At 71.8% G+C, this 57,671-nt stretch carries 40 protein-coding genes and 1 rRNA gene (1 of these 41 running past the window's edge); 17 read left to right on the plus strand and 24 right to left on the minus strand.

Features of this window, described 5'->3' with window-relative positions:
* A 5S ribosomal RNA gene (gene rrf, locus ABZ624_RS30245) occupies positions 1–93 on the plus strand; the annotation flags it as partial.
* 120 nt (positions 94–213) lie between these two features.
* Here rrf and ABZ624_RS30250 read toward each other — a convergent pair.
* The 5 genes from ABZ624_RS30250 to ABZ624_RS30270 form a co-directional block, all read right to left on the minus strand.
* Complete coding sequence (locus ABZ624_RS30250; RefSeq protein ID WP_360095858.1) at positions 214–1,524, minus strand: DUF58 domain-containing protein; 1,311 nt, start codon at positions 1,522–1,524, stop codon at positions 214–216.
* Positions 1,524–2,513 carry a MoxR family ATPase gene (locus tag ABZ624_RS30255; protein ID WP_360096061.1) on the minus strand — a complete coding sequence of 330 codons (990 nt, stop codon included), beginning with the start codon at positions 2,511–2,513 and terminating at the stop codon, positions 1,524–1,526. Before ABZ624_RS30255 ends, ABZ624_RS30250 begins: the two co-directional genes overlap by 1 nt.
* Positions 2,513–3,709, minus strand: coding sequence for a DUF4350 domain-containing protein (locus ABZ624_RS30260; RefSeq protein ID WP_360095861.1), 1,197 nt, complete (start codon positions 3,707–3,709; stop codon positions 2,513–2,515). The genes ABZ624_RS30255 and ABZ624_RS30260 overlap by 1 nt, the downstream gene beginning before the upstream one ends.
* Positions 3,706–4,416 (minus strand): DUF4129 domain-containing protein, encoded by a 711-nt coding sequence (locus ABZ624_RS30265; RefSeq protein WP_360096064.1) that lies wholly within the window; start codon positions 4,414–4,416, stop codon positions 3,706–3,708. The genes ABZ624_RS30260 and ABZ624_RS30265 overlap by 4 nt, the downstream gene beginning before the upstream one ends.
* Before the next feature lie 73 nt (positions 4,417–4,489).
* Complete coding sequence (locus ABZ624_RS30270) at positions 4,490–5,872, minus strand: glycerophosphoryl diester phosphodiesterase membrane domain-containing protein (RefSeq protein WP_360095864.1); 1,383 nt, start codon at positions 5,870–5,872, stop codon at positions 4,490–4,492.
* A gap of 140 nt (positions 5,873–6,012) precedes the next feature.
* Here ABZ624_RS30270 and mtnA point away from each other — a divergent pair, with 140 nt between their 5' ends.
* The 7 genes from mtnA (at position 6,013) to ABZ624_RS30305 (ending at position 14,731) form a co-directional block, all read left to right on the plus strand.
* Complete coding sequence (mtnA, locus tag ABZ624_RS30275; RefSeq protein WP_360095867.1) at positions 6,013–7,155, plus strand: S-methyl-5-thioribose-1-phosphate isomerase; 1,143 nt, start codon at positions 6,013–6,015, stop codon at positions 7,153–7,155.
* Positions 7,156–7,159: 4 nt separating this feature from the next.
* Positions 7,160–7,849 carry a two-component system response regulator MtrA gene (mtrA, locus tag ABZ624_RS30280; protein WP_191870552.1) on the plus strand — a complete coding sequence of 230 codons (690 nt, stop codon included), beginning with the start codon at positions 7,160–7,162 and terminating at the stop codon, positions 7,847–7,849.
* Position 7,850: 1 nt separating this feature from the next.
* A complete protein-coding gene (gene mtrB / locus ABZ624_RS30285; protein WP_360095870.1) occupies positions 7,851–9,965 on the plus strand; it encodes an MtrAB system histidine kinase MtrB in 2,115 nt (704 codons plus the stop codon).
* On the plus strand, positions 9,955–11,793 hold the full coding sequence (locus ABZ624_RS30290; protein ID WP_360095873.1) for an LpqB family beta-propeller domain-containing protein: 1,839 nt from the start codon (positions 9,955–9,957) through the stop codon (positions 11,791–11,793). Before mtrB ends, ABZ624_RS30290 begins: the two co-directional genes overlap by 11 nt.
* A gap of 125 nt (positions 11,794–11,918) precedes the next feature.
* Positions 11,919–12,779, plus strand: a complete 861-nt coding sequence (locus ABZ624_RS30295; RefSeq protein WP_360095876.1) for a ComF family protein — start codon at positions 11,919–11,921, stop codon at positions 12,777–12,779.
* Between the two features lie 311 nt (positions 12,780–13,090).
* The gene (gene raiA, locus ABZ624_RS30300) at positions 13,091–13,783 is read left to right on the plus strand and encodes a ribosome-associated translation inhibitor RaiA (RefSeq protein ID WP_360095879.1); all 693 of its coding nucleotides are present in this window, start codon (positions 13,091–13,093) and stop codon (positions 13,781–13,783) included.
* A gap of 201 nt (positions 13,784–13,984) precedes the next feature.
* Positions 13,985–14,731, plus strand: coding sequence for a response regulator transcription factor (locus tag ABZ624_RS30305; protein ID WP_360095882.1), 747 nt, complete (start codon positions 13,985–13,987; stop codon positions 14,729–14,731).
* A 13-nt stretch (positions 14,732–14,744) separates the two neighbouring features.
* Here the strand turns inward: ABZ624_RS30305 and ABZ624_RS30310 are convergent, their stop codons facing one another.
* Together ABZ624_RS30310 and ABZ624_RS30315 are read right to left on the minus strand one after the other, a co-directional pair.
* Positions 14,745–15,947, minus strand: coding sequence for a crosslink repair DNA glycosylase YcaQ family protein (locus ABZ624_RS30310; protein WP_360095885.1), 1,203 nt, complete (start codon positions 15,945–15,947; stop codon positions 14,745–14,747).
* A 49-nt stretch (positions 15,948–15,996) separates the two neighbouring features.
* Positions 15,997–16,569, minus strand: coding sequence for a GNAT family protein (locus ABZ624_RS30315; protein WP_360095888.1), 573 nt, complete (start codon positions 16,567–16,569; stop codon positions 15,997–15,999).
* 252 nt (positions 16,570–16,821) lie between these two features.
* Here ABZ624_RS30315 and secA point away from each other — a divergent pair, with 252 nt between their 5' ends.
* Entirely contained in the window at positions 16,822–19,632 is a 2,811-nt protein-coding gene (gene secA, locus ABZ624_RS30320) for a preprotein translocase subunit SecA (RefSeq protein WP_360095891.1), read from the plus strand.
* A 108-nt stretch (positions 19,633–19,740) separates the two neighbouring features.
* Here secA and ABZ624_RS30325 read toward each other — a convergent pair whose 3' ends face one another.
* Positions 19,741–20,349, minus strand: coding sequence for an Rv3235 family protein (locus tag ABZ624_RS30325; RefSeq protein WP_360095894.1), 609 nt, complete (start codon positions 20,347–20,349; stop codon positions 19,741–19,743).
* Positions 20,350–20,690: 341 nt separating this feature from the next.
* Between ABZ624_RS30325 and ABZ624_RS30330 the strand changes: the two genes are divergently transcribed.
* Both ABZ624_RS30330 and ABZ624_RS30335 read left to right on the plus strand, forming a co-directional pair.
* Positions 20,691–21,203 carry a hypothetical protein gene (locus tag ABZ624_RS30330; protein ID WP_360095897.1) on the plus strand — a complete coding sequence of 171 codons (513 nt, stop codon included), beginning with the start codon at positions 20,691–20,693 and terminating at the stop codon, positions 21,201–21,203.
* 57 nt (positions 21,204–21,260) lie between these two features.
* Positions 21,261–21,929: an HAD family hydrolase gene (locus tag ABZ624_RS30335; RefSeq protein WP_360095900.1), complete on the plus strand. Its 669-nt coding sequence runs from the start codon at positions 21,261–21,263 to the stop codon at positions 21,927–21,929.
* A gap of 267 nt (positions 21,930–22,196) precedes the next feature.
* On the opposite strand, the gene ABZ624_RS30340 is transcribed toward ABZ624_RS30335, so the two are convergent.
* On the minus strand, positions 22,197–22,763 hold the full coding sequence (locus ABZ624_RS30340; RefSeq protein WP_360095903.1) for a DJ-1/PfpI family protein: 567 nt from the start codon (positions 22,761–22,763) through the stop codon (positions 22,197–22,199).
* A gap of 710 nt (positions 22,764–23,473) precedes the next feature.
* Between ABZ624_RS30340 and ABZ624_RS30345 the strand changes: the two genes are divergently transcribed.
* The 3 genes from ABZ624_RS30345 (at position 23,474) to ABZ624_RS30355 (ending at position 30,533) form a co-directional block, all read left to right on the plus strand.
* Positions 23,474–28,411, plus strand: coding sequence for an NAD-glutamate dehydrogenase (locus tag ABZ624_RS30345; RefSeq protein ID WP_360095906.1), 4,938 nt, complete (start codon positions 23,474–23,476; stop codon positions 28,409–28,411).
* A gap of 147 nt (positions 28,412–28,558) precedes the next feature.
* Entirely contained in the window at positions 28,559–29,041 is a 483-nt protein-coding gene (locus ABZ624_RS30350) for a GtrA family protein (RefSeq protein ID WP_360095909.1), read from the plus strand.
* Between the two features lie 10 nt (positions 29,042–29,051).
* Positions 29,052–30,533, plus strand: a complete 1,482-nt coding sequence (locus ABZ624_RS30355; RefSeq protein WP_360095912.1) for a hypothetical protein — start codon at positions 29,052–29,054, stop codon at positions 30,531–30,533.
* Between the two features lie 95 nt (positions 30,534–30,628).
* On the opposite strand, the gene ABZ624_RS30360 is transcribed toward ABZ624_RS30355, so the two are convergent.
* The 4 genes from ABZ624_RS30360 to ABZ624_RS30375 all read right to left on the minus strand — a co-directional run bounded on the left by ABZ624_RS30360 (position 30,629) and on the right by ABZ624_RS30375 (position 36,400).
* Positions 30,629–32,308: a glycosyltransferase family 2 protein gene (locus ABZ624_RS30360; RefSeq protein ID WP_360095915.1), complete on the minus strand. Its 1,680-nt coding sequence runs from the start codon at positions 32,306–32,308 to the stop codon at positions 30,629–30,631.
* Positions 32,305–34,524, minus strand: coding sequence for a CDP-glycerol glycerophosphotransferase family protein (locus ABZ624_RS30365; protein ID WP_360095918.1), 2,220 nt, complete (start codon positions 34,522–34,524; stop codon positions 32,305–32,307). Before ABZ624_RS30365 ends, ABZ624_RS30360 begins: the two co-directional genes overlap by 4 nt.
* A gap of 150 nt (positions 34,525–34,674) precedes the next feature.
* The gene (locus ABZ624_RS30370) at positions 34,675–35,496 is read right to left on the minus strand and encodes an ABC transporter ATP-binding protein (RefSeq protein WP_360095921.1); all 822 of its coding nucleotides are present in this window, start codon (positions 35,494–35,496) and stop codon (positions 34,675–34,677) included.
* Positions 35,489–36,400 (minus strand): ABC transporter permease, encoded by a 912-nt coding sequence (locus ABZ624_RS30375; RefSeq protein ID WP_360095924.1) that lies wholly within the window; start codon positions 36,398–36,400, stop codon positions 35,489–35,491. The genes ABZ624_RS30370 and ABZ624_RS30375 overlap by 8 nt, the downstream gene beginning before the upstream one ends.
* A gap of 222 nt (positions 36,401–36,622) precedes the next feature.
* Here ABZ624_RS30375 and ABZ624_RS30380 point away from each other — a divergent pair, with 222 nt between their 5' ends.
* Positions 36,623–37,249 carry a TetR/AcrR family transcriptional regulator gene (locus ABZ624_RS30380; protein WP_360095927.1) on the plus strand — a complete coding sequence of 209 codons (627 nt, stop codon included), beginning with the start codon at positions 36,623–36,625 and terminating at the stop codon, positions 37,247–37,249.
* A 65-nt stretch (positions 37,250–37,314) separates the two neighbouring features.
* Here ABZ624_RS30380 and galE read toward each other — a convergent pair whose 3' ends face one another.
* The 3 genes from galE to ABZ624_RS30395 form a co-directional block, all read right to left on the minus strand.
* Positions 37,315–38,295: a UDP-glucose 4-epimerase GalE gene (gene galE, locus ABZ624_RS30385; protein WP_360095930.1), complete on the minus strand. Its 981-nt coding sequence runs from the start codon at positions 38,293–38,295 to the stop codon at positions 37,315–37,317.
* A 100-nt stretch (positions 38,296–38,395) separates the two neighbouring features.
* Positions 38,396–40,051 carry a glycosyltransferase family 2 protein gene (locus tag ABZ624_RS30390; protein ID WP_360096067.1) on the minus strand — a complete coding sequence of 552 codons (1,656 nt, stop codon included), beginning with the start codon at positions 40,049–40,051 and terminating at the stop codon, positions 38,396–38,398.
* Between the two features lie 44 nt (positions 40,052–40,095).
* Positions 40,096–41,364, minus strand: coding sequence for a glycosyltransferase family 87 protein (locus tag ABZ624_RS30395; protein ID WP_360095933.1), 1,269 nt, complete (start codon positions 41,362–41,364; stop codon positions 40,096–40,098).
* Between the two features lie 241 nt (positions 41,365–41,605).
* On the opposite strand from ABZ624_RS30395, the gene ABZ624_RS30400 reads away from it, so the two are divergent.
* Complete coding sequence (locus tag ABZ624_RS30400; RefSeq protein WP_360096070.1) at positions 41,606–43,096, plus strand: glycosyltransferase family 39 protein; 1,491 nt, start codon at positions 41,606–41,608, stop codon at positions 43,094–43,096.
* Here ABZ624_RS30400 and ABZ624_RS30405 read toward each other — a convergent pair.
* Positions 42,978–43,508, minus strand: coding sequence for a MarR family transcriptional regulator (locus ABZ624_RS30405; RefSeq protein ID WP_360095936.1), 531 nt, complete (start codon positions 43,506–43,508; stop codon positions 42,978–42,980). The two genes, ABZ624_RS30400 and ABZ624_RS30405, sit on opposite strands and share 119 nt — an antisense overlap.
* A gap of 122 nt (positions 43,509–43,630) precedes the next feature.
* Between ABZ624_RS30405 and ABZ624_RS30410 the strand changes: the two genes are divergently transcribed.
* Entirely contained in the window at positions 43,631–44,044 is a 414-nt protein-coding gene (locus tag ABZ624_RS30410) for an organic hydroperoxide resistance protein (protein ID WP_360095939.1), read from the plus strand.
* A gap of 60 nt (positions 44,045–44,104) precedes the next feature.
* Here the strand turns inward: ABZ624_RS30410 and ABZ624_RS30415 are convergent, their stop codons facing one another.
* The 7 genes from ABZ624_RS30415 to ABZ624_RS30445 form a co-directional block, all read right to left on the minus strand.
* Positions 44,105–46,321 (minus strand): CDP-glycerol glycerophosphotransferase family protein, encoded by a 2,217-nt coding sequence (locus ABZ624_RS30415; protein WP_360095942.1) that lies wholly within the window; start codon positions 46,319–46,321, stop codon positions 44,105–44,107.
* 6 nt (positions 46,322–46,327) lie between these two features.
* Entirely contained in the window at positions 46,328–48,538 is a 2,211-nt protein-coding gene (locus tag ABZ624_RS30420) for a CDP-glycerol glycerophosphotransferase family protein (protein ID WP_360095945.1), read from the minus strand.
* Positions 48,539–48,690: 152 nt separating this feature from the next.
* Entirely contained in the window at positions 48,691–50,928 is a 2,238-nt protein-coding gene (locus ABZ624_RS30425) for a bifunctional glycosyltransferase family 2 protein/CDP-glycerol:glycerophosphate glycerophosphotransferase (RefSeq protein ID WP_360095948.1), read from the minus strand.
* 157 nt (positions 50,929–51,085) lie between these two features.
* Positions 51,086–51,925: a carbohydrate ABC transporter permease gene (locus ABZ624_RS30430; protein WP_360095951.1), complete on the minus strand. Its 840-nt coding sequence runs from the start codon at positions 51,923–51,925 to the stop codon at positions 51,086–51,088.
* Positions 51,922–53,265, minus strand: coding sequence for a sugar ABC transporter permease (locus ABZ624_RS30435; protein WP_360095954.1), 1,344 nt, complete (start codon positions 53,263–53,265; stop codon positions 51,922–51,924). Before ABZ624_RS30435 ends, ABZ624_RS30430 begins: the two co-directional genes overlap by 4 nt.
* 7 nt (positions 53,266–53,272) lie before the next feature.
* Positions 53,273–54,652 carry an ABC transporter substrate-binding protein gene (locus ABZ624_RS30440; protein ID WP_360095957.1) on the minus strand — a complete coding sequence of 460 codons (1,380 nt, stop codon included), beginning with the start codon at positions 54,650–54,652 and terminating at the stop codon, positions 53,273–53,275.
* A gap of 165 nt (positions 54,653–54,817) precedes the next feature.
* Positions 54,818–57,671: the 3' portion of an FtsK/SpoIIIE domain-containing protein gene (locus ABZ624_RS30445; RefSeq protein ID WP_360096073.1), read on the minus strand. 1,277 nt of this gene lie beyond the right edge of the window; the window shows 2,854 of its 4,131 coding nt (coding positions 1,278–4,131); its start codon lies off the right edge, out of view; the stop codon is at positions 54,818–54,820.

The following is a 57,671-nucleotide window of genomic DNA, read 5'->3' on the forward strand; positions in this document are numbered from 1 at the left end:
ACGCCCGGTTACATTCCGAACCCGGAAGCTAAGCCTCACAGCGCCGATGGTACTGCAGGGGGGACCCTGTGGGAGAGTAGGACACCGCCGAACAAATCTTGGGAAAACCCCCGCACCACACGGTGCGGGGGTTTTCTGCATTCAAAGCGTATTCTGACGCATCCCCGGTGTCTGACGCCTCCAAAGGGCGGCGTAGCCGGAGAGGATCAGAGATCAGAGTCGGCCCGCCGCCTTCAGAGCCAGGTACGCGTCCGCGATTGCCGGCGCCACATCTTCCGGCGTCGCCTCCACGACCGTCACTCCATGCCGTCGTAGCTGCTCAGCGGTGCGCTGACGTTCGTTCCGGGCCTGAGCTGCTGCCGCGGCCTCATACACCGCCTCCGCGTTTCCCCGGGCCTCGGCCATCCGCGCGATGTGCGGGTCGGCCACCGAGGCGACCAGAAGAGTGTGCCGTTGAGTGAGCTGTGGGAGCACCGGGAGCAGACCTTGTTCCACCGGGGCCGCGTCAAGCGTCGTGAGCAGCACGATCAGGGAGCGGCGGGGCGCCGTACGCAGAGCCGCCGCGGTGAGCCCGCGGGCGTCGGTCTCGACGAGTTCCGGTTCCAGCGGTGCCATCGCGTTCACCAGGCCCGGCAGTACGTCTCCCGCCGAGCGGCCCTGGACCAGGGCCCGTACACGGCGGTCGTACGCCAGGAGAGCCACGCGGTCGCCGGCTCGGGAGGCCAGCGCCGCGAGGAGGAGTGCGGCGTCCATGGAGGCGTCGAGGCGCGGGGCGTCGCCCACGCGGCCGGCCGAGGTGCGGCCGGTGTCCAGGACGAGCAGGATGTGCCGGTCGCGCTCCGGGCGCCAGGTGCGGACGGCGACGGCGGACTGGCGGGCGGTGGCTCGCCAGTCGATCGAGCGGGTGTCGTCTCCTGGGACGTACTCGCGCAGGCTGTCGAACTCCGTTCCCTCACCGCGTGTCAGCACGCTGGTACGGCCGTCGAGTTCACGCAATCGGGCGAGTTTCGACGGGAGATGCTTTCGGCTGGTGAACGGGGGCAGGACTCGTACCGACCAGGGCAGTTTGTGGGCGCCTTGGCGGGAGAACAGGCCGAGGGGACCGTAGGAGCGGATCGTGACGCGGTCGGCCTGGCGGTCGCCGCGGCGGGTGGGCCGCAGTCTGGTCGTCACGCGCCTGCGTTCTCCCGGGGGGACGGTCAGACGGTGGCGGGAGGCGTCGGCCTCGGTGCCGGGCTGCCAGCTGCTGGGCGGCCAGGCGTCCCGCAGCTGTGCCCGCAGGGGACGGCGGGAGGGGTTGGTGATCGTGAGTGTGACGTCGGCGGTCTCGCCGAGACGGGTGGAGGTGTCGCCAGAACGGGACAGGCCGAGCCGTCGTACGGGGGCGGCAAGCGCGTAGTCGCAGGCGCAGGCGAGGGCCAGCGAGCCATTGACCGCGAGGATTCCCGTCCAGCCGGGTTCGAGGATGCCGACAGGGATCGAGCCGAGGGCCGCGAGGAGGGCGGCGCGTCCGGTGAGGGCCATCAGCGGGGGACCGGGACGTGGGCGAGAATGGCGTTGATGACGGAGTCTGCTGTCACGCCTTCCATCTCCGCCTCGGGGCGCAGCTGGACGCGGTGACGCAGGGTGGGCAGGGCGAGGGCTTTGACGTCGTCGGGGATGACGTAGTCGCGACCCGTCAGCCAGGCCCAGGCGCGCGAGGTGGCCAGGAGAGCGGTGGCACCGCGCGGTGAGACACCGAGGGTGAGGGAGGGCGACTCGCGGGTGGCGCGGCAGATGTCCACGACGTAGGCGGTGATCTCGGGGGACACGGTCGTCTTGGCGACGGCGGCGCGGGCGGCTTCCAGCTCGGCGGGGCCGGCGACGGGGCGTACGCCGGCGGCTCGCAGGTCGCGTGGGTTGAAGCCGGAGGCGTGGCGGGTCAGGATGTCGATCTCGTCCTGCCGGGAGGGCAGAGGGACCGTCAGTTTGAGGAGGAAGCGGTCCAGTTGGGCTTCGGGAAGGGGGTAGGTGCCCTCGTACTCGACCGGGTTCTGTGTCGCGGCGACCAGGAACGGTTCGGGGAGCGGGCGGGGGGTGCCGTCGACTGTGACCTGCCGTTCCTCCATGGCTTCCAGGAGGGAGGACTGCGTCTTGGGCGGGGTGCGGTTGATCTCGTCCGCGAGGAGGAGGTTGGTGAAGACCGGGCCTTCCTGGAAGGAGAACTCGGCGGTGCGGGTGTCGTAGACGAGGGAGCCGGTGACGTCGCTCGGCATCAGGTCCGGTGTGAACTGGACACGCTTGGTGTCGAGTTCGAGGGCGGATGCGAGGGCGCGGACGAGCAACGTTTTGGCGACTCCGGGGACTCCTTCAAGGAGAACGTGTCCGCGGCAGAGGAGGGCGACGACGAGGCCAGTCACGGCGGGGTCCTGGCCGACCACGGCTTTGGCGATCTCGGCGCGCAGGGCTTCCAGGGATGCTCGGGCGGTGCCCGCGTCCCCGGTGGTCCCGGCGTTGTCAGTGGTCGGGTCCATCATGAACGGCGTACCTCTCTTTCGAGGGCGTCGAGTTGGTCGGTCAGTGCGATGAGGGCCGCGTCGTCGCCGGGCGGCGGTCCGAAGAGGAGGGAGTGCAGGGCCTGTCCGTCGCCGGAGAGGTGGGCAGACAGGGCGGGGAGCAGGGCCTCGGGCGTGTGCGCTCGGGTGACAGGGACGCCGACGAGGGGGGCGAGGCGGGTGCGAGTGGTGGAGCGAAGAGCCGAGGCGGCGCGGTCTCGGGCGTTGGCCTTGCGGTAGAGGCGGGCGCGGCCTTCGGCGGTCTCCGAGGCGCGGACCGCGACGGGGAGTTGTTCGGGCACGAGGGGGCCGAAGCGGCGTGCCCGCCAGAAGGCGGCGAGGACCGCTGCGACGAACAGCTGCAGGGTTCCCCAGAGCCAGCCCGAGGGGAGCAGGTCGAGGAAGTCCTTCCGGCCGCCGGTGTCGGTGGCCGAGGCGTCGGAGAGCGAGGGGAGGTACCAGATCAGATGGGGGCGGGAGCCGAGGAGTTGGAGGGCGAGCGAGGCGTTGCCCTGCTTGGCGAGGCGGTCGTTGTAGAGGATGTCGGGCGCGCCGAGCACGACGGTGTCACCGCCCCGGGATTCCTCGGGGACGCGGAGCAGGGTGGCGAGGCGTGCGCTGAAGTAGCAGGAGTCGGCGTCGAGGTGGGTGGTGGTGTAGCGGATCCCGCCGGTGTCGGCGCTGCCCGCGCGCCGGGCTTCGGGCAGGGTGCAGTCGGGGGCGAGTGTCGTGCCGCTGCTGGTCGCGGGGTCCGCGGTCACTCCCGGAACCAGTCGCTGCACGGACGAGCTGCCGGCCGCGACGAGGACGGTGCGTCCGCCGGAGGCCGCGGTGGCCTTGCGCAGCTGGTCCTGTTGACGGGGGGTCAGCAGGTCGGGTACGGCGACCAGAAGGGTGGTGTCGGGTCCGGCGGCGGCGCGTGCCGCACCGAGCGTGGTGACCACGCGCGTGGAGACGCCCCGGTCGGAGAGGAGCTGGGCGACGGCGCGGCTGCCGTAGGGGTCGGCGGAGCGCGGGTCCAGTTCGCCGTGCTGGGCGGTGGAGCGCACGGCCGCCATGGCGACGGCCCCGGCCAGGATCAGCACGATGGCGAGCGCGATGCCTCGTGTACGCGTCCACACCTGTCGGACGGTGGGCGCGGTGGAGGTCGTCGGCAGCGTGGCCTCGGCGGTCACTCGGCGGCCCCCTGGTGGGTGCTGTGGGCTGTGTCGGCGGTGCTGTGGGCGAGGGCGGGCCTGGTGCGTTCCAGGTCATGGTCGAGTTCGGCGATGCGGTGGTACGACTGTTCACTCGCCGTGCGTCCGCCGTATGTCACGTCGTCGAACTCGTGGGCCGCAGCGCGCAGCCGGTCCGTGTGTGCGGGCAGGGTACGACCGGCTTCGGCGGCTGCTTCGTCGGCGGTGCGGCCGGGACGGACGTCGAGGAGGGTCCGCTCCTCCAGGGAGCGGACGATGGCCCGCATGCGTTCCTGCACGGCCTGGTTCCAGTGGCCCTGGGCGGCGTGCGCCTCGCTGGCCGCGCGGTGTTCGGCGGCGCTGCGGGGGCGGTCGTCGAACAGGACGGCGGCGGAGCTGGGCTGTCGGCGCGGGGTGCCGAGGCGCCACCACAGGGCGGCCAGGACGGCGACGACGAACAGGACGACGACGATCAGGCCGGCCGTGCCGCCGGGTGTCGCCGAGGCGGCCGAGCTGAACAGCCGGTCGAGCCAGTGCCAGAAGGCGTTCAGCGCGCGCTGGAACAGTCCGGGGTCGTTCTCGTGGTACATCCGCTTGGACAGCTCGCGGCGGGCCGCCTCCCGCGCGGGATCACGCGGGATGGTCACGGGCGGCTCGTCCCCCGAGCCGCCGGCGGCGCGGACGGCCGTGCCCGCAGCCCGCAGCAGGCCTCGTACGACCGTTTCACCGGCGCTGGACGAGGCCGCCGCCGTGAGCACTCCCCCCGTGGGACTCACCGCATCAGCTCCTCGGGACGGGACCGGGGGCGCCGGTGCCGGAGGCCTGGACACCGGCGGCGCGGGCCAGTTCGAGGTCGAGGGCCTCGCGGCGGATGCGCTGGTCGATGTAGAGGAGCACGGTGACGCCCGCACTGATCGGCAGGGTGAGTGCGCTGCCGATCAGGGTGCCGATTCCCTGGATGACCAGGGTCGTCCAGCCGGGGTGTCCGCCACCGGTGCCGAGCAGGTTGTTGATGCCGTCGCCGCTCACGGCGGCCCCGATGACGGTGAAGGGGATGGCGATGAGCGCCTGCACGATCCGGACGATCAGTCCGGTGAGCAGCAGGATGCCGAATGTGCGCCACCAGGAGCCGCGTACCAGCTTCGCGGAGCGGGTCATGGCCTTCACGATGCTCTGCCGTTCCAGCATCAGGGCGGGAGTGGACAGGCAGAAGCGGATCACCAGCCATGTCGTGACGACGGTGGCTCCGAGGAGTCCCAGGACCAGCAGGCCCGCCCCCATGACGTCGTCGCCGCCGACGAGCACGACGAGAATGCCGGGCACCGCCCCGGCGCACATGACTCCGACGACGATCAATCCCAGCAGGAGGATCAGGCCGAACAGCCTGGGGAGTTGCGGGCGGGCGTCGCGCCAGGCCTCGCCGATGCTGACCGGCCTGCCGAGGACGGCGCGGCTGGTGATGGTCGTCAGCAGGGCGGTCGCGATGAGCATGGCGATCGTGGAGATCGCAGCGACGACGCCGGTGCCGGTCATCACGTCGGGCAGGGCACGGAACACGTCGTCGGGGTTGGCGTCGCGGCTGCCCAGTTGCACCTGTGCGAGGGCGTCGTTCAGGACGAAGCCCTGCACGAGGACGAGGGTGGTTGTCGTGAACAGAGCGACTCCGAGCGAGACGCCGAGCACCGTGCGCCAGTAGGTGCGCATGGTGGAGACGGCGCCGTCGAGGATCTCGCCGACGCCGAGCGGGCGCAGCGGGATGACACCGGGCTTGGCGGCGGGCGGGGGACCGCCCCAGCCGCCCCAGGCTCCGTAGCCGCCGGGGGTGCCGTAACCGCCGTAGCCGGCGGGCGGGCCTCCGTAGCCGGCTCCGTGGCTGCCTGGGCCCGGGACCATGGGCGGCCGGGCGCCCCGGCCCGGGCCGGGCGGCGGGGGCGGAGGGGTCTGGTTCGGGCTGGGGGCACCGGTGGGCGCGGACCACTGGCCGGGTGGCGGCTGCTCCTTGGACCACTTCACGCCTGGGCCCTGCGGGTTCGCGTCCGGCTGCGGTGCGGATGGGGTGTCGCCGGGGCGATCAGCAGGCTCGGCGGAACCGGACGCGCCGGGTTCCCGCCCCTCGGACGACGGGGCGGATCCGGGCGAGGCCCAGCCCGGAGTGTCTGTCATCGAAGCTCCTTCTCGGTGCCCGTCCGCGGTCGCTGCGGCAGGTTGGCAGCCATCGTGCCATGGGGCGGTCGCCGGGGGACCGGCCGCGGTAGGCGCTGGATCCCTTCAATTGTCCGCCGGATCCGGGGCAGACTGACCGCATGGCTGATCAGCAGGCGCGAACCGACGGGGACAAGCGGTCGACCGAGATACCTGCGATCCGATGGGAGGAACCACCCGAAGGCCCTGTGCTGGTCCTTCTCGACCAGACGCGGCTGCCGGCCGAGGAGGTCGAGCTGGTGTGCACAGACGCGTCGGCGCTGGTGGAGGCGATCGGTTCGCTCTCCGTGCGCGGTGCGCCGCTGCTGGGGATCGCGGGCGCGTACGGTGTCGCGCTCGCCGCCGCGCGTGGCTTCGACGTGGCCGAGGCGGCACGGGCGCTTGAGGGCGCCCGGCCCACCGCGGTGAACCTGTCCGTCGGCGTGCGCCGGGCCGGGGCCGCGCATCGGGCGGCGCTGGCGAAGACCGGGGACCCCACGGCGGCGGCCGCGGCGGCGCTGGCCGCGGCGCGGGCGCTGCACCGGGAGGACGCCGAGGCCAGCGCCCGGATGGCGGCGCACGGTCTGGCGCTCCTGGACGAGTTGCTGCCCGGCGGCGGGCACCGGGTCCTCACCCACTGCAACAGCGGTTCGCTGGTGTCGGGCGGCGAGGGCACGGCCTTCGCGGTGGCCCTGGCGGCGCACCGCGAGGGGCGGCTGCGGCGACTGTGGGTGGACGAAACGCGTCCGTTGCTGCAAGGTGCTCGCCTGACGGCGTACGAAGCGGCCCGCAGTGGCATGGCGTACACCTTGCTCACCGACAACGCGGCGGGATCCCTGTTCGCGGCGGGCGAGGTGGACGCGGTGCTGATAGGCGCGGACCGGATCGCCGCCGACGGCTCGGTGGCGAACAAGGTGGGGAGCTATCCGCTCGCTGTGCTGGCGCGGTACCACCATGTGCCGTTCATCGTGGTGGCGCCGGTGACGACGGTCGACCCGGACACCCCTGACGGTGCGTCCATCGAGGTCGAGCAGCGACCCGGATTCGAAGTGACTGAGGTCACAGCACCCCAGGTGCCGGTGACAGGAGCAGGAGGCGGGATTCCGGTGGCACCCCTCGGGACCCAGGCGTACAACCCGGCGTTCGACGTGACGCCGCCCGAGCTGGTGACGGCCATCGTCACCGAGGAGGGAGCCGTTTCACCCGTGACCGCCGAGGCTCTTGCGGAGCTGTGTGCCAGGTCACGCCAGGTAACGATTAGCTAATGGGATGATGTCGTTTATGAAGGGACGAGTCCTTGTCGTCGACGACGACACCGCACTGGCCGAGATGCTCGGGATCGTGCTGCGTGGTGAAGGTTTTGAGCCGTCTTTCGTAGCCGACGGCGACAAGGCGCTGGCTGCTTTCCGGGAGACCAAGCCCGATCTGGTGCTGCTGGACCTGATGCTGCCCGGCCGGGACGGCATCGAGGTGTGCCGGCTGATCCGGGCGGAGTCCGGGGTGCCGATCGTGATGCTCACGGCGAAGAGCGACACCGTCGACGTGGTCGTGGGCCTGGAGTCGGGCGCCGACGACTACATCGTCAAGCCGTTCAAGCCGAAGGAGCTGGTCGCCCGGATCCGGGCGCGGCTGCGGCGTTCGGAGGAGCCGGCGCCGGAGCAGCTGACCATAGGTGACCTGGTCATCGACGTGGCCGGGCACTCGGTGAAGCGGGACGGGCAGTCGATCGCGCTGACCCCGCTGGAGTTCGACCTGCTGGTCGCGCTCGCCCGCAAGCCGTGGCAGGTGTTCACGCGTGAGGTGCTGCTCGAGCAGGTGTGGGGCTACCGGCATGCTGCCGACACACGGCTCGTCAACGTGCACGTCCAGCGGCTGCGTTCCAAGGTCGAGAAGGACCCGGAGCGGCCGGAGATCGTGGTGACCGTCCGTGGTGTCGGTTACAAGGCCGGGCCGAGCTGACATGTCCGGGGACAGCGCCGCTTCGGCTCCCGGCCGGTCCGGGGCCCGTCCGGGGCGGCCTGTCGGCCGGTCGGCGGGTGCGCGGCTCAGAAGCCTCTTCGAGGGCGGGTTGCTCGAGGGCGGGGTCCAGCGCAGCCCGGTCATCAGGCTGTTCCTGCGCTGGGTGCGCCGTCCGCTGCTGCCGGTGATGCGGCTGTGGCGGCGCAACATCCAGCTGCGGGTCGTCGCCACGACGCTGGTGATGTCGCTGGGCGTGGTCCTGCTGCTCGGCTTCGTCGTGATCGGGCAGGTGCGCAACGGCCTGCTGGACGCGAAGGTGAAGGCCTCGCAGAGCCAGGCCACGGGCGGCTTCGCGGTGGCCAAGCAGAGAGCCGACGAGGCGGCCAGTGGCGCCGCTACCGGTGCCGGCGCCGGTGCGGCCGCCGGGACCGGCACCGCCGACGGCACGGCGACCGTGGACGGCCGGCAGTCCCAGAACGTCATCCAGTGGATGAGCGACCTCGTGGAGTCGCTGTCCAGCGGCGGCGCGGGCGCCTTCGACGTCGTCACGCTGCCGGTCGGCGACGACAGCGGCGGCGGGCGCAGCCCGCGCGGTTCCGGGAACGTCAACCCGACCTCCAGCGTGCCCGCCGACCTGCGCGAGAGGGTCAACGGCAATATGACGGCCGCCCAGAGCTACACCCGGATCGTGTACTCCAACGGCAAGGAGTCGCAGCCGGCGCTGGTCATCGGCAAGCAGGTCAACGACCCCAATGGGCGGCCGTACGAGCTGTACTACCTCTTCCCGCTCACGCAGGAGGAGAAGTCGCTGAGCCTGGTCAAGGGCACGCTCGCGACCGCCGGGCTGTTCGTCGTCGTGCTGCTGGGCGCCATCGCCTGGCTGGTGGTGCGGCAGGTCGTCACGCCGGTGCGGATGGCGGCCGGGATCGCGGAGCGGCTGTCCGCCGGGCGGCTGCAGGAGCGGATGAAGGTCACCGGCGAGGACGACATCGCGCGTCTGGGTGAGGCCTTCAACAAGATGGCGCAGAACCTCCAGGTGAAGATCCAGCAGCTGGAGGATCTGTCGCGGATGCAGCGCCGGTTCGTGTCGGACGTCTCGCACGAGTTGCGGACCCCGCTGACGACCGTCCGTATGGCCGCCGACGTCATCCATGAGGCGCGCGAGGACTTCGACCCGGTGACCGCGCGGTCGGCCGAGCTGCTCGCCGACCAGCTGGACCGGTTCGAGTCGCTGCTCGCGGACCTGCTGGAGATCAGCCGCTTCGACGCGGGGGCGGCGGCGCTGGAGGCCGAGCCGATAGATCTCCGGGACGTCGTCCGGCGTGTGGTCAGCGGTGCCGAGCCGCTCGCCGAGCGCAAGGGCACGCACATACGCGTGGTCGGTGATCAGCAGCCCGTCGTCGCCGAGGCCGACGCCCGTCGGGTGGAGCGCGTGCTGCGCAACCTCGTCGTCAACGCCGTGGAGCACGGCGAGGGCAGGGACGTCGTCGTCAAGCTGGCCGCGGCCGGTGGCGCGGTCGCCGTCGCGGTGCGCGACTACGGTGTGGGGCTCAAGCCGGGTGAGGCGACGCGTGTCTTCAGCCGCTTCTGGCGGGCGGATCCGGCACGCGCGCGTACCACCGGCGGTACGGGCCTCGGGCTGTCGATCGCCCTGGAGGACGCGCGGTTGCACGGCGGCTGGCTGCAGGCCTGGGGCGAGCCGGGCGGCGGTTCCCAGTTCCGGCTGACGCTGCCCCGGACCGCGGACGAACCGCTGCGGGGCTCGCCGATACCGCTGGAGCCCAAGGACTCGCGTCGCAACCGCGGCCTCGACGAGGCGGGGCTGCCCGGGGGAGGCGAGGAGAAGCGGGCGACCGTCCCGGTGCAGCAGGGTGGCGCCCAGGCGCCCGCGCTGCCGCCGCGCGCCCCGACCGCGCCGCGGCCGGTCGCCGCCGACCCGGCCGCGCTGCCCGGCAACGGCAACGGCACGCGCGTGGTGCCCCGGCCCGCCGGCGGCACGCAGCCCGCGGACGGCAGGTCCGCCACACCTCCGGCACCCGACACGGGCGCGGTCCGGCCGGATGCGGCCCAAGCGGAGGATTCGACCGAGCCAGGGGAGGCATTTCGTGGGCGCTGACCGCACGGGGGGCGCCCGGCCGAGACCGGGGCGCGCGGTGGCGTACGCCGCCTTGGGGGCCGTACTGCTGGCTGGGTGCGCCTCGATGCCCGACAGCGGTGACCTGCGCAACGTGGAATCCACACCGCGGCAGGACACACGGGTACGGGTGTTCGCCATGCCGCCGGCCGAGGGCGCCGGGCCCGCCGAGATCATGCAGGGCTTCCTGGAGGCGCTGACCAGCGACGACCCGGACTACGACACGGCCCGCAAGTATCTGTCGTCCGACGCGGCGCGCCGCTGGCGGCCGGAGCAGTCGACGACGGTCCTCGCGGGCGGCCCGAGCATCGAGCCGGACTGCCGGGCGGGCGGCGGCACGGAGCCGGCCAGCAGCGTCACCTGTGTGCTGGCGGGCAGCCGGGTCGCGACCGTGGACGCGCAGCTGGCGTACGAGCCGGCCGGCGGCGCCTACCGCAAGAAGGTCCATCTGACGCGGAATCCCAAGGACGGCCAGTGGCGGATCGACGGGCTGCCCGACGGTGTCGTCATGGGCAAGTCGGACTTCCAGCGCAACTACGCGTCCGTCGACAAGTACTACTTCGCCTCCGACACCGCGGTCGGGGCGACGGGGCAGCCTGTGGCGGTCGCCGACCCGGTGTTCGTGCGCGGCAAGGTGGACCCGATGACGCAGATGGTCCGCTCGCTGATCGGCGGCCCCTCCCGCTGGCTCGGGCCGGTCGTCAGGTCCAGCTTCCCGACCGGTACGGCCCTGCAGAAGGACGTGTCGGGGCTGGCGCCGGACGACCAGAACAAGCTGACGGTGCCGCTGAACCTCAAGGTGTCCCAGGTCGCGGCGCGTCAGTGCACCGAGATGGCGACACAGGTGCTGTTCACGCTGCGGAACCTGGCGCCGACGCTGGAGTCCGTGGAGCTGCAGGGCGTCGGCGGGCACCGGCTGTGCGATCTGAGCGAGGAGCGCGCCGAGACCGTCGCGTGGCGCGGGTCGGCCAAGAGCCCCGAGAACCTGTACTTCCTCGACGGCAAGCACCGGCTGGTGCGGATACCGACGGGAAGCACGAGCACCAGCGCCTTTCCGGTGCCGGGGCCGCTGGGCGAGGGCGGCAAGGCGCTTGATTCGGTGGCGGTCTCGCGGGACGAGCACACCGCGGCCGGCGTCGGCGACCAGGGCAGGTCGCTGTACGTGACGTCGCTGGCGTCGGGCGGTTCGCTCGGGGACGCGCTGGTGACCAGCCAGGGTCCGGCCCCGGCCGACCGGCTGACGACACCGAGCTGGGACGCCCGGGGCGACCTGTGGGTGGCCGACCGTGACCCGCACCGTCGCCGGCTGTACGTCATGGAGCAGGGCGTCGCCAAGCCGCGGGAGGTCGCGGTCCCGGACCTGTCCGGCCAGATCCTGGATGCGCGGGTCGCCGCCGACGGGGTGCGGATCGCGCTCGTCGTGAAGACGGGCGACAAGCGGTCCCTGCTCATCGGCCGGGTCCAGCGCGACGACGGGACCGGGAAGGGTACGTCGGTCGTCGGACTGCGGTCGGCCGCACCCGACTTGGAGCAGGTCAGCGCCCTGTCATGGGCCGGGGACAGCAGGCTGCTCGTCGTCGGCCGGGAGCAGGGCGGCGTGCTGCAGATGCGGTACGTCCAGGTCGACGGCTCCACGCTCGACGGTCCGGCGCCGGGGGCGCTCACCGGCGTGAAGTCGATCGCCGCGTCCGAGGACGAGCGGGTGCCGCTGGTGGCCTACTCGGAGGACGACGGGATCGTACGGCTGCCGTCCGGGGCGCAGTGGCAGAAGGTGGACAAGGACGGGTCGGCACCGGTCTATCCGGGCTGAGCATCGCACTGCGCACCGCCCGTACCCCCGTGTGGGTGACGGGCGGTGCGCGGTTTTCCGGGTTGTCCACAGGCGGTTGTCCACAGGGGTGGCCGGGCGGCTTCGGCCTTGGCACAGTGGTGGACATGCGGGGGTGGTGGCGAGACCTCACCGACCTGGTGCTGCCGGCCGAGTGCGCGGGCTGCGGGGCACCTCGTACGGTGCTCTGTCCGCGCTGCCGGGCCGCGCTGTGCGGTCGCGTGCCGCGGCGGGTGCGGCCGGCGCCGGAGCCGGCCGGGCTGCCGGTGGTGCATGCGGCGGCTCCGTACGCGCAGGAGGTGCGCACGCTTCTCCTGGCCCACAAGGAACGGGGCGCGCTGGCCCTCACGGGAGAGCTGGGCGCCGCTCTGGCGGGGGCTGTGCGGGCGGGGCTCGGCGGGTGTGGTGCCGATGCGGGCGCCGGAAGGTGCGGGACCGTGCTGCTCGTCCCCGTGCCCTCCGCCCGGTGGGCCGTTCGGGCGCGTGGACATGATCCGGTGCGGCGGATGGCGCTCGCGGCGGCCGGGGAACTGCGGCGCACCGGCACCCCGGCCAGGGTGGCCGCCGTGCTGCGCCAGCGGCGGCCGGTCGCGGACCAGGCCGGCCTCGACGCACGTCGGCGCCTTGCGAATCTCGCGGGTGCGCTGGAGGTGACGGCGGGCGGCGGCCGGCTGCTCGGGGCGGGGCGCGTCGTGCTCGTCGACGACCTGATCACGACGGGCGCCAGCCTCGCGGAGGCGGCACGGGCCCTTCGGGACGTGGCAGAGGAGCGAAGTCGGGTGAGAACGGCCGTGTACGGGGCCGTAACTCGGGAAGGAAGGGATGAACAACGGTTCGGAGCACGGACGGAGCGCGAGAAGTGGGTGCACGGTGCACCCGAAAAGGCGTCGCCGAACGCCCTCGGGCATGCGCTCCGCGCGGCCGTGATCGCCGCTCCGCGGGATTCTTTCGAAATAAACAGGAACTGATCGCCGACTTGCATCGTTGCAGGCAGTGAGAGGGGAAATTCACCTCAACGGAGGTACGCCGGAGTAGAGGGTGACGACATCCGTCCGGGCGAGATATGTTCGGTTGTGAGGAAAGGCGCAGGCCACACCTCTCATATCGAATGCCGTGCCACGGGTTTTCCGCAATCACCCGTGCCGGTGGGGTGGAGATCTCGCCCATGGGGGAGGAGGAGGTGGAAGTCACCGAGTCCGAGGTCCGGTGCTCACCGGGCCTGGTGCGAAAGGGAGATGCTCCGCCGACCGGGCGGAGCGATCCGGGAACGGAGTTCTGCGTGGACATCGTCGTCAAAGGCCGCAAGACCGAGGTGCCCGAGCGGTTCCGCAAGCACGTGGCCGAGAAGCTGAAGCTGGAGAAGATCCAGAGGCTCGATGCCAAGGTGATCAGCCTCGACGTCGAGGTGTCCAAGGAGCCGAACCCCCGACAGGCAGACCGTTGCGATCGAGTGGAGATCACGCTCCGCTCCCGCGGTCCGGTGATCCGGGCGGAGGCAGCGGCCAGCGATCCGTACGCGGCACTCGACCTGGCGGCGGAGAAGCTGGACGCCCGGCTGCGCAAGCAGCACGACAAGCGTTTCTCCCGCCGGGGCGCACGCCGGATCTCGGCGGCCGAGGTTGCCGACCACGTCCCGGGCGCGGCGACGCTGAACGGCAACGGACTTGCCGTCCAGGAGGAAGAGGCGGAGGGAGTGCCGACGAAGAAGATCGGCTCGCTGGAGGTCAAGGGTGACGGCCCCCTCGTCGTCCGCGAGAAGACCCACGTCGCCTCCCCGATGAGCCTCGACCAGGCCCTCTACGAGATGGAGCTGGTCGGCCACGACTTCTACTTGTTCGTCGACGCGGAGACGAAGGAACCGAGCGTCGTCTACCGGCGGCACGCCTACGACTACGGCGTGATCCACCTCAGCACGGACCCGATGGTCGCCGAGGCGCAGGCCCCCGCGGCAGGCGGCACGCTGGGCGGCTGACATCCGGCCCACGTCGGTCCGGTGCCCCTGGAAGCGCGTGTGCGCCCCCAGGGGCACCGGTGTGCGACCACTTCACGCCCCGCACGTCACCTCTGTGCCGCCCGGGCATGAAATCATGGCCGGACCGGCCCAACCGGTGGGCCGCTGCCTTGGGTTGGCGATGGCACAGGACCACGGGCCACAGCCTCAGGGGGAGGAACGATGGCGGACACCTTCGGACCGATGCGGGACGAGGACGGCGAGGAGGGTGCCATCGGCATGCGGCCGGACGCGGGCGCCGTGCGCGCGGAGCCGATCAGAGTCCTGGTCGTGGACGATCATGCCCTCTTCCGGCGCGGCCTGGAGATCGTGCTCGCGGCCGAGGAGGACATCCAGGTCGTCGGCGAGGCCGGCGACGGCGCCGAGGCCGTGGACAAGGCCGCCGACCTGCTGCCCGACATCGTGCTGATGGACGTCCGCATGCCCAGGCGCGGCGGGATCGAGGCCTGCACCTCCATCAAGGAGGTCGCCCCCAGCGCGAAGATCATCATGCTGACGATCAGCGACGAGGAGGCCGACCTCTACGACGCGATCAAGGCGGGCGCGACCGGATACCTGCTGAAGGAGATCTCCACGGACGAGGTGGCGACCGCCATTCGCGCGGTGGCCGACGGGCAGTCGCAGATCAGCCCGTCCATGGCGTCCAAGCTCCTGACCGAGTTCAAGTCGATGATCCAGCGCACCGACGAACGCCGGCTGGTGCCCGCGCCGCGGCTGACCGACCGGGAGCTGGAGGTCCTCAAGCTCGTCGCCACCGGGATGAACAACCGGGACATCGCCAAGGAGCTGTTCATCTCGGAGAACACCGTGAAGAACCACGTCCGCAACATCCTGGAGAAGCTCCAGCTGCACTCCAGGATGGAAGCCGTGGTCTATGCGATGCGGGAGAAGATCCTCGAGATCCGCTAAAGATGTCGGCGGGCTAGGCCAGGATGCGGGCGAGTTCCCGCGTCAGGGGTTCGCGCAGACCGGTTGCGTCCACCCGCTCCACCCGGACATCCGTGCAGTTCACCCAGGTCGCCGCCTCGATCAGGGCCTGGGCGACCGCCGGAACCGCCTCCGGGCCGTCCAGGGTGACCTGCTTGGCCACCAGCGTGCGGCCCTCGCGGGCCGGGTCGACCCGGCCGACCAGCCGGCCGCCCGCGAGCACCGGCATCGCGAAATAGCCGTAGACCCGCTTCGGCCGGGGCACGTAGGCCTCCAGGCGGTGGGTGAAGCCGAAGATGCGCTCCGTGCGCGCCCGCTCCCAGATCAGCGAGTCGAACGGCGACAGCAGCGTGGTCCGGTGACGCCCGCGCGGCGCCGTGGCCAGGGCCGCCGGGTCCGCCCAGGCCGGCTTCCCCCAGCCCTCGACCTCGACCGGCACCAGTCCCGAGTCGGCGATGACCGCGTCGACCTGTTCGCCCTTGAGGCGGTGGTAGTCGGCGATGTCCGCGCGCGTGCCGACGCCGAGAGACTCGCCGGCCAGCCGGACCAGGCGGCGCAGACACTCGCCGTCGTCCAGCTCGTCGTGCAGCAGCACGTCCGGGACGGCGCGCTCGGCGAGGTCGTACACCCGCTTCCAGCCGCGCCGCTCGACGCACACCACCTCGCCGTACATCAGCGCGCGCTCCACGGCGACCTTGGTGCCGGACCAGTCCCACCACTCGTTCGTCTTCTTCGCGCCGCCCAGCTCCGTGGAGGTCAGCGGGCCCTCCGCGCGCAGTTGCTTGATGACCTGGTCGTAGGCGCCCTCGGGCAGCTCGTGGTTCCAGTGCGGGCGGTCCCGGTAGGCGCGGCGGCGGAAGGCGAAGTGCGGCCACTCCTCGATGGGCAGCATGCACGCCGCGTGCGACCAGTACTCGAAGGCGTGCGGGCGCGCCGGCGACACGCCCGTGGACGCGCCCTTCCAGTAGGCGGCCTCGACCGCCGTGCGGCCGACCGCGCCGAGCCGGGCGTAGGGCACGAGTTCATGGGAGCGGGCGAGCACCGAGATCGTGTCGAGCTGGACCGCGCCGAGGTGGCGCAGCACCCCGCGGACTCCCGCCCGCCGGTCGGGCGCGCCGAGGAAGCCCTGGGCCCGCAGGGCGATACGGCGGGCGTCGTCCGCGGTGAGGGTGGTGGTCGGGCGCGGCAGGGTCGTCATGCCCCGGACGATAGAGGGTGCCACTGACAGTCCCAGGTGACCTGCGGTTTCACTGGACGCGGGCGGGCAGGTACGGCGCCGTGGACGGCAGGCCCAGGTCCGAGGGGAGCAGGGAACCGACCCAGCAGTCCCGGCGCACCCCCTTGTTGTTGACCGCGGAGCGCAGGGTGCCCTCGACGGTGAAACCCGCGCGTTCGGCCACCGCGCGGGACGCGTGGTTGCCGACCTCGGCACGCCACTCGACCCGGTCGACGCCGACCTCGGTGAAGATCCACCGGCAGGTGGTGAGCGTGGCCTCGGTGACGTACCCCTGGCCGCGATGCTCCTTGGCCGCCCAGAAACCGATCTCCGCCATGCCGAGCGAGCGCATGGTGAGACTGAGCATGCCGACGAGCTGCCCGCCGGTGAGGAAGACGCCGAAGGTGAACATCGAACCATCTGCCCAGCCGTCGGGGACCAGCTGCTCGGTGAAGCCGCTCGCGTGCTCGGGCAGATACGGCGACGGCACGGTGGTCCAGCGCTGGATGCCGGGGTCCTGCGCGGCGTCGTACACCGCCCGGGTGTCGTGCGGGCCTACCGTGCGCAGGACCAGGCGGTCCGTGGTGAGTGTGACGGGTTCCATCGGCCGATTGTGCTCGGCGGCCCGCGGTCGGGCCATCGGTTTTCGCCATGCGTGAGCACGCGATCACAGATCGCGCAATTCCTCGCGCCGATGCGGCACTATCGCCGTGGCCCGTCCGTTGTCCTGGGTGGAGCAGCCGTCGGGCCGCCAGGCCTCCCGGCCCGGCCGGGTCCTCGCATACGATGGCCGTTGCTCAGTACGTCCAATGGAAACCGACCGTCCCAGGCCCGACCGGCAAGGAGACAAACCCCCGTGTCCGTCCTCTCGAAGATCATGCGTGCAGGCGAAGGCAAGATCCTGCGCAAGCTGCACCGCATCGCGGACCAGGTCAACTCCATCGAAGAGGACTTCCTCGACCTCTCCGACGCCGAGCTGCGAGCCCTCACCGAGGAGTACAAGCAGCGCTACGCCGATGGTGAGAGCCTGGACGACCTGCTCCCCGAGGCGTTCGCCACCGTCCGCGAGGCCGCCAAGCGCGTCCTCGGCCAGCGGCATTACGACGTGCAGATGATGGGTGGCGCCGCCCTGCACCTCGGCTATGTCGCCGAGATGAAGACCGGTGAGGGCAAGACCCTCGTCGGCACACTGCCCGCGTATCTGAACGCCCTGTCCGGAGACGGCGTCCACATCGTCACGGTCAACGACTACCTGGCCGAGCGCGACTCGGAGATGATGGGCCGCGTCCACAAGTTCCTGGGCCTGGACGTCGGCTGCATCCTCGCCAACATGACTCCGGCCCAGCGCCGCGAGCAGTACGCGTGCGACATCACCTACGGCACGAACAACGAGTTCGGCTTCGACTACCTGCGCGACAACATGGCGTGGTCGAAGGACGAGCTGGTGCAGCGCGGCCACAACTTCGCGATCGTCGACGAGGTCGACTCCATCCTGGTCGACGAGGCCCGTACGCCGCTGATCATCTCCGGCCCGGCCGACCAGGCCACCAAGTGGTACGGCGACTTCGCCAAGCTGGTCATGCGCCTGAAGAAGGGCGAGGCGGGCAACCCCCTCAAGGGCCTCGAGGAGACCGGCGACTACGACGTCGACGAGAAGAAGCGCACGGTCGCCATCCACGAGTCCGGTGTCTCCAAGGTCGAGGACTGGCTGGGCATCGACAACCTCTACGAGTCGGTGAACACCCCGCTCGTGGGCTACCTGAACAACGCCATCAAGGCCAAGGAACTCTTCAAGCGCGACAAGGACTACGTCGTCATCGACGGCGAGGTCATGATCGTCGACGAGCACACCGGCCGTATCCTCGCCGGCCGCCGCTACAACGAGGGCATGCACCAGGCGATCGAGGCGAAGGAAGGGGTGGACATCAAGGACGAGAACCAGACGCTCGCCACGATCACCCTGCAGAACTTCTTCCGCCTCTACAGCAAGCTCTCCGGCATGACCGGTACGGCGATGACCGAGGCCGCCGAGTTCCACCAGATCTACAAGCTCGGCGTGGTCCCGATCCCGACCAACAGGCCGATGGTCCGCAAGGACCAGTCGGACCTGATCTACCGCACCGAGGTCGCCAAGTTCGAGGCGGTCGTCGACGACATCGCGGAGAAGCACGAGAAGGGCCAGCCGATCCTCGTCGGCACGACGTCCGTCGAGAAGTCGGAGTACCTCTCGCAGCAGCTCTCCAAGCGCGGCATCCAGCACGAGGTGCTCAACGCCAAGCAGCACGAGCGCGAGGCGTCGATCGTCGCCCAGGCCGGCCGCAAGGGTGCGGTGACCGTGGCCACCAACATGGCCGGCCGTGGTACGGACATCAAGCTCGGCGGCAACCCCGAGGACCTCGCCGAGGCCGAGCTGCGCCAGCGCGGCCTCGACCCCGAGGAGCACATCGAGGAGTGGGCGCACGCCCTGCCCGCCGCCCTGGAGAAGGCCGAACAGGCCGTCAAGGCGGAGAAGGAGGAGGTCGAGGAGCTCGGCGGCCTCTACGTGCTGGGCACCGAGCGGCACGAGTCGCGGCGCATCGACAACCAGCTGCGCGGTCGTTCCGGCCGTCAGGGCGACCCCGGCGAGTCCCGCTTCTACCTCTCGCTCGGCGACGACCTGATGCGCCTGTTCAAGGCCCAGATGGTGGAGCGCGTGATGGCCATGGCCAACGTGCCGGACGACGTGCCGATCGAGAACAAGATGGTCACGCGCGCGATCGCGTCCGCGCAGTCGCAGGTCGAGCAGCAGAACTTCGAGACCCGTAAGAACGTTCTGAAGTACGACGAGGTGCTCAACCGGCAGCGCGAGGTCATCTACGGTGAGCGCCGGCGCGTGCTGGAGGGCGAGGATCTGCACGAGCAGGTCCAGCACTTCATGGACGACACGATCGACGCGTACGTCGCCGCGGAGACCGCCGAGGGCTTCCCGGAGGACTGGGACCTGGACCGGCTGTGGGGTGCCTTCCGGCAGCTGTACCCGGTGAAGGTCACCGTCGAGGAGCTGGAGGGGGCCGCCGGCGACCGGGCGGGTCTCACCGCGGAGTTCATCTCCGAGTCCATCAAGGAGGACATCCACGAGCAGTACGAGGCCCGGGAGGCCCAGCTCGGCTCCGAGATCATGCGTGAGCTGGAGCGCCGGGTCGTGCTGTCGGTCCTCGACCGCAAGTGGCGTGAGCACCTCTACGAGATGGACTACCTCCAGGAGGGCATCGGCCTGCGCGCGATGGCGCAGAAGGACCCGCTGGTCGAGTACCAGCGCGAGGGCTTCGACATGTTCACCGCGATGATGGACGGCATCAAGGAGGAGTCCGTCGGCTATCTGTTCAACCTGGAGGTGCAGGTCGAGCAGCAGGTCGAGGAGATCCCGGTCGAGGAGGCGGAGCCGGTCGGCGAGGGTGTCCACGACACGGTTCCGGCGCAGGCCGGGGCGCGTCCGGAGATCCGCGCGAAGGGGCTGGACGTTCCGCAGCGGCGGGATCTGCACTTCTCGGCGCCGACCGTGGATGGTGAGGGCGGCATCGTGGAGCGCGACCTCGAGGACGAGGAGCCGGTGCGGTCCGAGTCGGACGGGCTGACGCGGGCTGAGCGGCGGCGGCAGGCCAAGAGCGGGCGGCGCCGCAAGAAGTAGCGGCTCGCCTGCGGCGCTTTGACCGTTTCGAAGGGCCGGGTTCCTTTTGGGGCCCGGCCCTTCTGCGTTGCCGGCTCCAGGTGCGTTCTGCTGCAGGTGTGGTGGTTGTCAGTGGTGGGGCCCGGTTTCTACCGCTGTGCAGCGCCAGCGGAGGTCCTGGCCGAGTTCCAGACGGAAGGCCAGGGCGCGGAGTCGGTCGCCGGCGGCGATGCGGGCGAAGACCTCGAGGGCACCGTCGCGGGGGACGTAGTAGCCGATGTCGTGGACGCGGGGCAGGGAGCCCCGCGTGCGCAGGGGGCTGCGTTCGGCGAGGCGGACCAGGTCGTCGTAGGCGCGGCCCGCGGTGTGGCGGAGCATCCAGTGGACGGGCCGCTGACCGCTCAGGACGGCCAGCAGGCGGTCGGCGAAGAGGTCCGTGGGGCGGGGCTGCCCTACGGCCGTCCGGGGCGTTGTACGGGCCGTTTCCGGCGCGGCGGGCAGACGGGTAAGGGATGGCTCCTGGCTCGTGGCCGGGCGGGTACGGGTCGGCTCCTGGCTCCTGGCCGGGTGGGGGTGGGTCGGTTGCGGGGTGGTGGTCGGCTGGTGGGCCGTCGGGCGGTGGGGCGGGATCCTGGGCGGGGCGCCTGCGGGACGGCGGGTGTCGTGGCGGGTGGGCGGGCGGTGGCGGGGGCGGGGCTGGGAGGTGCGGTTCGTCGCCTTGTTCGTGGTGCGGCTCATGACCTTGTTCATGAAGTCCCCGTTCGGCGGGCCCGGTTGATACCGGGCGGTAACTCGCTGGTGTGGACCTTGTACGGCGCCCGGGAGCGGGGTGGCAAGGACGGCGGGGAGAGCTCGGGAGGGGCGGAGAGGTTCACCTATCCGAGGGACGCGGGATGGGGCGATCGCCGGGATGCGGCGGGTGCTCCGGGTGAATTCGCGGCCCGGAGTCGACGGCTTCCGGGGCGCGGGCACAGACCCGAAAGGGGACGGGCGCACGTATCCTGAAGGCCCTCCGGGAGACGCGGCAGCCGGCCTTCCCGGGGCCCAGCGGAGCCTTTGAGCAGGAAAGAGCGGCCAGCATGCGCGTCTACGTCCCCCTGACCCTCCCCGGTCTCGCCGAGGCGCACAAAACGGGTGAGCTGGGGAGCGGCCCCTTCGTCGCGTACGCGGTGACGCCCGCGTTGCGCGAGTGGTACCTCTCCGAGGACATCGAGGAGCTGGAGTACGCGGCGCTCAGCCGGGCCGCGCTGGCCTCGCTGCGGCTGCTCGCCGCGGACCCGGGTGCGGTACGGCGCCGGCTGGTGGTCGCCGTGGACGTGGCCGACGGCGTCGCGAGCGTCGACCCCGACCGTGGGCTCGACCCGACCGCTCTGGGCCAGGTGACCGTGACGGCGACCGTGCCGCTCGCCAAGGCGGCCGCGGTGCATGTCGACGCCGATGACGCGGAGCAGGCCGTGGCCGCGGCGGCGCAGGCGCTGGAGGCGGCCGACGGCGGGGACGACGACGCGCAGTTCGTCGTGGACGGAGCGGACGATCACGAGCTGCTGTGGTACGCCACGCAGGAGATCCCCAACCTGATCGAACGGGCCTGACCTGGTCGTATCCGCTCGCAGCGGTCGTTGTCAGTGGCGGCGGGTACGGTCTTTGGCATGGGGATGCAGGTAAGCGCGCACATCGTCTGGGACTGGAACGGCACGCTGTTCCACGACAATGACGCGATCATCGGGGCGACCAACGCGGCCTTCGCCGAGCTGGGGCTCGCGCCGATCACGCTGGAGCAGTACCGGTCGCTGTACTGCGTGCCGGTGCCGAAGTTCTACGAGCGGCTGATCGGCCGGCTGCCGACCGATGCCGAGTGGGAGCTGATGGACGGGGTCTTCCACCGGCACTACGCCGAGCACCGGGTGCGGTGCGGTCTGACCGAGGGGGCGGCGGACCTGCTCGCGGGGTGGCGGTCGGCGGGGAACAGCCAGTCGCTGCTGAGCATGTATGTGCACGAGGAGCTGGTGCCACTCGTGCGGGGATTCGGCATAGAGCCGCATTTCCTGCGGGTCGACGGGCGTACGGGGCCGTCCGGGGGCAGCAAGGCCGAGCACATGGTGCGGCATCTGGAGGCGCTGAGCGGGGCGGTGGAGCCCGCGCGGACCGTGGTGATCGGGGACGCGGCGGATGACGCGGTCGCGGCGGTGCGTGCCGGGGCACGGGCCGTGCTGTACACCGGGGGGTCGCACAGCCGGGCCAGTCTGGAGGAGGCGGGGGTACCGGTGGTGGACACGTTGGCCGAGGCGGTGGAGGAAGCGGAGCGAATAGCGGCGTAGCCGCGGGTGCCGGGTTCTTGGTGACCGGTGACCGGTGCTGGTGTTGGTGCCCTGTGCTGTGGCTGGGTGGCGTGGGTTCGGCGGCGGTGCCACGAAGCCGACGGCTACTGCAGCGCCTCGAAGGGGTGCGGGCCGTGTGTCTGATATGCGGCTCCGCCGCGTGGACGCGGCCGGCCACGAAGGACCCGCTGCCCGCCGCCCGGCGACGCACCGCAAGCTCAACGGCGAGACCCGCCCCCGCCCCCTTCCTTGCCCCCGCCGCCCCGCTCAGCTCACCGGTGCCTTCGAGCGCAGCACCCTGAGGAACTCCCGCATCCAGGCCGGGTGGTCCGGCCAGGCTCGGGAGGAGACCAGGGTGCCGTCGACCACGGCCTCGGTGTCCTGGAAGCCCGCTCCGGCTGCCTGCATGTCCGGCTCGAGCGCGGGGTAGGCCGTGACCCGGCGGCCCCGCAGGCTGTCGATCGCGGCGGTGAGCAGCGGGCCGTGGCAGATCTGGGCGACCGGCTTGTCGGAGTCGAAGAACGCCTTGAGGATCTTGCGGAGTTCGGGATCGTTGCGCAGGTACTCGGGGGCCCGGCCGCCGGGGATGACGACGGCCGCGTACTCGCCGGGATCCACGTCGGAGAAGGCCAGGTCGGCAGGCCAGGTGTAGCCGGGCTTCTCGGTGTAGGTGTCGTAGCCGGGTTCGAAGTCGTGGACGACGAAGCGGAGCGTCTTGCGGGAGGGGGCCGCGATATGGACGTCGTAGCCTTCCTCGCGCAGGCGCTGGTACGGGTAGAGGACCTCCAGGGACTCCGCCGCGTCGCCGGTGACGATCAGGATCTTCGCGGGCATGTCGGCTCCTCCGGGTACTCCGGTGTTCCGGTACTCCTGGGCGGGACGCACTGTCCCTGGGCAAGGTGCCAACATCGGGCGTGCTTGCCAAGGGGGCCGTCACGGTTTCGGCGACGGCCTCGGAGCCCTACCGGATGTCGGGGTGCCCTGTTCTCAGGGTGCGGTCGGGGCTTCCCCCGCGCGACCGGACGCGGCCGGGGCGGCTGCCCGCCCCTGCGGCCCGGGCCCCCGGTGACCCCAGGGGACGCACCCGACCGGATACGTCACCGCCTCCCGTTCGACCGCTGTGCAGAACGTCAAACTTCACCCCTCGGTTTTGTACACATACGGCTCATGACGGGTCCGGGGTAAGGAGCGATAGCCTTGTGGCGTGATCAGCGCGATATCTCGCGGGGGCGATCCTGCCCCTGCCCTGCGCCCGGGTTGCACGGAACACCTCCGTGACCGGGCGGCGGTCGCTGGTCTTCGCGGGCGGGACGGGGCCGCAGGAGCCCCCGGGACGCCGAGGACAACCCTGGACACGGCGGCGCCGAGAGCAGCGTCACACCCCACGGGTGTGTCGAGAATGGCCGAATTCCCCCCGCGTATCTCACCTCGCGGCATAGCGTCGATGCGGACCGGACACCCCGGGCCGTGGCGTCGAGCCGGAGGGGAAGAGACCGTACTTCCTTCTACGTCACGCAACGGCGCGCGACAGGAGTCAGAGGACAATGCAGACCAAGCTGGACGAAGCCAAGGCCGAGCTGCTCGAGAGGGCCGCCCGGGTAGCTGAGAACAGCCCGGTCGGGGGGCACCTACCGACCGGGACCACGGACGAGAGCTCCCCGGACACCCCGGACAGCGAGTCCGTGCTCGCGTTCCTCCAGCGCTACTACCTGCACACCGCCCCGGAAGACCTCACCGGCCGTGACCCGGTCGACGTCTTCGGCGCAGCGCTCTCGCACTACCGGCTCGCCGAGCACCGCCCCCAGGGCACGGCGAACGTGCGGGTCCACACCCCGACCGTCGAGGAGAACGGGTGGACCTGCAGTCACTCGGTCGTGGAAGTCGTCACCGACGACATGCCCTTCCTCGTCGACTCGGTCACCAACGAGCTGACCCGGCGCGGGCGCGGCATCCATGTCGTCGTCCACCCGCAGTTCGTCGTCCGGCGTGACCTGACCGGCAAGCTGATCGAGGTCCTGCCGAACCCGCCCGCCGGTGAGCTCCCGCACGATGCGCACTTCGAGTCCTGGATCCATGTCGAGATCGACCGGGAGACCGACCGCGCCGACCTGAAGCAGATCACCGCCGACCTGCTGCGCGTGCTGTCCGACGTCCGCGAGGCCGTCGAGGACTGGGAGAAGATGCGGGACGCGGCGACCCGGATCGCCGACGGGCTGGGCAGCGAGCCCCTGCCCGGTGACCTGCCCGCGCCCGAGGCCGAGGAGGCCCGCGAGCTGCTGCGCTGGCTGGCCGACGACCACTTCACCTTCCTCGGCTACCGCGAGTACCAGCTGCGCGACGACGACACGCTCGCCGCGGTGCCCGGCACCGGTCTCGGCATACTGCGCTCCGACCCGCACCACGCCGAGGACGAGCAGCACCCGGTCAGCCCCTCCTTCGAGCGCCTTCCGGCCGACGCCCGCGCCAAGGCCCGCGAGCACAAGCTGCTCGTGCTGACCAAGGCCAACAGCCGGGCCACCGTGCACCGGCCGTCGTACCTGGACTACATCGGCGTCAAGAAGTTCGACGAGCAGGGGAACGTCGTCGGTGAGCGGCGGTTCCTCGGGCTGTTCTCCTCGGCCGCGTACACCGAGTCCGTGCGCCGCGTGCCCGTCATCCGCCGCAAGGTCGACGAGGTGCTGGGGCTCGCCGGGTTCTCGCCCAACAGCCACGACGGCCGGGACCTGCTGCAGATCCTGGAGACGTACCCGCGCGACGAGCTGTTCCAGACGCCCGCCGCCGAACTGCAGTCCATCGCCACGTCCGTGCTGTATCTGCAGGAGCGTCGCAGGCTGCGGCTCTACCTGCGCCAGGACGAGTACGGCCGCTACTACTCGGCCCTCGTCTACCTCCCGCGCGACCGCTACACCACCGGTGTCCGGCTGAGGATCATCGACATCCTGAAGGAGGAGCTCGGCGGCGTCAGCGTCGACTTCACCGCCTGGAACACCGAGTCGATCCTTTCCCGGCTGCACTTCGTCGTCCGTGTCCCGCCGGGCACCGAGCTGCCCGAGCTGTCGGACAGCGACAAGGAGCGCATCGAGGCCCGTCTGGTGGAGGCCGCCCGCTCCTGGACCGACGCGTTCGCCGAGGCGCTGACCGCCGAGTGCGGCGAGGAGCGCGCGGCCGAGGTGCTGCGCCGCTACAACAACGCCTTCCCCGAGGGCTACAAGGCCGACCACACCCCGCGCGCCGCGGTCGCCGACCTGGTCCACCTCGAGCAGCTCAGCGAGGACAAGACCTTCAGCCTGAGCCTGTACGAGCCGGTGGGCGCCGGACCCGAGGAACGCCGGTTCAAGATCTACCAGAAGGGCGGCTCGGTCTCCCTCTCGCAGGTGCTGCCGGTCCTCAGCCGCCTCGGCGTCGAGGTCACCGACGAGCGGCCGTACGAGCTGCGGTGCGTGGACCGCAGCACCGCCTGGATCTACGACTTCGGTCTGCGTATGCCGAAGGCGGCCGGCGGCGGGGAGTACCTCGGCGACGACGCGCGTGAGCGCTTCCAGGAGGCCTTCGCGGCCACCTGGACCGGCAAGGCCGAGAACGACGGTTTCAACGCGCTCGTGCTGAGCGCCGGGCTGACCTGGCGGCAGGCGATGGTGCTGCGCGCCTACGCCAAGTACCTGCGGCAGGCCGGTTCGACCTTCTCGCAGGACTACATGGAGGACACCCTCCGCAACAACGTCCACACCACCCGGCTCCTCGTCTCGCTGTTCGAGGCGCGGATGTCACCGGAGCGGCAGAAGGCCGGCCTGGAGATCGTCGACGCCCTGCTGGAGGAGCTGGACGCGGCCCTGGACCAGGTGGCGAGCCTGGACGAGGACAGGATCCTCCGCTCCTTCCTCACCGTCATCAAGGCGACCCTGCGCACCAACTTCTTCCAGGAGGCGGACGGCGGCCAGCCGCACGACTACGTCTCCATGAAGTTCGACCCGCAGGCCATCCCGGACCTGCCGGCGCCGCGCCCGGCGTACGAGATCTGGGTGTACTCGCCGCGCGTCGAGGGCGTGCACCTGCGCTTCGGCAAGGTCGCCCGAGGCGGTCTGCGCTGGTCCGACCGGCGTGAGGACTTCCGCACCGAGATCCTCGGCCTGGTCAAGGCGCAGATGGTGAAGAACACCGTCATCGTGCCGGTCGGCGCCAAGGGCGGCTTCGTCGCCAAGCAGCTGCCGGACCCGAGCGTGGACCGCGACGCCTGGCTGGCCGAGGGCATCGCCAGCTACAAGACGTTCATCTCGGCGCTGCTCGACATCACCGACAACATGGTCGCCGGCGAGGTCGTGCCCCCGCAGGACGTGGTCCGGCACGACGGGGACGACACCTACCTGGTCGTCGCCGCCGACAAGGGCACCGCGACCTTCTCCGACATCGCCAACGGGGTCGCCGAGAAGTACAACTTCTGGCTCGGTGACGCCTTCGCCTCCGGCGGCAGCGCGGGATACGACCACAAGGGCATGGGCATCACCGCGCGCGGCGCCTGGGAGTCCGTCAAGCGGCACTTCCGCGAGCTGGGCGTGGACACGCAGAGCCAGGACTTCACGGTCGTCGGCATCGGTGACATGTCCGGTGACGTGTTCGGCAACGGCATGCTGCTGTCCGAGCACATCCGCCTGGTCGCCGCCTTCGACCACCGGCACATCTTCATCGACCCCACCCCGGACGCGGCGACGTCGTACGCCGAGCGCCGCCGCCTGTTCGAGCTGCCCCGCTCCAGCTGGGCCGACTACAGCACCGAGCTGCTGTCGGCCGGCGGCGGGATCTTCCCGCGCAGCGCCAAGTCGATCCCGGTCAACGCCCACATCCGCGAGGCCCTCGGCATCGAGGACAAGGTCACCAAGATGACCCCGGCCGACCTGATGAAGGCGATCCTCCAGTCGCCGGTCGACCTGTTGTGGAACGGCGGTATCGGCACGTACGTGAAGTCGTCGGCGGAGTCCAACGCGGACGTCGGCGACAAGGCCAACGACGCCATCCGGGTCGACGGCAAGGACCTCCGGGTCAAGGTCGTCGGCGAGGGCGGCAACCTGGGCCTGACCCAGCTCGGCCGGATCGAGTTCGCCATGCACGGCGGCAAGATCAACACCGACGCGATCGACAACAGCGCCGGCGTGGACACCTCCGACCACGAGGTGAACATCAAGATCCTGCTGAACAGCCTGGTCGCGGACGGCGACATGACCGTCAAGCAGCGCAACAAGATCCTCGCCGAGATGACCGACGAGGTCGGCGCGCTGGTCCTGCGCAACAACTACGCGCAGAACACCGCCCTGGCCAACGCCCTGTTCCAGGCCAAGGACATGCTCCACGCCCAGCAGCGGTTCCTGCGCCACCTGGTGCGCGAGGGCCACCTGGACCGGGCGCTGGAGTTCCTGCCCACCGACCGCCAGATCCGCGAGCGCCTCGGCCAGGGCCAGGGCCTCACCAGCCCGGAGACGGCCGTCGTCCTGGCGTACACGAAGATCACGGTCGCCGAGGAGCTGCTGGCCACCTCCCTGCCGGACGACCCGTATCTGCGCGGCCTGCTGCACGCCTACTTCCCGACGGCGCTGCGCGAGCGGTTCACCGAGGCGATCGACAACCACCCGCTGCGCCGCGAGATCACCACGACGGTGCTGGTCAACGACACGGTCAACACGGGCGGTACGACGTATCTGCACCGGCTGCGCGAGGAGACCGGGGCCTCCCTGGAGGAGATCGTCCGCGCCCAGACGGCCGCCCGCGTGATCTTCTGCTCGGCACCGGTGTGGGACGCGGTCGAGGCGCTGGACAACCAGGTCGACGCGGCCGTCCAGACCCGGATCCGGCTGCACTCGCGCCGGCTCGTGGAGCGCGGCACGCGCTGGCTGCTCAACAACCGGCCGCAGCCGCTGAAGCTCGCCGAGACGGTCGAGTTCTTCGCCGAGCGGGTCGAGCGGGTGTGGCAGGAGCTGCCGAAGCTGCTGCGCGGCGCGGACCTGGAGTGGTACCAGCACGTGTACGACGAGCTGTCCGCGGCCGGCGTCCCGGACGAGCTCGCCACCCGCGTGGCCGGGTTCTCCTCCGCCTTCCCGGCGCTCGACATCGTGTCGGTGGCCGACCGCACGGGCAAGGAGCCGCTGGACGTCGCCGAGGTGTACTACGACCTCGCCGACCGGCTCAGCATCACGCAGCTGATGGACCGCATCATCGAACTGCCCCGCAGCGACCGCTGGCAGTCCATGGCCCGCGCCTCCATCCGTGAGGACCTGTACGCGGCGCACGCGGCGCTCACCGCGGACGTCCTCGCGGTCGGCAACGGCACCTCCACGCCGGAGCAGCGCTTCAAGGCCTGGGAGCAGAAGAACGCGCCCATCCTGAGCCGGGCGCGCACCACCCTGGAGGAGATCCGCGGCTCGGAGACGTTCGACCTCGCCAACCTCTCGGTGGCGATGCGGACGATGCGGACGCTGCTGCGCACGCACTCGTAAGCCGAGCACGGTACGGCAGCGAGCGCCCGCCCCGGGTCGACGGGAAACCGGCCCGGGGCGTTCCGTTTCTTGCCGACCTTTAGCGAAAAACGATCAGCGAATTTACCATTTCCTGCTCATCGGCGCCTTTCGGATAGGGTCTGCGATGTGACTGTTCACCTCACCGAGACCCACCCGGCAGCGCCCCCCACGCCCGCGCCGGCTCCGGCCCGGCCCGTCACACGTGTCGTGCTGGAGCTCGTGAAATTCGGGATCGTCGGCGGCAGCGGTGTCCTCGTCAATTTCCTGGTCTTCAACCTGCTGCTGCGCGGCCTGGGTTGCCAGGCGATGACCGCGAACGTCCTGGCCAGCTGCACCGCGATGGCGACCAATTACCTGGGCTTCCGCTATTTCACCTATCGTGACCGGGCCGCGCCCACCCGCAGACAGATCATGCTGTTCTTCGTGTTCAGCGGCCTCGGTGTCCTGATGGAAATCGGCCTGTTCTGGGTCGGTTACCACGGTCTCGGCCTGCACAGCGTGCTGCAGGCGAATGCGGCGAAGGCACTGTCGATCGTGCTAGCCTCCGCCTTCCGTTTTCTGGTCTACCGCACGTGGGTGTTTCAGCAGGATGCACACCGCACCGTCTGACACCGAGCCGGTGAGCCGCACACAGTCCCCGGCGGGCGCCGCGCGGGCCGGCCGGGCGCTGCCGCAGGCCGCCGCCGCGCTCGTCGTCGTACTGCTCCTCCTGGTGATCGTCCGTCTGCCGTGGGCGGGGGACCTCGGCATGCACGCGGCCACCGTCCAGCGCCTGCGCCACGGCCTGCTGCATCCCGGCAACCCGCTGGTCGACGCGGACACCCCGAGCCCCTACTACTCGCCGTGGATGCTGGTGCTGGGCGTGCTCGCCAAGCTGACCGGCCTGTCGGTGTTCGTGGTCCTGCGGATCGCCGCGTTCGTCGGGCTGAGTCTGCTGGTCACCGGTGTCCGGCGCTACGTCCGCACCCTCAGCGCGCACCGTATGGCCCCCGCGCTGGCGCTGCTCAGCCTGCTCTTCCTGTGGGGCACTCTGCTGTTCAACTGGTCCGGTTTCCTGGGCCTGAACTCCCTGGCGCTCACGGTGGCGTACCCCAGCGCCTTCGCGCTCGGCCTCACCTTCCACTTCTGGGCCTGGCTCACCCGGGCGATGCGGGAGGAGGCCGCGTGGGGGAGGTGGCTGTGGCTCGGTGTGCTGTGGGCGCTGATCCTGCTGTGCCACCAGTTCACGGGCGTCGTGGCGTCTCTCGGGGCGCTGGCCGTGGTGATCGCGGCGCGGCCGGGCCGGGCGGTGCTGCCGCGACTGGCCGCCGCGCCGGCCCTGGGCCTGCTCCTGCTGTGGCTGTGGCCGTACTACGACTTCTTCTCGCTCTTCTCCGCCGGCGCGGACCTGGAGGCCATCCACAAGCCGCTGTACGAGGACTTGGCCGCGCGGTTCGGGCTGGTGCTGCTCGGGGTGGCGGCGCTGGTGCTGCGTGTCCGCAGGGACCGCCGGGACCCCTTGGCCCTGTTCTTCCTCCTGGGCGCGCTGGTGTTCGCCGCGGGCGGGCTGACCGGCCACTACTCCTGGGGCCGGGCCCTGCCGGCCGCGCTGATCCCGGCGCAGCTCGCGGCGGCGCTGGAGGCCGTGTCGGCGGGGCGGCGGGCCGTGCGGACGGGGTGGGCGTGTGTGCTGGGCGCCGCGCTGGCTGTGGGGGCGTGGACGCAGGCCGGGACGCTCGGCTATGTGACGGGGCGGGCCGCGCTGCCTTCCGTGGTCGCCGCCAAGTACCGGACGCCGTGGGTCGGATACCACTGGATCACGCCCTGGGTGAAGTACGGGGACGTGGTGATGGCCCGGAGGTCTCCCGCGCGGCAGATTCCCGCGTACGGGGCGTACACCGTGGCGCCGGGGTATCCGGATGTGTTCCTGCGGGACGCCGCGCAGCGGGACGCGGCGGTGGAGCGGTACTTCGCCTCGGGGACGTCCGCCTCGGACCGGGCCGGGATCCTGCGGGAGTACGACGTGAAGTGGGTCGTGGCGCCGGGGGGCTTGCCGGGTCCGGGTCTGCGGAAGGTGACCGTGGGTCCGGCCGGGCAGATCCTGTACCGGGTGGCGCCCTGACAGACGGGATGGCCCACGCGCCTGACTGAAGGTACAGCAGCTCCTGGCGCCACCCGACCACTTTCCGTGCGGGTGGCGCCGGAACGCGGCCGTTCTCACCTCAGCACGCTTGCCACCAGCTTCGCCACCTTGCGGACGCGCGGGCGGGCGATCTTGCGGATGACCGGGCGGATGACGCTTGCCGTCACGCCGACGGGATGCCAGCGGATCTGGAGACGGCCGGGGTTGCGGCCCTCCGGTTCGATGGTGACCTGGTGCGGCGTAGCGCCGGAGTGGTAGTCGACGCGGGCCGTGGCTGTGGGGAAGTCGAGCGGGGCCAGGAGCAGGCCGGAGTTCGACAGGCCCTGCTGGTTCAGGACGACCAGGGGGTGACGGGCGCCCTCGAAGCCCTGGAGGGGGATCGGGGCGGCGGCGAGGTCCAGGTGCACGGTGCCTTCGAACAGACCGGGCCGGACCGGGTCCAGCCGGAAGGGCACGGTCATGCGGCGTCCGCCGGGAGCCAGCACCAGGCGGGCGCGCTGGGGGCCGATGGGAAGGCGCAGACCGGGATCGTACGTGCGGATGGACAGGGTGAGCGTGGCCCGCGAGCCACGCGTCAGTTCTGTGATCTCGTGGCGGAACTGGGCGCTCGGGAACGGACGCGTGTCCAACTCCAGGTCGGACACGTCCAGTTCGCGGCGGGCGCGGTCCTCGGAAGGCACGCTGTCGCCCCAGTACGGGACACCGGAAGCGTCAGCCGTGATCCGCCGCGGTGCCACCCCGTGACCCAGGCCGCGCGCCGCGAGCTGGGCGTCGGCCGGGCGCCCGTCCCGCAGCAGCTCCAGCACCACCCGCTCCGGCCGGGGCAGACGGACGTACGCGCCGGGAGACAGGGTGTCCAGGTACGGGTTCACGAGGTCCGTGAAGGCGGTCAGCCACTCCGCGTCCCGGTAGGGCAGATCGCCCGCGTACAGCCTGAAGTCGTGCTTGAGGAACTTGAAGTCCTTGGCCTCCCGCAGCCCGGCATGCCCGCTCTTCTCCAGGAAGTCGTCGATCATGCGGTGGACGCGGATGCGGTCCTGAACGTTGGAGATCTTGTGCCGCTGGTTGGAGATCGTGGCCGACTCCGCCGCCGCGAACGGCTCGATGTGCCAGACGTACACCGGGTCCGGGATGATCGTGAAAGCCTTCGCCAGGCAGAACGCCTGAATCGAGAACAGCTGGTCCTCGTAGTGGACGCCCTCGGGGAAGCGGAGGTTGTTGCGGTTCAGGAAGTCGCGTGTGTACATCCTGTTCGTCGACAGCGGCCAGAAGAGCAGCTCCGTGTCCGACTCGATGTTCTCCAGCGTGCGCCGCTCGGCGAACAGGTGCGGCATCCACGTGGTGCGTCGGCCGGTGTCCACCCGGAGGCGCTGGCAGGCGCCCATGGCGAAGTCCAGCTCGCGCTCGCGGTGCGCGGCGAGCAGCAACTCGACCGCGCGGGGCGGGAGTTCGTCGTCGCTGTCGAGGAACATCAGATACGGCGCCCGGGCGATCTCGATGGCCCGGTTGCGCGGGGCGCTGCAGCCGCCGCTGTTCTCCGGCAGGCGGAGATAGCGGACGCGAGAGTCCTGCGCCTCCAGCTGACGCGCCACGGTCGGTGTGTCGTCCGTGGAGTGGTCGTCGCTGATGATGATCTCGATGTTCGCGTGCGTCTGCGCGCGCAGGGACGCCACCGCCCGGGGCAGGCGCGCCGCGTCGTTGTAGACGATGACGGTGACCGTGACGTCGGGGGTCGTGGTCGTCGTGGTCGTCATGCCGAGGCCTCCTCGGGGGTCGGGGCGGGGGCGCGTTCCTCCAGCGGGATCACCGGGGGCAGTGAGTCCTCCGGCTCGCCCAGGAACACCCGTCGTACGACCCGTTCGGCCGCGCGGCCGTCGTCGTACTCGCAGAACCGGCGCCGGAAGGCGGCCCGCGCCTTGGCCGCGCTCTCGTCACGCCAGGCGCCGGAGGCGAAGATCTCCGTCAGCTGCTCCTGGGTGCGGGCGACCTGGCCGGGGTGGTCGGTCATCAGGTCGAAGTAGACGCCCCGGGTGGTGCGGTAGGTCTCCCAGTCGTCGGCGTAGACGACGATCGGACGGTCGAGGTTGGCGTAGTCGAACATGATCGACGAGTAGTCCGTGACCAGCGCGTCGGCGGCCAGGCACAGCTCCTCGACGGGGTCGTAGGAGGAGACGTCGATGATCCGGCCGGAGCGGCGCAGGCCGGTGAGCGGGGAGGCGGCGCCGCCGTAGAAGTAGTGGGCGCGGACCAGCAGGACCGTGTTCTCGCCGAGCCGGTCGGCGAGTTCGGCCAGGTCCAGGCGCGGAGTGAAGCCAGCCTCGTAGTCGCGGTGGGTCGGGGCGTACAGGACGGCCGTCTTGCCGCGCGGGATGCCGAGGCGTGCGCGGGCGGCGCGGACGTCGGCGGCCGTGGCCGAGTAGAAGACGTCGTTGCGCGGGTAGCCGTGGTCCAGCGAGGTGTAGCGGGCCGGGTAGGCGCGCTCCCACATGCGGGTGGAGTGGCTGTTGGCGCTGACGCTGTAGTCCCACTTGTCGATGCGGGTCAGCAGGGCGTCGAAGTCCAGGCCCTTGGCGGCGGCCGGGTGCTCCATCTGGTCCAGGCCCATGCGCTTGAGCGGGGTGCCGTGGTGGGTCTGGAGGTGGACCGCGTCGGGGCGCTTGACCACCGCGTTGGGGAAGTTGACGTTGTTGACGAGGTACTTGGCGGTGGCCAGGGTCTCCCAGTAGCGGCGGGTGCCGGGGATCACATGGTCGGTACCGGGCGGCAGCAGGGCCTCGTTGCTCTTCGACACCACCCACACCGGGTGGACGTGCGGGGCGAGTTCGCGGAGTTTCGCGGCGATCGCGGCCGGGTTGCAGGCCACTCCGCGCTCCCAGTAGGCGGCGAACACGGCCAGGTCCGGGTCGACCGGGCGGGTCAGGGCGCGGCGGTACTGCTGGTCGCGGAGCTTGGCGCCGACCTGCTTCTTACGGGTCCGTACGGCCTTCTTGGCAGCGCGGCGGGCGCGGTTGGCGGCCTGGAAGGCGCGGTACTTGGTGTACGCGCCCTCCTCCAGCAGCGCGTGCCGTACGCCCTCCACGCCCGCCGGGCGTTCGTGGTTCCCGGGGCGCCAGCGGACCGCGGCGAGGGAGGCCCGGTGGAAGAACTCCCGGGCCACGTCGTCGGGCAGGTTCTCGCCGGCGAAGGTGCGCACGAGGTCGCGCATCATCAGGTCGTACAGCACCGTGCGGGCAGCGCGGCGGTCCTTGGTGAGCGCGAGCAGCGACTCGTAGCTCCCGATCAGCGTGAACCGGTCCTCGGGGGCGCGCGGCGGCAGGCTCTCGGGGCGCAGTTCGCGGTTCTCGTACGCCACCTGGTTCAGGCAGGCGACGCGGCCGGCGTGCAGCAGGGTCGCGTACGCGGCGTGCGGTTCGTCGTGGGTGGTGAGCCGTTCCTCGTGCGCCTGCCAGAACTCCGCACGCAGGGCGCGGTTGCCGAGCAGCGGGGTGAGGCGCAGCAGGTCGGCGGACTCGTCCAGGGGCAGGCCCTCGCGGCCGACGGCGGCGAGCAGGCGGCCGTCGCCGGAGGGCGTGGCCGCGGTCTGCCAGGTGGTGGTGACATGGTCGAAGAGGAGCACGTCCACGGGGGCGTCGCCGTCGGCGCCGGTGGCGGCGTCCAGTTCGGCGGTGCGCTCGGCGATCAGCCGGGCGGCGCCGGCCGGCAGGCCGTCCTTGGCGTGCACGAAGTGCAGCCAGCGGCCAGTCGCACGGGCGGCGCCGGCGGTCCGGGCCGCCGCGTCAGCGGTGCCCTCGGGCAGCGGTACGACGATCGTGTCGGGGGCGTGGCCCTCGGCCGTCTCCCGTGCCCAGTCGCCGACCGCGGCGACGATGACCTCGGCGTCGGGGAGCGGGTGGGCCTCCAGGGAGCCAAGCAGCTCTGTCAGATGCCCCTGTGCGTTCGGTCCGTAGACGATGACGCTGAGTTGGGGCATCGCAGTGGACTCCTTCTGCTCGTTCAGCTCGGGGCACCCTTCATAACATACTGTCACTAAGCGGATGAAAGGGATGACCGTGCTCGGGGGGAGAGACGCTCAGGGAGGAAGAGGAAGTTCCGCGACTCCCGGTTTCCCTCCTGCTAACTTTTACGCCGCCTTGCCGGTGCCGGTTTTCTTGTCGCCCTTGTCACCGGTGAAGGTCTCGTACTCCTTCATGACCTCCTCCGTGGGCCCGTCCATGCGCAGCTCGCCGCGCTCCAGCCACAGGACCCGCTCGCAGGTGTCGCGGATCGACTTGTTGTTGTGGCTGACCAGGAAGACCGTGCCCGCCTTCTCGCGCAGTTCGCGGATCCGCTCCTCGGAGCGCATCTGGAACTTGCGGTCGCCGGTGGCCAGGGCCTCGTCGATCAGCAGGACGTCGTGGTCCTTGGCGGCGGCGATGGAGAACCGCAGCCGGGCGGCCATACCGGAGGAGTAGGTGCGCATCGGAAGGGTGATGAAGTCGCCCTTCTCGTTGATCCCGGAGAACTCGACGATGTCCTCGTAGCGCTCTTTGACCTGCTCCCGCGACATGCCCATGGCGAGACCGCCGAGGTGGACGTTGCGCTCGCCGGTGAGGTCGTTCATCAGGGCCGCGTTGACGCCGAGCAGGGAGGGCTGGCCGTGGGTGTAGATGTGGCCGTTCTCCACGGGGAGCAGGCCGGCGACCGCCTTGAGGAGCGTCGACTTGCCGGAGCCGTTGGTGCCGATGAGGCCGATCGCCTCGCCCTTGTAGGCGATGAACGACACCTTCTTCACCGCGTGCACCCGGCGCACGCCCGCCGCCTTCTCGGTCTGATTGCGGCGCAGGATGCGGTTGAGGGCGGCGGTGGCGGTGCCGCGGCCGGCGCCGGTGCCGTTGACCCGGTAGACGATGTCGACGTTCTCGGCGATGACGGTGGGGATCTTCGCTTCGGTCTGCTCAGCCACGGCCGTAGGTCTCCTCAGCCTTCCAGAAGTAGATGAAGCCGCCGATGCCGGCGAGCAGTGCCCAGCCGGTGGCCGCGGCCCACACGTGCGGGGGCAGCTGGCGGGCGTGGAAGCTGTCGATCAGCGCGTACCGCATGAGGTCGATGTAGACCGCGGCCGGGTTGGTCTCCAGCAGGACCGTGACGATGTGCGGCAGGTGGTCCTTCCTGGTGAGCTTGTCGATGCTCCACATCACGCCGGACACATACATCCAGGTGCGCAGGATGAAGGGCATCAGCTGGGCGATGTCCGGGGTCTTGGCGCCCATGCGCGCCATGACCAGCGACACGCCTGTGTTGAAGATGAACTGCAGGACCAGGACCGGGAGCACCAGCACCCAGGAGACGGCGACCGGCACGCCGAAGCAGAGCAGGATGACGATCAGCGCGGCCATCGAGAACAGCAGCTGCTGCAGCTGCTGGAGGCAGAAGGAGATCGGCAGCGCGGCGCGCGGGAAGTGCAGGGCGCGGACCAGACCGAGGTTGCCGGAGATCGCGCGGGTGCCGGCCATGATCGAGCTCTGTGTGAACGTCCACACGAACACGCCCGTGACCAGGAACGGGACGTAGTCCGGCACGTGCTGCTTGGTGCCCAGCAGCACGCCGAAGATGAAGTAGTAGACCGCCGCGTTCAGCAGCGGGGTCATGACCTGCCAGACCTGGCCGAGCTTCGCCTCGCTGTACTGGGCGGTGAGTTTGGCGGTGGCGAAGGCGCTGATGAAGTGGCGCCGGGCCCACAGCTGGCGGACGTATTCCGGCAGGGAGGGGCGGGCGCCGCTGACCGACAGGCCGTGCCGGGCGGCCAGCGCGGCGAGGTCGTCGGCCGGGGCCTGGGTGGGAGGCGGTGTGTCGAGGACCTGGCTCACATCCGCTGCTTTCGCTCGTGGGGAGGGGGTGGCGCGTCCGGCCGCCGGCCGGGGGTGCGTCGTGTGGGTCCCTTGTCCGGCGCTTCCTCCGCTTCGCGCGTTTTTTACGCTTCTCTTCACGTTCTCTTACGTCGGAACGGGACCGTATCGTCGCAACGTGAGCGTAGAACCAATCGACGTCGGAACGCAACCGTCTCGTCGTAACGGCCTATGCTGTGCGTCATGACGACGAACGCCGACGAGCCGCCGACGCGTACGCGCCGCCGGACCCCCGCGGGGGCCGCCGTACTCCGGGAGGACGTGACCGAGGCCATCCGCGCGGCGGTCTTCGAGGAGCTGGCGGCCGTCGGATACGCGCGCATGTCCATCGAGGGCATCGCGCGGCGCGCGGGCGTCGGCAAGACGGCGGTGTACCGGCGCTGGCGTTCGAAACTGCACCTCGTCCTGGACGTGGTGTCGGCGATGGCGGTCCTCGGCCTCCCCGTCCCCGACACGGGTTCCCTGGAGGGCGACCTCCGCCTCCTCTACGAGGTCACGTCCCGTGCCCTGCGCCACCCCATCGCCTCGCAGATCATCCCCGACCTGCAGGCGGAGGCGGCCCGCAATCCCGACATCGCCGACGCCTTCCAGAAGGCCCTGCGGGACGGTCAGGAGGGCGTGGCCAGCAAGATCGTGGCGGTGGCGGAGGAGCGGGGCGAGGTGCGGCCGGGGCTCGACCCCGACCTCGCACTCGACCTGATCTCCGGTCCCCTGTACTGGCGTGCGGTGGTCACCCGCTCCCCGAAGCTGCCGAAGGGCTACCTGGACAAGCTGGCCCGGGCCACGGCGGGGGCACTGAAGGCGTTGTGAGGGGGCGCCCGCCCCCCGTGCTGGCCGCAGATGGCCTCCGGGCCGAGCCGCCCCTCGTCGGGAGACTACGACCGCGCCGCCTCCGGGTGGTGGTGTACCCAGCCCTCCCAGGCCGAGGTGATCATGTCCTGGACGTCGTACTTGGCCTGCCAGCCCAGCTCGGTGGCGATGCGGGTGGCGGAGGCCACGACGCGGGCGGGGTCGCCGGGGCGGCGCGCGGTGACCGTCGGCGGGCGGTCGTAGCCGGTGACCGCGTTGATGCGGTCGATCATCTCGCGGACGGAGACGCCCTCGCCGCGCCCGATGTTGAGGGTCAGGTCGGTGCCGGGGGAGGAGGCCAGGGCACGGGCGACGGTGACGTGGGCCTCGGCCAGGTCGACCACGTGGATGTAGTCCCGGACGCAGGTGCCGTCGGGGGTCGGGTAGTCGTCGCCGAAGATGCGCGGGGCCGCCCCCTCGGTGAGCTTCTCGAAGACCATGGGGATCAGGTTGAACACGCCGGTGTCGGCGAGTTCGGGTCCGGCCGCGCCCGCCACGTTGAAGTACCGGAGGGAGGCGGTCGACATGCCGCTCGCCCTGCCCGCCGCGCGGACCAGCCACTCGCAGGCCAGCTTCGTCTCGCCGTACGGGGACATCGGCCGGCACGGGGTCTCCTCCGTCACCACGTCGACGTCCGGCATGCCGTAGACGGCGGCCGAGGAGGAGAAGACGAACGACGGGATCTCCGCCGCCGTCACCGCCTCCAGGAGGACCCGCAGGCCCTCGACGTTCTCGCGGTAGTAGTGCAGCGGGCGCTCCACCGACTCGCCCACCTGCTTCTTCGCCGCCAGATGCACGACCCCGCTGATCTCGTGCTCGGCGAGCGTGCGGGCCACCCGGTCCGCGTCCAGGGTGGAGCCCCGCACCAGGGGAACCTGCGCCGGTACGCGCTCGGCGACGCCCGAGGACAGGTCGTCGTAGACGACCGTGCGCTCGCCCGCCTCGGTCATCGCGCGGACGACGTGCGCACCGATGTATCCGGCACCGCCGGTGATCAGCCAGGTCATTGCGGCTGTCTCCTCGTTCAGTCGGCCCGTTCCGCCGCGTGGCGCGGCGGTGGGCATCTCTCAGTCAAGCAGCGGGCGCGCCGGTGACGCACCGCGCGGCTCAGCGCAGCAGGCGCCGGAGCCGGCCGCGCAGCACCTGTACGAGCCCGCGCACGCCGGTCGCCATGCGCACGGCCAGTGCGCCGGAGTGCGTGGCGTACGGCTGAACCAGGAGCACGCCGTGCCGGGCGCTCGGGACGGCGCGGCGGCGCAGCCGGCCGGCGCCCGCCAGGGCGTGCGCCGTGACCTCCCGTTGCGTGCCGTCCGCGAAGTGCACGGTCAGCCGCAGGTCCCAGGTGCCCGCGCCGAGCGCGGCCAGGTCAACGGGCAGTTTCGCCGACCAGCCGTCCGTGCCCAAGGGCGCGAGCGGAACCGTTGTGCGCCCCCGCGTCCGCTCGTCGTCGCGCGAGACCCACTCCACGTCCACCTCGCGCGGGCCCCCCTCGGCCACCCTGCCGTACAGCTCGTGCAGCCGCAGGCCCAGCAGCGAGGCACGCGCGCGTGGATGCAGCGCCGCGTCGACGGCGAGCGGGAGGGCGGCGACCGGGCCGGTCAGGTACGGCGCGAGGGTGACCTGGGGAAGGTCGGCGGACCAGACGGGGACGCCGTCGGGGGTGCGGGCGTAGGGCGGCAGCAGGCGCGCCGGGCGTGCGGCCAGTTCGCGCAGCCGGGGCAGGTCGCGCGGCTCGGGCGACTCCAGGACGACCCGCGCGAGCACCCGGCCGGTCGCCGCAGGGTTCAGCTCCCAGTCGGGGGCTTCGTAGTGCGCGAGGTACTCCCTGGTGTGCGCCCACCATGCGCGCTGGTAGTGCGCGTCGCGCAACTCCAGCTCGCGCACGTACATGCGCACCTCGTGGTCGAGGAACTTGGCCCGCACCGCCCGCGCCAGCTCCTTCTGCCCGGCGCTCAGCAGGATGTCGTACGCCTGCGCGCACGCCTCCACGCGCGCCTGCCAGTTGCCGATGTGCTCCCGGTCCAGCGAGAGCGACAGCCGCTCGGCGCCGCGGCGCACATGCCACACGTACACGCGGTCCGGTACGAGCGCGATGCACGGGCCGGCGGCCAGCACACGCGCGGTGAAGACGATGTCCTCGTAGAGGAAGCGGCCCTCCGGGAAGCGGATGCCGTGCTCACGCAGGAAGTCGGTGCGGTACAGCTTGTTGACGCACAGCGTGTCGTGGACCAGTCGCGGCTGCTGGGAGGGGCGCGCGAGGGTGGTGTGCGCCGTGTAGAGGGGCGCCTGCCAGGGTTGTTCGCGCCCTGAGGGCAGCTCCCGGCGCACGCACAGCCCGCTCGCGACCTCGGCGTGCGTCTCTGTGGCCGCCGTCAGCAGCGCGTCCACCGCACCGGACGGCAGCACGTCGTCGCTGTCCAGGAACATCACGTACGGGGTCGTCACCGCGTCGATCCCGGTGTTGCGCGGGCTGCCGCAGCCGCCGCTGTTCTCGCGCCGGCGCACCACCCGCAGCCGGGGCTCGTCGGCCGCCAGCCGGTCGAGCAACTCGGCGCTGCCGTCCGTCGAGCAGTCGTCCACGGCGACGACCTCGGCGACCGCCGGCCCCTGGGCGAGTGCCGAACGCACGGCGTCAGCGACATGCGCACGGTCGTTGTAGCCGATGACGACGACACCGACCTGCGGCGCGGGCGCGGGCCCGGCGGTGTCCGGACTGACGGGCGGATCTGACCGGTCGGGTGTGTCGGGCGGGTCGGTTCGCATGGAATCCACAGGCCGAGAGCGTAGAAATGAAGGGTAATATTCCGTTAAGAGCTGCTTAGCAGCCGTTCCGGAAGACGGTCGGAATAGGGTCCGGGTTCCGTCGTTCGCGGGTTCTTTGCATCCGCCTCCGCGGCCCGCCACAACCGGACGAAGGACAGCACGGCGGCGGCCGCCAGAATCCCGTTGCGGATCAGCATCAGCACACAGCCGGTCCAGGTGCCGCCGATCACTTCGCGGTAGCACATCGGGTACACCACGGTGCTCAGCGCGGTCGCCGCCAGGACCAGCGCCGCGACCGGCCGCTGACCGGTGTGCCGCGAGGTCAGGCACACGGCGGCCAGACCGAGCAGCCAGACCATGTACTGCGGACTGATCACCCGGCTGGTGACCGTGAACAGCAGCACCGCGCTCAGCGCCGCGTCGTACGGCGTGGCCTCGTTCCAGCGCCGCGCCCGCACCCGCCACAGCACCAGCAGCGCGCAGGCGACCGCCGTCAGTGCCAGCGAGGCGGTGGCGACGGCGTCCACATACGGGCCTACCAGCTCGACGGCGCCGTACCGGTAGCGCGTCCGGCCCGGCCAGCCGGCGTGCCGCGCGAGATTCAACGCCGTACCGCCGAGCGACTCGATCTGCACCCCGCGCCCGCCCTGCTGCCGCAGAAAGGCCAGCGGATGGTCGAACCACACGGCGAGGACACCGAGCGAGCCGGCCCCGGCGGCCACCGCCCACCCCCACGCCCCGCGCGTCGCCCGCCCCCGGGGCGTGCCCAGCAGCACCAGCGCCGGCCACACCTTCACCAGCGCGCCCAGCGCCCCCAGTACCCCGCCCGCACGCGGGTAGCGGCCCAGCGCCAGCAGCGAGAGCACGGCCAGGCCGGTGACCTGGACGTCGTACCGGGCGAGCGGGATGTGGAGCAGCAGGGGCAGCCCGGCCGTCCACAGGATCGCGCCGAGCGGGCTGCGCCCGGCCGGCGTGCCCGCGCGGGCGAGGGCCGCCGTGACCAGCGCGTCCACGGCCAGCGTGAGCACCACGAACGCCTGAAAGTACGTCAGCCACGGCAGCAGGCCCGGCGCGAGCAGCACCGCGCCCGCGCCCGGCGGGTACTGCCACAGCGTGTCGTGCGCCGGGAAGGAGCCGTGCGCGAGGACGCCGTACCAGCCGAAGTACAACCGCCATACCTCACGTGCCACCGACCCCCTGCCGAGCAGCGGGTCGTGGTCGTGGACGAGCAGCCACAGCATCAGGGCACGCGTGGTGAGCCAGAGAGCGGTGACGGAGAGGACCGGGCCGGGGGTGACACGGAGGCGGTTCATCACCTGGGAGCCTAAGCCGCATGGATGGTGTATCCCTGCTGATACGCCGTCATGCCCGCTGAAAGGTTGGCTAATCACAAAAGATCGGGCCGTGCTGAACGTCGGGGTTCCTGTGGAAGCGCAGTCGCGCGGGGCGGCTGCAGCGACAGCCGTCGCGGCGGCCGGTGGGACAGGGCACGAGTCGGAGGGCCACCGGTCGCGGACCCACCGCCGGGTCGCCGTCTGCCTGCCCGCGCTCGTGATGCTCGGGGTCGGGCTCTGGGGGCTCGACCGGGGCGGGATGTGGCGCGACGAGGCCGTCAGCTTCCAGGTCGGGAGGCGTACCGCGCCGCAGATCTGGCGGCTGCTGCACGACGTGGACGCCGTGCACGGTCTGTACTACCTCCTCATGCACGCCGTCCTCGCCGTCCACCCCGGCGAGGTCGTCCTGCGGCTGCCGTCGGTGTGCGCGGCGGCGGTGACGGCCGCGCTGGTGGCGGCGCTCGGCACCCGGCTGGCCCGGCCGCGCGTCGGACTGTGGGCGGGGCTGCTCTACGCCGTCACGCCGATGGCCGGCCACTACGCGCAGGAGGGCCGTTCCTACGCCCTTGTGGCCGCCGGGGCCACGGGCGCGACGCTGCTGCTCGTGCGCGCGGTGCAGGGGGGCTCGTGGTGGGCGTACGGCACGGTCCTCGGCGTCACCTGCTGGCTGCACGAGTTCGCGGTGCTGCTGTTGTGCGCCCACGCGGCGGCACTGGCGCTGGCCCGGACGGGGGCGCGGGTGTGGCGTGGCTGGGCGCGCGCGGCGGGCGGAGTGACGCTCTCGCTGCTGCCGTTGGTGGTGGTGTCCTGGGGGCAGGCGGCGCAGGTGGCGTGGTTGCGCAGGCCCACGGCGTCTTCGGCGGAGCGGTTGTCGCGGGGGTTTCTGGGGCCTGCGGTGGGGGTGTACGGGGTGTGTCTGGTTCTTGCCTTGGTGGGGCTGTCGGGACTGGTGGGGCGGCGGGGGCAGATCACTCTTTCGGGGGTGGCGTTGCCGTTGACGGTGGTTCCGCCGGTGGTGTTGATGTCGGCTTCTCAGATGTCGCCGCTGTATGCCGATCGGTATGTGCTGTACGCGCTGAGCGGGGTGCCGTTGTTGGTGGCCGGGGGAGCGGAGTGGGTGGCCGGGGTGGCGGGGCGGGCCGTCGGTGCTCGCGGAAGGCGCCCTCTGCCGCCGTCCCCTCTCGTCACCCTGGCCGGTGTTTCTGCCGTCTGCCTCGCCCCCCTCCTGCAGCTCCCCCTCCTGCGCGCAGATCGCGACGCCGCTACCCGGCCCGATGATCTCGGGGCCGTTTCCCGGGTGGTGGCGCGGGAGTCGGGGCCGGGGGAGGCGGTGGTGTTTCTGCCGGGGAGCGTGCGGAACACGGCCCTTGCCTATCCGGGGGCGTTCCGGGGGGTGCGGGACGTGGCGCTGGTGGAGGGGGCGGCCGGGTCGGGGACCCTGTACGGGCGGGAGGCCGGGGACCGTGAGGTGCGGCGCAGGCTGGCGCGGCTGGACCGGTTGTGGGTGGTGGCGGACCCGGACCTGCTCGCCGGCCGCTGGATCCCCCGCAGCCCCGTCGAGCGGGCCGAACTCGCGGTGCTGCGGCGGGACTTCACCGAGCGGGAGGAGATCCCGCTGCGCGCGACGGCCGTACGGCTGTATGTCCGGAAGCCGCTGAGGACACCCCCTGGCGCTCCTCCGCCGCTGCTGCCGCGTCCAGCGCGGTGGTGAGTCGGTCGAGGCGTTCGCGCAGTTCGGCGATCTCCGCCAGGTCGAAGCCGGTCGCGCCCATGATCCGGCGCGGCACCTGAAGGGCCCGCTCGCGCAGTGCCGCGCCCTCCTCGGTGAGCCGGACCCGGACCGAGCGCTCGTCCTCGGCGCTGCGCTCCCGGCGCACCAGGCCCACCCCCTCCAGCCGCTTGACCAGCGGTGACAGTGTGCCGGAGTCGAGCCGCAGGTGTTCGCCGAGCGCCTTGACGGGCAGGTCGCCCTGCTCCCACAGGACGAGCATCACGAGGTACTGCGGGTAGGTCAGCCCGAGGTCCTTGAGGACCACGCGGTAGACGCCGTTGAAGGCGCGGGACGCCGCGTGCAGCGAGAAACAGATCTGGCGGTCCAGGCGCAGCCATTCCGTGTCGGTCATGAGCCCAGGATAGCTCTTGCGGTCCATTTAGTTGTGCACAACTTAATTGTGTGCTCTACTCGTGGTTGTCAGGCGGTCAGGACAGGGGCCGCCGGAACCCGACTTCGTAAGGGATGGTCTTCATGGACGCGCTCTACACCGCTGTCGCCACCGCCACCCACGGCCGTGACGGTCGCGCCGTGTCCTCCGACGGCACGATCGACCTCCAGCTGGCCCCGCCGGTGGAGCTGGGCGGCAACGGCCAGGGCACCAACCCGGAGCAGCTCTTCGCCGCCGGTTACGCCGCCTGCTTCGGCAGTGCCCTCGGCCTCGTCGGCCGGCAGGCGAAGGTGGACGTCAGCGACGCGGCGGTGACCGCCGAGGTCGGCATCGGCAAGCAGGGCGAGGGCTTCGGGCTGAAGGTGACGCTGCGCGTCGAGCTGCCCGACACCGTGGACGAGGAGACCGGCCGCAAGCTGGTCGAGACCGCCCACCAGGTCTGCCCCTACTCCAACGCCACCCGCGGCAACATCGACGTCGACCTCGTCATCGAGTAGGCCCGCAGGACAGGCTTCCCGAGGGTGCCGGCCAGGGCCGGCACCCCCGCAGCCGTGCCGTCACGCCGATGCCAGCGTGTCCCGGCCGGCCGCCTGGCCAGGGATCCGTACCGCGCCCGCGCCGGTCATCGGCTCGCCCAGCAGCAGCGTCCGTACGACGCGCTCGGCGGCCCGGCCGTCGTCGAACTCGCAGAACCGGGCCCGGAAGTCCGCCCGCAGCCGCGCCGACTCCTCGTCCCGCCAGGACCCCGAGGCGAACAGCCAGGCCAGCTCCCGGTAGGAGCCCGAGACATGGCCCGGCGGCTCGGCGGTGATGTCGAGATAGGCGCCCCGGCTCGCCGTGTACGCGGGCCAGTCGTCGGCGTGCACCACGATCGGCCGGTCCAGGTTGGCGTAGTCGAACATCACGGACGAGTAGTCGGTGACCAGCACGTCCGCCGCGAGCAGGACGTCCTCCACCCGCGGCTCCCCGGTCGCGTCGACCACGACCCCGCGGCGGGCCAGCTCCGCGAGGCCCAGCCCGCGCGCGGGACCGCTCGCCAGCGACGGATGCAGCCGGACCACGAGGGTGCGCCCCTCGCCCAGGTCGGCCGCGAACCGGGCCAGGTCGATCCGGTCCACGTGCCCGCTGCGGCGGTAGTCCCGGCGGGTCGGCGCGTACAGCACGACCGTGTGGTCCGCCGGGATGCCATGCCGTTCGCGGAAGCCGCCGCAGTCACCGGAGCCGCCGTTCACCAGCACGTCGTTGCGCGGGCTGCCGGTGCGCAGCGAGGTGAAGTGGCAGGGGTAGGCCCGCTCCCAGACCAGCTCGGAGTGACGGTTGGCGACCAGGCTGTAGTCCCAGCGGTCGGCGCGGCGCAGCATCTGCGGCACGTCCAAGCCCAGCCGCGCACCCGGCTTGTCACGCAGGTCGGCGCCCATGTACTTCAGCGGGGTGCCCCGGTGGGTGTGGATGTACACGCTGCCGGGCCGCTTGGCCAGGGTGCCGGGCCAGTTGACGTCGTTGACGAAGAACGCCGCCCGCGCCGTGACCTCCAGATACCGCCGGGAGCCGACGATCACGTGCTCGACGCCGGCCGGCAGCTGTGCGGCGGTCTCCGCGTCCTTCACCACCCACACCCCGCGCAGCTGCGGGGCGATCTCCCGGGCCTTGGCGTGGACGGCCGCCGGGTCGCCGAGCATGCCCCGGTGCGAGGACGCCGAGTAGACGACCAGGTGCGGGTCCAGCGGGCGGTGCGTGTGCAGGGACGCCCAGCCGGAGCGGGCCCGCGCGGTGGCCGAGCCGCGCACCAGGTCCGCGCGCCGTGCCGTCTCCCGCCCGGCCCGTGCCGCCTGCCGCCTGATCCGGTACGCCGTCCAGGAGCCCTCCAGCAGGCGGACCTCCCCGTCGACCAGGGCGCCCTCGGGCCGGTGGTCGCGGAACATCCGCGCCGTACGCCGGAAGAACTCGGCCTTGTCGGCGGGCGGCAGCCGGTCCGGCTTGGCCAGGATGTCCAGGCAGTGCTCGCCCATCTTGCGGTGCAGATACGGCCGCCAGTGCGCCAGCTGGGGCCGCTGCTCGACGAACGCGAAGACCCGCTCGTACTGGTCGTGGATGTCGAAGTGCTTGCGGCTGGTCGTGGACAGGATGTTGCCCTGCCGGCGCTGCCGGTAGTTCAGGCAGATACGGTCCAGCGTGGCGATCCGCCGGGCACTGAGCATGGCCGGGAAGGTCCAGGGGGTGTCCTCGTAGTAGCCGGGCGGGAACCGGAAGCCCTCCGACTCCACGAACCGGCGCCGGTAGACCTTGTTCCACACCACCATCAGCAGATCCAGGATCTGCGGGAACTCGTCGGCGGTGAACGTGTCCGGGCCGGCCTCGCCGAGGACGTGGGCGAGGACGTTGCGCCGGGTGCCGCCCCACCAGTAGGTGCGCGCGTAGTCGAAGACCAGCACGTCCGGGTCCCGGGCCTCGGCCAGCCGGTCGGTGATGGCCCCCAGCGCGCCCGGGGTGAGGGTGTCGTCGCTGTCGAGGAAGAACAGGTAGTCGCCGGTGGCGTGCGGGATCCCGGCGTTGCGGGCCCGCCCGAGGCCCACGTTCTCCGGCAGGTGCAGCACCTTCACGCGCGGGTCACGCTCGGCGTACTCGTCGAGGATCGCGCCGCAGCCGTCCGGGGAGCGGTCGTCCACGGCGATCAGCTCGAAGTCGTTGAAGGACTGCAGCAGCACCGAGTCCAGGCACTCGCGCAGAAAGCCCTGCACCTTGAAACAGGGCACGATCAGACTGAAGCGGGGCACGTCGGGTCAGCTCCTCACGAGGGTCGCGGCGGCGGGGGCGGGGACGCGTTCCGCGAGCGGGATCACCGGCGGGATGGCCGCCGGCGGCTCGCCGAGCAGCACCCGCCGTACGACACGCTCGGCGGCCCGTCCGTCGTCGAAGTCGCAGAACCGCTCCCGGAACGCGGCCCGCAGTGCCCTGGCCTCCCCGCCCGCGTAGGAGCCGTCGCGGAAGACGGCGGCCAGCTCCTCAGGGGTGCGCGCGACGGGGCCGGGCGGCTCGGTCATCAGGTCGAAGTAGACGCCCCGCGTCTCCCGGTAGACCTCCCAGTCGTCGGCGTACACGACGATCGGCCGGTCCAGGTTGGCGTAGTCGAACATGATCGACGAGTAGTCGGTGACCAGCGCGTCGGCCGCCAGGCACACGTCCTCCGAGGAGCGGTGCGCGGTCACATCGATGACACGGCTGACGCGGGCGGCACTCTTCGCGGGCCGTTGGTCGTAGAAGTAGTGCGCGCGCAGGAGTACGACGACGTCCTCGCCGGCCGCTTCGCAGAACGCCTCCAGGTCCAGCCCGGGCTCGAAGCCGCTGTGGTGGTCGCGGTGGGTCGGCGCGTACAGCACGGCCGTCGTGCCCTCCGGGACGCCCAGCCGCCGCCTGATCCGCGCCACGTCCTCGGCGGTCGCCGTGTAGTAGACGTCGTTGCGCGGATAGCCGTACTCCAGATGCTCGTAGGAGCCGGGGAAGGCGCGCTCCCACATCTGGGTGGAGTGGCGGTTGGCGGAGAGGTTGAAGTCCCAGCGGTCCACCCGGCCCAGCAGCCGGCTGTAGCTGCCCGACTGCGCGGCCACCACCGGGTACGTCGACTGGTCCACGCCCATCGTCTTCAGCGGGGTGCCGTGCTGGGTCTGCAGATGCACGCTGCCGGGCCGCTTGACGATCCCCTCGGCGAAGTTGGCGTTGTTGATCAGGTACGTCGCGCGGGCCAGCACCTCCCAGTAGCGGCGCGAGCCGATCACCGCGTGGTCCACGTCCTCCGGCATGGCGTGCGCCTGGCCGGCCTCGACCAGGAACACCGAGCGCAGGTGCGGGGCGAGTTCGCGGGCCTTGGCGTGGATCGCGGCCGGGTTGCAGGCATAGCCCCGGCCCCAGTAGGCGCAGTACACGGCCAGATCGGGGTCGAGCGGGCGGCGCAGGTCGCACGCGTAGCGCAGCCGGGTGCGCAGCAGGCGCGGGCGCGGCAGCCGTTCGGCGGCTCCGGAGGCCACCTGGTTGGCGCCGCGCAGACCGCGGAACGCGGCGTACGCGCCCGTCGCCAGCAGCCGGTGCTGCACGCCCAGGCTGCCGCCCGGCGGCCGGAAGGCGGCCGGCCGGTGGCGCCGGTAGAGGCGGGCCGCGCGGCGGAAGAACGCCCGGTGCCCGGACGGGAGCCGCTCCGGCCGGGACGCGGTCTTCAGCACCGGGACGAACAGCTGCTCGAACAGCGGCCGGATCCGCTCGGCGGGCAGGGCGGCCTCGGCGGCCCGGGTCAGCACCAGGTCCACCTGGTCGAGCAGGGCGTGCTGGTGCGGCCCGGGCAGGTTGAGCCGGCTGCCCTGGCGGCGCAGCCGGTGCCGTACGACGACCCGGCGCAGCACCGCGATCCGCCCGGCGGCGAGTGTGACCAGGCCGCCCCAGCCCAGGTCGGTGAAGTGGCCGTCAGGAAAGGTGAGGTGATGCTCGGTGAGGAAGGCGCGGCGGTAGACCGCGCTCCACGCCGGCAGCTGCACACCGGTCAGCTCCGGCCGGTCGGCGGGGGCGAAGGCGCCCTTCGGGGCCCCCGCGAGCAGCGGCGCGGCCGGGTTGGCCGGCTCGCCCTCCCACCAGGGGACGCGCTCGTGCTCGACGTAGAGCACGTCCACGCCGGCGGTCTCGGTCAGCCGGGCGTCCAGCGCCGCGAGCGCGCCCGGCAGCAGCAGGTCGTCACCGTCGAGGAACAGCACATACGCGCCGGTCGCCGCCCGCATCCCGGCGTTGCGCGCCCCGCTCAGACCGGCGGACGGCGGCGAGTCGACCGGGGTCACCCGGGAGTCCCGGTGCGCGTGTCCGGCGGCCACCGCGGCGGCCGGGGAGTCGGGGGCGTCGCAGACCGGGATCAGTTGCAGATCGCCGAAGGACTGGCCGAGAACCGAGTCCAGCGCCTGGGACAGCCGGGCGGCGACCCCGTGGGACGGGACGATGATGCTGAAGCGGGGCATTCTGTTCTTTCTGTTGTCTTGCGGGCACATGTCCCGCGGACGACGCCGGACACGCGACCGGGCCGCCCCGCCGGACGCCAGGTGGACGGCCGGCTCGGGGTGGGCCGCGTCGAGCCGAGGTGCAGGGGAAGTCCCGCCGGGACCAACGGTCCTCAGCGCCTCTCGGTGACGGGGAGGTAACCGGAAGGTTGCTCCACGGTGGCCAGCGGCGAACGCGCGCAGGCCGACGGCACCGGACTGCGCTCCGCGAGCGGCACCACCGGCGGCAGGCCCGCCCCGCCCAGCACCACATGCCGTACGACCCGCTCGGCGGCGCGCCCGTCGTCGTACGGGCAGAACCGCTCCCGGAACGCCGCCCGCAGCTGGGCCGAGCGCGAGCCGCGCCAGTGACCGGTCGCGAAGATGTCGATCAGCTCGTCCTCGCTGCGCGCGACCGCGCCCGGCGGGAAGGCACGCAGATCGAAGTAGGTGCCCCGAGCCGCCCGGTACGCCTCCCAGTCGCCGGTGTGCACCACGATCGGCCGGTCCAGGACCGCGTAGTCGAACATGATCGACGAGTAGTCGGTGAGCAGCGCGTCCGAGGCCAGACAGAGCGACTGCACGCTCGGGTGGTCGCCGACGTCGATGATCCGGGTGCCCGTGCCGAGCGGGCCGCCGCGGGTGGGGTGCGGGCGGGCCAGGATCACGAAGCGCGGGCCGAGGCGGCGTGCGATCCGCTCCAGGTCCAGCAGCGGGCTCTGGGTGCGCCGGTGGTCGCGGAAGGTCGGCGCGTACAGGATCGCGACCGCGCCCTCGGGGACGCCCAGCGACTCGCGCAGCCGGGTCACGTCCGCCGGGGTCGCCCGCTGGAGGGCGTCGTTGCGCGGGGCGCCGTACTCCAGCGTGGTGTAGCGGCCCGGCAGGGCCCGCTCCCACACCAGCGTCGAGTGCCGGTTGCCGGACAGGACCAGGTCCCACTGGTCGACGCCGCGCAGCAGCTCGGCGAAGTCGGTGCCGCGGGCCGCCGCCGGGCGTTCCTGGAGGTCCAGGCCCATGTGCTTGAGCGGTGTTCCCTGCCGGGTCTGGATCATCACCTGCCCGCGCCGCTTGCGCAGCCGCCCGTCCAGGACGTCATCGGTGACCAGGTACTTGGAGCGGGCCAGCGCCGTCCAGTAGGCGGCCGTGCCGGGCCGCAGCCGGCGCGGCCCGGGCGGGACCGTGTGCTGGTGCTGCGGGCGGGTGATCCACGCGGTGCGGATGTGCGGGACGTGGGCGCGGAACGCCTCCTCCAGGGCGCCCGGGTCGCCGCCGTGGCCGCGGCCCGCACCGGAGGCGAACACCGCCCGGTCGGCGCGGACGGGCAGCCGCAGCTGGATCCGGTAGTGCAGCCGGAGCACGCCGGTGCGCACGGCGCGGACCAGTCCCGCCACCGTCTTCAGCGTGCGCCGGCATCCGGCCGAGGACAGCTGCAGCGCCCGGAACGTGCGGTGCAGGCCGAAGCGGACCAGGATGTTCCGCCGCCGCATCCGGGTGCCCGGGACGCGGTAACGGCGGTAGTGGGCGCGGGCCCGGCGCAGGAACGCGCCGTGGCTGCCGCGCGGCAGCCGGCCCCGCCTGGTGAACACCGTCGCGTAGTGGTCGATCATGCGGCGGAACAAGTCCCGGCGCCAGTGCGCGAGTTCCGGCCGCTCCTCGACGTAGGCGAACACCCGCTCGTACTGTTCGAACAGATCGAAGTGCTTGCGGCTGGTGGTGCCGAGGATGCTGCCCTGCCGGCGCTGCCGGTAGTGCACGCACACCCGGTCGAGCGTGGCGATCGACTCCGCCGTCATCAGAACGGGGAAGGTCCAGGGGGTGTCCTCGTAGTAGCCCGGCGGGAAGGCGAAGCCGTTGTCCTCGACGAACTCCCGCCGGCAGGCCTTGTTCCAGGCCACCATCAGCACCCTGAGCAGCCCCGGCCGGTCCTCCAGGCGGAACGGCGCCGGGCCCTGCTCGGTGAGCGGGGCGGTGAGCTGGTTGCGCACCGCCCGGCCGTCCCAGTACGTGCGCGCGTAGTCGTACACCAGGACGTCCGGCTCGCCCGACTCCTTGATCCGGTCGGCGATCGCGCGCAGCGCGTCCGGGGTGAGCGTGTCGTCGCTGTCCAGGAAGACCAGGTAGTCGCCGGTCGCCTCGGCCATCCCCGCGTTCCGGGCCCGCCCGAGCCCCCGGTTCTCGGCCAGGTGCACCGGCCGCACCCGCGCGTCCCGCGCCGCGTACTCGTCGATGATCGCCCCGCAGGCGTCCGGCGAGCAGTCGTCCACGGCGATCAGTTCCAGATCGGGATACGACTGCGAGAGCACCGAGTCCAGGCACTCGGAGAGATACGCCTGGACCTTGTACGCGGGGACAATGACACTGAACCTGGGCAAGGGACATCCAAGGGTCGTCGGTCGGCGCGGGGTTTCTGACCGGGAACGGCCGATGGAGTGAATTAGTTACGGTTCGTACGGCATGTGGGGGACATGGGGTGAACGCCAAGGGGCGGGCCGCTTAAGACCCACCCCTTGGAAAATGTCCCGTCTGTGACTACTTCACCGCGCCCGCCATCACCCCCGACACGAACTGCCGCTGGAACGCGAAGAACACGGCCAGCGGGATCACCATGGAGATGAACGCGCCCGGCGCCAGCACGTCGATGTTGTTGCCGAACTGCCGTACCTGGGTCTGCAGCGCCACCGTGATCGGCTGGGTGCCCGACTTGGTGAACACCAGCGCCACCAGCATGTCGTTCCACACCCACAGGAACTGGAAGATGCCGAGGCTCGCGATCGCCGGCCCGCCCAGCGGCATCACCACGCGTGTGAACAGCCGCAGTTCACCGGCACCGTCCAGGCGGGCCGCCTCCAGCAGCTCGCGCGGGATCTCCGCGAAGAAGTTCCGCAGCAGGAACACCGCGAACGGCAGACCGAAGCCGGTGTGGAACAGGACCACTCCGAGGATCGACCCGAACAGGCCGATCTTCCCGAAGAGTTCGGCGATCGGGATCAGCGCCACCTGCACCGGCACCACCAGCAGACTCACCACGCCCAGGAACCACCAGTCCCGGCCCGGGAACTCCATCCACGCGAACGCGTAGCCCGCGAGCGCGCCGATCACGACGACCAGCAGGGTCGCCGGGACCGTGATCAGCACGGTGTTCAGCAGGGAGCCGGTGATGTCGCCGTTCTCCAGCAGCTTCTGGTAGCTGTCGAAGGTGAGCTGGGACGGCTTGGAGAACACCGTCCACCAGCCGCTCGCGCTCATGTCCTCGGGCGCCCGCAGCGAGGAGACGAGCAGCCCGATCGTCGGCACCAGCCAGAACAGGCCCACGACGATCAGGAAGACGCGGACCAGACCACCGTTGATCTTCTCCAGCAGCCAGGTCATCGCCTGACCTCCCGCCTCAGCCGACGGATGTTGAACGCCATCACCGGGATCACCAGCACCAGCAGCAGCACCGCGATCGCGCTCGCGACGCCCGGCTGGTTCTCCGCGAAGCCCTTGCGGTACAGCTCCAGGGCGAGCACGTCGGCGTCGTCCTGGGAGGAGCCCGGCGCGATGATGTAGACGAGGTCGAACACCTTCAGCACGTTGATCATCAGGGTGACGGTCACCACCGCGAGGACCGGCGCGAGCAGCGGCACGGTGACCTTGCGGAACACCTGCCACTCGGTGGCGCCGTCCACCCGCGCCGCCTCCAGCAGCTCCCGGGGCACGCCCGCGAGACCGGCCGCGATCAGCACCATCGCGAAGCCCGCCCACATCCACACGTACGCCCCGATGACCGCCGGGGTGACCAGCGTCGGGCCGAGCCACTCGACACCGTTGTACGGCGCCCGGAAGTTGCTCGCGGGGAGCCTGAGGTGTGCGCCGTCGGCGGACGCGGGCAGCGTGAAGGTGCCGTCGCCGGCCGCCTCGGTGGAGGCGACCACCTTGCCGTCCTTCACCGCCTCGATCCGCATCCCGGCGTATCCGAGCTCGGACGGGTCGGGCGCGCCGAGCCGTCCCACGCCCTTGCCGCGCGTGAAGTCCTGCCAGGTGGTGCCGGTGATCTTCCCCGGTACCGGGCCGGCGGCGACGGCCTTCTTCGCGCTGTCCGGCATCTGGTCCGGGGCGACACCGACGAGGGGCAGGGTCACCGCCCGGCCCGTGTGGACGGTGGCCTTGGTGACGAAGCCGCCCCCCTGGGCCACGAGCGGCGACTCGCGGCCCGGGTGCGCCTTCGGGAACGCCGACGACCGGGCGAAGGTGTCGTGGACGCCCACCCACACCGCGTTCGCGACCCCCTTGTGCGGATCCTGGTCGTACACCAGCCGGAAGATGATCCCGGCCGCCAGCATCGAGATCGCCATCGGCATGAAGACGACCAGCTTGAACGCCGTTCCCCAGCGCACCCGCTCGGTCAGCACCGCGAAGACCAGACCGAGCGCGGTGGAGACCGTCGGCGCGAACACCACCCAGATCACATTGTTCTTCAGGGCGGTGCGGATGCCGTCGTCCGTGAAGAGCGTCCTGTAGTTGTCGACGCCGGCGAAACCGTCGCCGGAGGCGCCCACGAAGCTGCGGATGAGCGAGTACCCGATCGGGTAGACCACGAGCGCGCCGAGCAGCACCAGGGCGGGCAGCAGGAACAGGGCTGCCACGGCCTTGCGGGTGCCGGTCACGCTCTTGCGACCGCGGGGTGCGGCGGGACCCGGTGGGGCCCCGGCCGCCGCTGCCGACGTCATCGCCGGGTCAGCTCCCGCTCCCGTACGCGGCCGCCGCGTCCTTCTCCAGCTTCGCCTGGGCGCCCGCCACGTCCGCCGGGTTCTTCAGGAAGTCCTGGAGGTCCTTCCACTCACCCTTGCCCGGGGTGCCGCCGAAGGCCTGCGGGGCCTGGTCGGACATGTCGAAGCGGAAGTCGTCACCGGACGCGATCAGCGCCTTGGCGATCTTCTGCTGCACCGCGTTCGGGTACGCCGAGATCTGCACGTTCTTGTTCGGCGAGAGATAGCCGCCGAGCTTCGCCTGGATGGTCGCCGCGTCCGGGGAGGCGAGGAAGATGGCCAGGGCCTGGGCCGCCTTGGAGTCCTTCAGGATCACCGCCGCGTCACCGCCGGAGACGACCGGCGCGGTGGAGCCGACGGCCGGGAACGGGAACACCTTCGCGTCCGTGCCCACCTTCGCCTTGGTCTCCCCGATGTTGACCTGCACGAAGTCACCCTCGTAGACCATCGCGGCCTTCGGCTGGTCGCCGCCGGTGAAGGTCTGTGTGACCGAGGCCGGGAACTCCGTCTGCAGCGCGCCGTCCTGGCCGCCCGCGAGGTAGTCCTTCCTGCCCCAGATCTGCGCCAGCGTCGTCAGCGCCTGCCCGACCGAGGGATCCGTCCACTTGATCTTGTGCTGGGCCAGCTCGTCGTACTTCTGCGGGCCCGCCTGGGACAGATAGACGTTCTCGAACCAGTCCGTCAGCGGCCAGCCGTCCGCGCCGGCCACCGAGAACGGTGTGACACCGGAGTCGTACACCGCCCGTGCCGTGGTCAGCAGGTCCTTCCAGGTCTTCGGCTCCTTGGCGTTCGCATTCTCCAAGACCTTGGCGTTGTACCAGATCAGCGACTTGTTGGCGGCCTTGTAGTAGACGCCGTACTGCTTGCCGCCGACCTTGCCGATGTCCTGCCAGCCCTGCGAGTAGTTCTTCTGCACCTCCTTCACGGCCTCGGACCCGAGCGGCTTGGCCCACCCCCGCTGCACGGCCTGCCTGATGGCGCCGGGCTGCGGCAGCAGTGCCACGTCCGGCGGCTGGCCGCCCGCGATCTTCGAGCCGAGGAAGTTGATGATCGGGTCCTGGGCGGGCACGAAGGTGACCTTCGCGCCGGTGCGCTTCTCGAACTCGGCCAGCACCTGCTTGAAGTTCTTCTGCTCCTGGCCGGTCCAGACGGCGGCGATCTCCAGGCTCGCGCCGTTCAGCTTCGGCAGGGTGACGGTGGAGCCGGTGGCGCCGCCGGTCTGCTCCCCGCTGCCCTTCTTGCCGCTGTCACTGCTGGAGCAGGCGCTGAGCGCGAGGGCTCCGGTCAGCAGCGCGGCGAGTGTGGTGACGGTCCTGTGGGTCCGGATGGTGCTGCTCTTGCTGCGCATCACTTCCCCGTTCGTCGTTCTTCGTTGAACGTCAGAACTCTGTCCGTGCGCTCCGGTGTACGCCGCGCCGTACAACGGCGGCAAGAGCGCCTGCGCCGTCCGGCGGCTCATCGTGACCGGCTCGTGATCAGGGAGGTATGCGTAGACGGTTCCGGCTGTTCCGCCTCAGAGCAGCGAGGGCATCTGAGCCGCCGACACCTCACGTGCCGCCCGCTGCACCGCGCTCGCCAGCAGGGCCAGGTCGGTGGGGCCGTTGCCCAGCTCCCGCACGGGCCGGCGGGCCGGCGGGTCGCCCATGCGCTGCCAGTCCAGCGGGACGACCGTGGGCCGCTGGGTCGCGGTACGCGGGATACGGCCCGTCACCCGGCCGCCCTGGAAAACGGCGACCCGCCCGTCGGCGTACGCCAACCGCCCACGCCCCGGCGCCGGTTCGTCCGGCCCCTGGCTCGGCGTGTCCAGCACGACCCGCAAGGTGGCCCTGCGCGCGGGCTCGGTCTCCGCCGTACGGCCACCCGTCCCGGCCGCCGCCACCAGATGCACCCCCAGCCGCTCGCCCTCCCGGGCCACCGCCTCCAGCGCCCGCAGCACCGACCCCGCGGCGGGCCGGCCCGGCGAGCCGAGCGGGGGCGAGACCAGCGCGTCCAGGTCGTCGACGACGACCACAAGCCGCGGCAGCGGCGGCGCGGCCTCGGCCTGCTGCCGCGCGGCAGCGCCCGGCCGCAGCCGCAGGGTGGAGCTGGACGGCGCCTCTATGTCACCGTTCGATGGCGTGCGCTGCGCCACGATCCGGCCCGACACCGCACGCCCCGTGTGCCACTGCGCGAAGTCGGTGCGGCCCAGCAGCTCCGCCCGCCGCTTCAGCTCGGCGGTCAGCGACTGGGCGAACTCCCGCATCCGCACGGGGTCGTTGGCGATGAGGTGCGTGGTGACATGCGGTATGTCGGTACACACCCGCAGGCCCTCCCCCCGCCCCGCGCCCGCCCCGACACCGTCCCGCCCGTCGATCAGCACCACGCCCAGCCGGTCCGGCCGCTCGGCGGCGGCCAGCGAGGCCACCACGGCCCGCAGCGACTCCGTACGACCGCTGCCGGCCGGTCCTTCGACCAGCAGATGCGGCCCGTCGGTGACGAGGTCGACGGTGACCGGGCCGCGCGGCCCGGCGCCCAGCACGGCTCGCGCCCGGCCGCCCAGCGCCTGGGTGTCGTCCGCCGCGTCCGCCCAGCGCGCCATCAGCGACGCCGGGGTGGCCCGGGCCAGCCCCAGCTCGTCCAGCAGCCGCGCCGACTGCGGCAACGGCGTGGCCACGCGGGTGTCCCGCTCGCCCACCGGGCCGTCCGGACGCAGCGGCGCCAGCGCCCGCGCGAACCGCTCCGCCCAGGCGAGGGAGACGGCGTCGACGATGGCCGGCGAGCCCGGTCCGACGGGCCCGCTCGGCGCGACCCGCATCAGCTGCAGCGCCGTGGCCACATCGCCGCTGAGCAACGCCACGGCACCGCAGTGCCGGAACGTCGGCGTCACCGCGCACGCGGCCTCGTACGTCAGCGTCACGGGGGAGGCGGGCGAGGAGGGCTCGGTCTCCGCGAGACACACCACATGGACCCCGGCCCGCGGCCCGGCCACGGCCAGCCGCGCGACGGCCTCCCGAAGCGCGGTCCCGCCGGGGTCCCCGTCCACCACGACGACGGTGTACGGCCCGGGGAACGCGCTGACTCCACCGACTTCGCCGTCTTCCTTGGCCCAGGAGGGGCGACGGGTGGAGGAGGCGTCGGTGGGCTGGGGGGCGGTGGCGGGGCTGTGTCCGGGGGTGGAGCCGGCCCGGTGGCCGGGGTGGCCGGGGTGGCCGGAAAGGGGCCCCGGGGCTGGGGCTCCGAGGTGTTCGGGGCCGGCTTCGGGGAGGGGACCGTCAAAGCTGCGAGTCGTGGTGCCGGATCCGCCGGACGCGGGTCCCTGGGCGAGGGCGCCCGGCGTACCGGGATGCGCGATGGCGGTGTCCGGGCGGCCGGAAACGGACCCTGGAGGGTAGCTGCCCCGGTCCGGCGTGCTGCCGGGGGCGGCCGGGGCGAAGGCACCGGTGCCGGATCCGTACGTGGCCGGGTCGGACGGGGCACCGTGTGCGGCGCTGCCGAGTGTGTCGGGGCGAGTGCCCTGGGCGGCGGCAGCCGGGCGGGAGCCTGGCGTGGCCGCGTCGGACGGGGCACCGTGTGCGGTGTTGCCGGGGGTGCCGTGGGCTTCGGTGGCCGAGGTCTGGGCGCCCGTGCCGTGTGGGTGGGCGTGGGTGCTCCGGGCCGCGGCAGCGGGGCGGGAGCCTGGCGTCGCCGGGCCGGCAGGGTTGGGGGGTACGGCGCCCGGCGCCGGGTCCGATGGGGTGCCGGGGGCCGGGACGCGGGGCGAGGCGGGGTGGGCCGCGCTTCTGCCGGTCGCCGCGTGGTCCTCCACCCGGCGCAGCAGTTCCTCCGTGCGGGCCGCCGCCTGTTCGCGGTCGTAGGCGAGCAGCAGCCGGCAGTCCTGGCCGTGGCCCGGCCGGACGTGCGGGAGCCAGCCCAGCCAGGACCACTCGGCCGTGCGCTCCTCCTCGGGACGGGCGCGGTCGGCGCTGATCAGCACGATCTCCAGCAGGTCCGGGGAGTGCAGCGCGGCCAGCTGCGCCAGCACCGCGCGGGCCAGCCCCGACAGCCGGGGGCGCGGACCGGCCAGGCCCAGCGCGCCCGCCTCGCGCAGCGCCGCCGTCACGGGTACCGCGGGCAGCAGCCCGGAGCCGTCCGGCGCGTGGCGGTCGGCCGTGCCGAGCCGCACGGTCAGCGCCTCCGCGTGGTCCGGCCCGCGCTCCCACAGGCGGGGCCCGGGACCGAGCGCCGTCAGCAGCAGTGCGGCGGGGTCCGGCCAGGCCTCCGGCTGCTGCGGTGCCGGGTCCGCCGGGACGGCGTCGGCGCGGGAGGCGGTGCCGTCGTATGTCCCGGGGCCGGCGGGCTGCTCCCCGCGTCCGCCGGTCAGCTTGCGCGCCCAGGCACCGAGCCCGCGC

The organism is Streptomyces sp. NPDC007205 (assembly GCF_040634095.1).
GTDB lineage: Bacteria > Actinomycetota > Actinomycetes > Streptomycetales > Streptomycetaceae > Streptomyces.

Coding starts and splice junctions, on each gene's coding strand:
- ABZ624_RS30305 (WP_360095882.1), top strand. CDS start 13,985: ATGGCGGACACCTTCGGACCGATGCGGGACGAGGACGGCGAGGAGGGT.
- mtnA (WP_360095867.1), top strand. CDS start 6,013: ATGGCTGATCAGCAGGCGCGAACCGACGGGGACAAGCGGTCGACCGAG.
- ABZ624_RS30270 (WP_360095864.1), bottom strand. CDS start 5,872: ATGACAGACACTCCGGGCTGGGCCTCGCCCGGATCCGCCCCGTCGTCC.
- ABZ624_RS30330 (WP_360095897.1), top strand. CDS start 20,691: ATGCGCGTCTACGTCCCCCTGACCCTCCCCGGTCTCGCCGAGGCGCAC.
- ABZ624_RS30365 (WP_360095918.1), bottom strand. CDS start 34,524: ATGCCCCAACTCAGCGTCATCGTCTACGGACCGAACGCACAGGGGCAT.
- ABZ624_RS30430 (WP_360095951.1), bottom strand. CDS start 51,925: ATGACCTGGCTGCTGGAGAAGATCAACGGTGGTCTGGTCCGCGTCTTC.
- ABZ624_RS30360 (WP_360095915.1), bottom strand. CDS start 32,308: ATGACGACCACGACGACCACGACCCCCGACGTCACGGTCACCGTCATC.
- ABZ624_RS30395 (WP_360095933.1), bottom strand. CDS start 41,364: ATGAACCGCCTCCGTGTCACCCCCGGCCCGGTCCTCTCCGTCACCGCT.
- ABZ624_RS30410 (WP_360095939.1), top strand. CDS start 43,631: ATGGACGCGCTCTACACCGCTGTCGCCACCGCCACCCACGGCCGTGAC.
- mtrA (WP_191870552.1), top strand. CDS start 7,160: ATGATGTCGTTTATGAAGGGACGAGTCCTTGTCGTCGACGACGACACC.
- ABZ624_RS30315 (WP_360095888.1), bottom strand. CDS start 16,569: ATGGAACCCGTCACACTCACCACGGACCGCCTGGTCCTGCGCACGGTA.
- ABZ624_RS30380 (WP_360095927.1), top strand. CDS start 36,623: ATGACGACGAACGCCGACGAGCCGCCGACGCGTACGCGCCGCCGGACC.
- ABZ624_RS30295 (WP_360095876.1), top strand. CDS start 11,919: ATGCGGGGGTGGTGGCGAGACCTCACCGACCTGGTGCTGCCGGCCGAG.
- ABZ624_RS30310 (WP_360095885.1), bottom strand. CDS start 15,947: ATGACGACCCTGCCGCGCCCGACCACCACCCTCACCGCGGACGACGCC.
- ABZ624_RS30435 (WP_360095954.1), bottom strand. CDS start 53,265: ATGACGTCGGCAGCGGCGGCCGGGGCCCCACCGGGTCCCGCCGCACCC.
- galE (WP_360095930.1), bottom strand. CDS start 38,295: ATGACCTGGCTGATCACCGGCGGTGCCGGATACATCGGTGCGCACGTC.
- ABZ624_RS30335 (WP_360095900.1), top strand. CDS start 21,261: ATGGGGATGCAGGTAAGCGCGCACATCGTCTGGGACTGGAACGGCACG.
- ABZ624_RS30345 (WP_360095906.1), top strand. CDS start 23,474: ATGCAGACCAAGCTGGACGAAGCCAAGGCCGAGCTGCTCGAGAGGGCC.
- ABZ624_RS30250 (WP_360095858.1), bottom strand. CDS start 1,524: ATGGCCCTCACCGGACGCGCCGCCCTCCTCGCGGCCCTCGGCTCGATC.
- ABZ624_RS30405 (WP_360095936.1), bottom strand. CDS start 43,508: ATGACCGACACGGAATGGCTGCGCCTGGACCGCCAGATCTGTTTCTCG.
- ABZ624_RS30400 (WP_360096070.1), top strand. CDS start 41,606: ATGCTCGGGGTCGGGCTCTGGGGGCTCGACCGGGGCGGGATGTGGCGC.
- ABZ624_RS30420 (WP_360095945.1), bottom strand. CDS start 48,538: ATGCCCCGCTTCAGCATCATCGTCCCGTCCCACGGGGTCGCCGCCCGG.
- ABZ624_RS30390 (WP_360096067.1), bottom strand. CDS start 40,051: ATGCGAACCGACCCGCCCGACACACCCGACCGGTCAGATCCGCCCGTC.
- ABZ624_RS30255 (WP_360096061.1), bottom strand. CDS start 2,513: ATGGACCCGACCACTGACAACGCCGGGACCACCGGGGACGCGGGCACC.
- mtrB (WP_360095870.1), top strand. CDS start 7,851: ATGTCCGGGGACAGCGCCGCTTCGGCTCCCGGCCGGTCCGGGGCCCGT.
- ABZ624_RS30325 (WP_360095894.1), bottom strand. CDS start 20,349: ATGAGCCGCACCACGAACAAGGCGACGAACCGCACCTCCCAGCCCCGC.
- ABZ624_RS30340 (WP_360095903.1), bottom strand. CDS start 22,763: ATGCCCGCGAAGATCCTGATCGTCACCGGCGACGCGGCGGAGTCCCTG.
- ABZ624_RS30440 (WP_360095957.1), bottom strand. CDS start 54,652: ATGCGCAGCAAGAGCAGCACCATCCGGACCCACAGGACCGTCACCACA.